The following is a 50,038-nucleotide window of genomic DNA, read 5'->3' as shown; positions in this document are numbered from 1 at the left end:
TGAAGTGCGAAAAAGAGCCAATGCTTATCGACAGCATTTTCCCCGGTAATGTTTCTGAGTTTAAAATATCCATAGTCAAAAGACGTTACAAGATGTTTACCCACATTTATTTTCGGTTTCGATACCGTTGTATTAGGCGACGGGCCGCCTTGGTTTGGCCCAGGCGATAAGCGCAATCCCAGAATTTCATCCGGGTGGGCTGAACAATCCTTTCCAATGTGTGGACGGGATAGGGCGCGGCACCCCATTTCGTTTTAAAACGCATCAAGTTATGATCGTTTACGCCTGACGGCAAAAAATCGAAATAGTCACTTCCCCCGTTTGCGGCTCTTTTTATAGCTTCAAAAAAAAGGAGGTCATTCGGCCTATACCGCAGACAGCTTGTTCTGGAGCCGCCCATCAGGTAATGGGTCATGTTTTCAGAATCGACAAGCAGCACCCCCGCTATGGGTTTCTCTTTCATTTTGGCGAGCAGCAGGGTCCCCTGACCGGCCTTAATTATGTGTTCGAACACTGCGTCGACGAAGCTGCGCCCGTATTTGGGGACCGCTTCGTTGCGTTGCATCGATTCCAGATAAAGGGCGTAAAAGGCGTTTGCATCTTGCCTTTTTTCAGCCGCTTCCACGACGATTCCGCTTTTGACGGCCTTTTTTATGTTGCGCCGGATGCCAGGATGAAAATCGCTCAAAATTCGATCGGATGTTTTCCCTTTTATGCCGAGAATATGCGTCTGCGTCCTGATAAGGTGAAAGCCGCCCTCTGGGGTCGGCGGCAACAGGGGGCTGTCCACAATCCGAATCCGGGTGATATGTTCTTCGAGTGCAAATGCACATAAGAGCCGATCGAATTCTGCACCATCCGGTGTTTCGCCGATCACCCCGCCGTAAGGAAGATTGAAATAAAGAAATTTAGCCCATAATACCTGTTTGACAAAGCCGAGCATTCCCCCCATGACCTTGCCGTTTTTTTCGAAAATGAGGCAGCAGTTCTCGCTGCCCAGACCGTCCTGCGTTACCCGCGCCCACAGTGGTTTGTGAAAGGTTAGGTGGGGATGTCCGGCGATAAGTTTTTTCCATGTATGTACATCTGCGTTTATCCTCTTGATTTTCCATTCATTCATATTGCTTCAGACTTTCCTGCTGAGGTGGCGGCTGGCAAAGGGAAATATTAATGCCAGCGTTGCGATCGATACGACCCGCATCAACGTCTGCGCCATAAGCGCCCCACTGCCGGAATAACCCAGGAATTCTCCCAAATAGACACTCAGCCATTCGACAATACCGATGGAACCCGGTGTTATGGTGAGCAGAAGGGCCAGACATTTGGCTGCTGAAAAGATCATGGCCGAGCCCCAGGAGATGTTTACGTCGTAATTTACAAAAGCGACTTTGGTTTGCAGAACGACGAGTATGGCGTAAGCCGTGTTGTTGGCAATCAATTTAAGCAAAAGGCTTCTGTCTTTTCGTACCAGGCTCCAATTGTTGATGATGCGGCTTATGACGCTGAGTGGAAATATTCTGAATTCAGGCAAGCGTACATTGATGAAAACCCCGATCGCAGAAAAGATTAACAGCAAAGCGAATAAGGCGGCCAACGGGCGGTTGAAGGGCACCTCCGCCAGGTTGAGGAGGCACATGCCGATCAGTCCGAATATACTGTTGACCAGGAAATGGATGAGATACATTACACTGAGCGTGCTCAGGAAATCGGAGAAAGCCAGCTTATATGCGGATTTGAGGTATAGCGCCCGGACGCCTGCTCCCCCCCGGAAGATGGTTACATAGTTCGTCAAAGAGGAAACGGCGGACAGTGAAAAAAATTCTTTCAGTCCGATGTGGATTCCAAAAGCCGACAGGATATATTTTATGGTGATTCCGTTTGATGCGATTATTCCGATAAACAACAGGAAAAGTATACACAAGATTGACAGCGGTACCTGCGTGATAACCGAAAATTCATGAAGGTGATGGTTCACGTATCGGACGGTCCACCAGGCAAAGATTACAAGCAGAATGAGAGCGGTTGTTTTCTTAATGGGACTGTTCAAATCCACCCCCGCTATCTGCTGGATCGCTTGTGGAATCGAGATCCGATACAAAGGCCCGGACCGTATTGCTTATGTCGAACAGGTCCAGCAATGCCTTTCTGCCTTCGGCGAAAGGATCTGTCTCATGGGCTAGCTCGTTTTCGATAACGTCGGCCAGTTTCTCAGGGGATTGAGGGGGGACGACAACGCCGGCGCGGAATTTTTTCAAGAGGTACCCCATGTCGCCGACATCCGTGGCAATGATTTTTGAACCGGTTTTGAGGGCATCGGAAAGCACGACCGGAATAGATTCTATCCGTGAAGGAATGATCAGGGCGTCGCAAGCGGTCAGGTAAGCGACGGCCAGGCGCTCCTCGATATAGCCGTTCAGGGAAACGATATCCTCGAGTTGATTCTTTTCTATGAAATCTTCCAATTCGGGTTTCAGATACCCCTCGCCGAAAAGATGAAAGTGAACATCGTTGTCATGCACCGGTGAAAGTTTCGCAATCGCCTTCAACAGAACATCCGGCCCCTTGTTCGGATGGTATCTCCCGATAAACAGGTAGTTTTTTCTGTCGGGTTTGACGCAGGCCTTTTTTTCGATTTTGTCGGGGAGGTACCGGGAAGTCGATAGGAATTTGCATCTTTTCCGGGCGATCGATTCGACATCTGATTTCAGTTGATAGCCATCGGCATAGCATTTGTCCGCTTCATGAAGAATGATTCGAAGCAGCATTCTCGAAAAAAAGTTGCCTTTATAATTCCAAATGTCGGAACCCAGGGACCAGGTGGCGTAAGGAATCCCCATAATCAATTTGAGGCCAAGCGCCCATATGCCCGAGGGGAGGGCCCAAATGGCCAGGGTATGATCGATTTCATGCTTTTTTGCCGCTTTCAGAGATGCGAGAAAGCCGTTGCACATGACAGATGCGATCAAGCGAAAGTCTCGAGGCAGCTTGAGGTTTGACAGCGGCTTGCCCCGGCCGTTCCACGGGAACCTGATGATTTCCAGGCCGGACCGGCCGGCACCGGCCACATTTTTCCTGCCGACCTGTTGGGTTAATACGACCACATGCTCACCTTTGGCCAACTCGCGGGCGAAATGCTCGACAAACACGCCGCCGCCGCTGTGTGTCGTCGCTTGAGGGTCAGGATAGGAACTGGTAATCAATAACAAATTCATTTTATTGGGCATAATAGTCGGCAATGCGGCACACGGCCGTTATGACATCCTCGACGTCCGCATCGCTTAGCTTGGGAGACAGCGGCAGCGATAGCGTTCTGTCGGAAATATATTCCGCATTTGGGAAGGCGCCGCGGGTCAACTGGTATTTTTCGCCGTAAAAAGGGTGAAGATGAAGCGCAACGTAATGAACACCGGTGCCGATATTTTCCTTATGCAACGCTTCCATGAATCGATCCCGGTCGATTTTCAGCTCTTCCGATTTCAAGAGCAGGGTATACAGGTGCCTGGCATGCCGGTCGCCCTCCATTGGCGGGTCGGACGGAGTGATAAATGGATATTCTTTAAAGACATCGTTGTATCGGTTCCATATCTCTTTGCGCCGGGCAGCGTATTTTTCGATTCGCTGCAGTTGGTGATACCCGATGGCTGCTTGCAAGTCCATCATGTTGTATTTGAATCCGGGATGTACCACCTGATAGTGCTTAAACCCTTTGTCTTTGAAGCGGTGCCAGGCATCCGTTGTCATTCCATGCAATGCCAGCATCTTTATGTTTTTCATATAGTCCTTGTCGTTGGTTGTAATCATGCCGCCTTCACCGGTAACAATATTTTTGGTCGAATAAAAACTGAAACATGTTAAGTCACCGATGTTGCCAACTTTTCTGCCATGGGCGACTGATTCTACGGCGTGGGCGGCGTCTTCTACAATTTTCAAGCCGAATCGTCGGGACAACGCCAGTATCCTGTCCATATCGCACGGAAAACCTGCAAAATGAACCGGCAGTATGGCTTTGGTTCTCTCCGTTATTGCGGATTCAATCATATCCGGAGACATATTCATGCTTTTCAAGTCGACGTCGACAAATACAGGCGTTGCGCCCGCATGAATAATAGAGGCCGCCGTGGCGGTGAAGGTCATTGGTGTGGTGATGACCTCGTCGCCGGGAAGGACGCCGATCGTCAGCAGCGACAAGTGGAGGGCCGCCGTGCATGAGTTTACAGCTATCGCTTGGGTCGTTCCGATATAGTCTCTAAATGCATCTTCGAAACGCTTAACCTTGGGGCCCGTTCCCAGCCACCCCGATTCGAGAGAATCGATAACGTCTTCAATTTCCGGCTGTTCGATCAACGGGTTGCCGAAAATGAGATACTGCTTTCTTACCGGTGTCCCTCCTGCAATTGCCGGAAGTTCTGTCATGGTGTGATCCTCACTAAACGCCTTTGGGGGAAATTCCTGACCTGCATGCTTCGTATTGCGTCCCGCAGACCATGCAATCAAGCTGGTCGGTCAGGCGTTCGCCGCACCGGCACACCCACCCAATCTGCTTGGCCGGGTTGCCGACGGCCAGCGCGTGGTCCGGAAGGTTGCGATTGACCAGGGCACCGGCCCCCACAAAACAGTAGGCACCCAGGGTGGTGCCGCACACGATGGTGGCATTGGCACCCAGCGTCGCGCCTCTCCTCACCAGGGTGGGCCTGACCTGGTCCATTTTGCTTAATTCCGCACGGGGGTTGTAGATATTCGTGAAAACCATACTGGGGCCGCAGAAAACACCCTCTTCAAGCGTCACCCCCTTGTAAATGGAAACGTTGTTCTGGATCTTGCAGTTGTGCCCGACGGACACATCCGGTCCGATCATGACGTTCTGGCCGATAGTGACATTTCTGCCGATGGTTGAATTGCTCAGAACATGCGAAAAATGCCAGATTTTTGTGCCGCTGCCGATGTGGCAGCCGGGATCGATTACGGCCGTTTGATGTGCATAATAATCAACTGTGCCGGAGTCGAAAGCGTTTCTCTTTTCATCGACTTTCCGATAATTGTCGTCCAACGATTGCTGGCTTCTTTCGAGGACCCGCAGTACCCGCAAACCTTCGTGGCCATCGGTTACCGGTGCCTTCCCGCCGGAAATGCTCTCTAAAAACTGTTTGCACGCTTCCTGTAACGGTTCCAGCGGGTTGATGGGCGCTCGTTCCGGTTCTTTCTTGTCCGGTACGGGAATGTTGTTTTGCCACCGGATGCTGTGGGGATAGAGCAGGAGCTTCTCTTCCCACTCGCGTGTGTCGTCGAAAACGGCCATTTTTTTGTCTCCGACGACTACGAGCTTCTGTTCTTTAAAAGGGTGCAGCCAGGAGACAAAAATATGGGCCTTGAGCCCGGACGGGAAAGCGAGGTGCGTGGTAGTGACATCCGCTATCTTGTTATGCAGGTAATTGCCGCCCGTGGCGATCACCATTTCGGGCTCCTCGCCGGCGATGCCTAGAATCATGGATATATCGTGAGGGGCAAATGACCATAGGATGTTTTCCTCTTTCCGTATTTTTCCAAGGTTCAGCCGGTGGGAATAGATGTAGTTGATTCTTCCAAGCTCACCCTTTGCAATGATTTCCTTGAGATAAATGAAGGCAGGGTGGTATTGCAGCAGGTGTCCGACCATCAGGGTGAGATCGTACTGTTCGGCGAGATGGATCAGTTCTTCAGCCTGTTCTTCGGCCAATACAAGCGGTTTTTCTACATATACGTGTTTTTTCGATAGCAGCGCTTCCCTTGCCAGCCGGTAGTGCGTTTCCGCAGGGGTGGCAATGACGATTCCGTCTATGTCATGCCGGGTGATGACATCGTGAAAGGCGATACAGGTATCGACACCTTGAAGGCGATCATTGTATTCGTCCAGCAGGGCTTCGTTTTTGTCGCAAATCAGCTTAAGGACACCCAGTTCGTAAAAGTTCCTGACTAAATTTTTTCCCCAATAACCCGAACCGGCAACGGCTACCCGAAGATTTCTATAATTCACTGTTTCCACTGGAATTCCTTTGATAATTTTTTTCCCAGATAAGCAAATGCGGTTTTTTTTCGATTGTTGGTCGAATGGTACGGTATTCGTCTTTGGTTATGACGAGCGAACGGATTTTTCGGTTGATATATCGTTCAGTTTTTCTACTCAAGTCATTCAGGTGATAGGGGTCGATATTGCCGACAAGCAGCAAATCGATAATGCCGGTATCTTTGCCCTCCGCGTAATCGTCCAGCAGATAGGCTCGATCCAACTCCCCCAGCCGGCGGACGATGCTGTCGATAATGGTATCAACACCGATAGCCTTGCTCACCATGGATTTGAGGTCGGCAAAAAGCGGATGGTCAACGTTTGCTTTGTAATACACCAATCTTCCACTTTTTTTCGAAATCAACAGTTCCGTTTTTGTCAGTTGGCTAAGCTCCCCGCGAACGGCATTGGTGGAGACATCGAATTCATTTGCCAATTCGCGTAGATAGGACTTGACCGTCGGATTGAAAAAAAAACGGACCAACAGCTTGATTCGGGTTTTGGATGTGATCAGTCCCGTGAAAAGATCGTTCAATAAAAATTACTCCTTTATGAGCAAAATATTTACTCATATAATATTTTTAGGGCAAGGTTGTCAAGTTGTTTAATCACGCATTGAAATCCTGCTCCCCAACATGACAATTTGATAATCTTGCGGTCATGCGTTGACAATCGATCGTTGCTTGTATACACTGAAATGCTTGTGTAACTAGGTTGAACAGATGGAAAAAGGTGACATTCTCCCTGCATATGCCTGTCCTGTGAAAATCTGCGAAGCAGACCCGAAGGATTTCACCGGGACGGCAAACCCGAAAATCGTTCAATATAGGTAAAGATGTTAGGGACGGCAAAAGGATCGGTCACCGTCGAGGCAACCGATTGGTTTTGTGGTACGCCTGGCAGGATTCGAACCTGCGACCTACGGATTAGAAGTCCGTTGCTCTATCCAGGCTGAGCTACAGGCGCATATGATTAACTCAGAATGACAGGCGTCTACCATATGTCCTCGACAAAGTCCATAAAAAAGGCGCCACACCGGCAACATCCTTTACCCGTCGGCAACCAATAATGTCCTGCTTGGAGGATGGGAGAAAAGCCCTCGTTCTCAGGCCAAAACAGATCAGCGGCGACGGCAGCCCAGGTTCCTTCGGGGGGGTCTTTTTCATACCTTCGGCTCTGCCGGAGGTCGCTGATTTCATGGAATGATCGATGCCCAAAAAGACCAGCAAAAAGAGAACGAAGAAAAAGAAGCCTGCGGTTTCCAGGAATACGGCTTCCAATAAGAGCGTAAAGGCCAAGGCGGGCCTTACAAAAGATTCGTCGGCGAACAAGTCTCTGGTAAAGTTCGATCCGCTGCAGCGTTACCTCAACGAAATCAGCCACTACAAGCTGCTCACCAGGGAAGAGGAGCGGGAACTCGGCAGGAAGGTTCAGGAAGAGGGCGATACGGAAGCCGCCTACCGGTTGGTTACCGCCAACCTGCGTCTGGTGGTGAAGATCGCCCTTGAATTTCAACGGGTTTGGATGCAAAACCTCCTGGACTTGATTCAAGAAGGCAACATCGGGCTCATGCAGGCCGTTAAGAAGTTCGACCCTTATAAGAACGTTAAGTTTTCCTATTACGCTTCGTTCTGGATCAAGGCCTATATCCTCAAATTCATCATGGACAACTGGCGCCTGGTGAAAATCGGCACCACCCAGGGCCAGCGCAAGCTGTTTTTCAAACTGAAAAAAGAGAAGCAGAAACTGATCGACGACGGCTTCGACCCCAAGCCGAAGCTTTTGTCAGAGCGGCTGGGGGTGTCCGAGCGCGAGATCGTGGACATGGATCAACGCCTGGACGGCTGGGATGTTTCCCTGGACGCCCCCCTGAAGGACGACTCGGACACGGAAAGAATCGAGTTTTTAAGCACGCAGACGGAATCCATCGAGGACCATGTCGCCAAAAAGGAGATGGAAACCCTGCTGCACAACAAGATTTCCGAGTTCAAAGAGAAGATGACCGAACGGGAACTGGTCATTTTCGAGCAGCGGATCTTTTCCGACACACCGGTGACGCTTCAGGAAATCGGTGACCGCTACGACATTTCCAGGGAACGGGTGCGTCAGATCGAGAAGAATGTCATTAAAAAGATGAGGGAGTTTTTCAAACGGGAAATTCCCGACTTCGAAGCCTATGCGCTTGAAGACAGGGAAGACTGACCAAGCCTGTGGGTAGACAACACGGTGACGCATAGGTCCGATTGCAAAAGATAAAGAGCAGTTATCGCGAAAACACGAAAGTCCAAAAGCACGAAAAAGACCATGAAAATTTTCGTGCTTTCACGCTTTCGCGAATTGAACTCAGGTCTTAATTGACTCGCAATTACCATGTTGTTTATGCGATATTCGGGGTGAATATGGTGCTTACCATCGGAAGGTTGACAATCTCAATTCTCCTGCTTGCCTGCCTGGCCGGGTGCATGCCTAGCAGGGACATCTCTCCAGAAGAGAGCGCGCCCCCACCGGCATCCGTATATGAACCCCCTCCGAACAGCTATTATTTTTACACCCAATCTCAATTGTTTTTGATAAAAGGGGCCCTTGACAAGGCAATCGTGAACCTGGAGCAGGCCGTGGCGCTCGATCCGGAGACGCCCTTTCTGCGGGTCGAACTTTCCCGCCTTTATCTCCGGCAGAAAAAGGACCAAAAGGCACTGTCGCTCTTGGAAGGGGTCTTGAAGGAACACCCTGAAAATGTTCCGGCTCTAATTCTCAAGGGCGATATCCACCAAGAACTGGCGCAGCATGAGAAAGCCGCCGATGCATATGAAAAGACGCTCGCGATCGACCCGCAGGAGGAAAGGGTGTACCTGATGCTGGGCGGCATATACATGGACGCCGGCGATTACGCTGCGGCCCGAAGGGTCTATTCAAAACTGATGGAATATTTCCCGCGATCCTATGCGGGCAGGTTTTTTCTGGGTAAAATCAACGTACTGGAAGGCAACCTGCCGGAAGCCGAGACGCAATTCGAAAAAGCCCTGGCGCTGGAACCGAAACTCGAGGAAGCCCGCATGGAATTGCTGAAAATATATCAGCAACATGGGGACCGGCAGAAAGTGCTCCGGATGTATCGGGAAATAGTGGCCCAAAATCCGGACAACGTCGAAGCCGCCATGGAGATGGCGTTGTTTTATCATGCCGACGGTGACTCGCAGGAAAGCGAACGGATTCTAAGCCTTTTGGGGGAGAAAAGCCTCCGGTCACCTGAAATTCTGAGAGAAGTTGTTCGCGGGTACCTGGATCCTAAAAAATATGACGACGCCGTGGTGATTTTGGAGGGAATGCTGAAGGGCGCTGAGGGAAGCAGTGACCTCAGCTATCTGGCCGGTGTGGCCTATGACGGTCAGGGAAAGGCGGATCAGGCCCTCCGCCACCTGGCAAACGTGAAAGAGGACTCCCGGTTTTATGAAAACGCCGTGGTTCACATCACCGCCATCTACCAGGAAGAGGGCCGAATAGACCAGGCCATCGGATTCTTGGAGCCGATCACGCGGCAGCACCCGGAAAACATCGAATACCTGCTGTATCTCGGCTCCCTGTACGAAGAGAAGGAAGCGTACGACAAGGCGGAAGCGATCCTGCGCCAGGGGCTTGCCAAAGACCCCGACAGCGTCCGCATGCGGTTTCGCCTCGGGGTGGTGTACGACAAATGGCAGCGCAAAGAGGATTCCATTCGGGAAATGAAACGGGTAATCGAACTGGATCCTGAAAACGCCAGTGCGCTCAATTATCTCGGCTACACCTACGCGGACCTCGGCATCCATTTGGAGGAGGCGGAACGGCTGATAAAAGAAGCCCTGAAACAAAAACCCGAAGACGGGTACATCACCGACAGCCTGGGGTGGGTCTATTTTAAAATGGGACGCTTCGAAGACGCCCTGACGTATCTTCAGCGGGCGGTGGAGCTTACGCAGGACGATCCCATCATCCTGGAGCACGTGGGAGACGCCTACCGGCAGATGGGCGATACGGACAATGCCCTGAAATATTACAGGCTTTCCATCGACAAAGGCAACAGCGAGCGCGAAAACGTGGAAAAAAAGATCGAGACGCTCCTTAAAGACAGCGGCCGCTAATCGGCGACCGGTTGCCGCAATGCCGGGAAAAGAGGGATGCCCTTCCCACTGAGCCGAACCGGAACATCATGATGTCAACCCCTATACCTCGCCGTTTCAACATCCCGCTAGCGCTGCAGCCGGCCCTGTTTCTGATTGTTTTATCGCTTTTTATCAACGGATGCGCTGCGGTGAAGCAAAGGCCGGGTGTCGTGCAGGGGGCACCGGAGGCGGCCGCCCTTCTCGATAAACTGCAGCGGAAAAACGCCACGCTGCTGTCATTCAAAGGCAGCGGCCGCATGCACTTGAGCGACGAAAAAGGCGAGCAAACGGCAAGGATCCTCTGGGCCGCTTCCGGGAATGAAAAAATACGCATCGAGCTCATCGGGCCCGCCGGGCGACCCTCCCTGAGCTTTTCATATGACGGTGAACGGATCTATTTGATTTCACATGCGGAAAACCGCTTTTACACAAAGGCGCAGAAGAATGCCAGCCTCGAAAAATTGACGTCCATACCCGTCAAGGTGAGCACAGCCCTCGATCTGTTGGCCGGCAGACTGCCTAAAGAGAGGTACAGCGTTTCGACTTTCGGAAATGAAGACCGGCAGGGGCAGAGATGCCTTGTTTTAAAAAGGCGTGACAGGGGAAAGGGGTATGACAGGGTCTGTGTCGAGGTCGAATCCGACGCCATAAGTACATTTGAATCCTTCGACGCCGACGGGCGCCTCGAATACCGGGTTGAATGTACCGCCGTGCGCCGGATTTCCGGTTTTCTGATTCCGGAGGAACTGTCGTTCTGCAACGGAGAAGCCGCGTGTATGCAGATCACGGTCAAGAAGGTCTGGCCGAACGCGCCGGTGGCCGACCGTTTGTTTGTGCTGAAGAAACCAAAATAAAATTTCAATTCGATTGGTATAACGAGATGTTATTGGTTGTTAGAGAATATGTTAACTGAAAACAATCAGGTAGGAGGATGAAATTTTATTTTGAGAAAGGTAATTGCCCTGGAGTCACGGCTGAAAAAATGCAGGCGGGTGGCCACGTTGGGGGTGCGGCCTAACTTCAGCGATTATTCCGAGCAGGAAAAAGCGCTGATTCGCGATGCGGAAAAGGTGTATTACCCGACACGGCTTTACGCCGAGCTTCTGGCCGCCGCCGGCAAAGCAATTTTTCCAAGCATTTATAATTATTTGTTTTCTCAAGATAAAATTAAACAATCGGCTCTGTTTGCCTTGTTGGACATTCCCCATCCGAAGACAAGGGTATTTTACGGCCGGCGCCAAAAAGAGAAAATCCTGGACCACTTCAGCTATCCCTTTGTGGCCAAAAAGGCCAGGGGGTCGGCCATGGGGCGTGATGTCTTCCTGATCCGTACCGCCGTAGAGCTCGAAGGGTATCTGGAAACGCACTCGCCGGCGTATATCCAGGATTACCTGCCGGTCGACCGGGACATACGCGTCGTCGTTATCGGCCGCGGCATTGTCCATGCATACTGGCGGGTGGCCGCCGAGGGGGAGTTCCGCAGCAATGTGGCGCAAGGGGCAAGGGTGGCGTTCGATCCCGTCCCGCAGGAGGCTCTCGATTTGGCGCTTCGAACCGCCGCGGCATGCGGCTGGAACGATGTCGGCCTCGACATTTGCCTGTGTGAGGGGACCTATTACGTGCTCGAAGGGAACATGAAATACGGCAAGGAGGGATTCCGCGCTGCCGGTATGGATTTTTATGACATCATGGACCGGATGATCGAAAATGGCGACATATAAAAATTCAGATTCGCAGGGTTAAGCGTAATCCGTATTGGTGGGTAATAAGGGGCGATCAACCTGTCCATTTGGATAGGGTCCAAGGGGGCCAACAGCTCATAGGTCATAGCTGATAGCATGCCATGAGCTATGATATCAGCTATGAACTCATTCCCGGGATCCTGAGCGGGGGTGGATTCATACCTACGCGTCTACCGGAAGCGCCTTTCATATGATGGAAATTCAAGATATTATCAAGGAATTGGATGGGTTGGAACGACAGCGGCTCTCCCGCTTTGCCACGCCCAGCGGGCAGGGCATCCGTCGAAAACCGCAGAAAACAGCCGGCGAAGACGACTATCGGCAGTCGTTCAGCCTGGATGTGGATCGCATCCTGCATTCCCAGGCTTACACCCGTTACATCGACAAAACCCAGGTGTTTTCCCTGATAAAAAACGATCACATCACCCACCGGGTGCTGCATGTGCAACTGGTCTCCAAGATTGCCAGAACCATCGGCCGATTCCTGAGGTTGAACGAAGACCTGATCGAGGCGATCGCCCTCGGACACGATATCGGGCACACCCCCTTCGGTCACGACGGGGAACGTTTCCTGACCGACATCTGTCATGAGCATGGCATCGGTCACTTTCATCACAACGTGCAGAGCGTGCAGTTTCTCGACCGGGTCGAACGCGGCGGCGAGGGATGGAATCTGTGCTTGCAAACCCTGGACGGCATCCTCTGCCATGACGGCGAAATACATAATCAATCACTTGAACCAATAAAAGATAAGAACTTTGAAAAACTTGATAAAGATATATTGAAAATGAAGCGAAATTCCGTCTTGAAACTCATTCCCATGACCCTGGAGGGCTGTGTCGTACGGATAGCCGATACCATCAGCTACATCGGCAGGGATATCGAAGATGCCATTCGCCTGAACATCATCAGGCGCGGGGATCTGCCGGGAACCAGTGTCGAGCGGCTGGGCGACACCAACGGCACCATCGTTTTCAATCTGGTGACTGACGTCATCCAGCACAGCATCGGCCGCAACCGCATATCCTTCAGCACCGACGTATCCGATGCGCTGCAATTGCTGAAACAGTTCAATCTCGAGCAGATTTATCTGAATCCGAAAACGAAAAAAGAATCGAAAAAAATTAAAGCCCTCTTCGAATACCTTTTCGAACGGTTTTTAAAGGACCTTGAACGCCAAAACATAAATTCCGTTATATTTCAGGGATTTCTAAATGGAAAAAGTGATGATTATCTTAACGGTCACAAGCGGGAGGAGATTGTAAGGGATTTCATTGCCGGCATGACCGACCGGTTTTTCCTGCGTCAGGCGCCTGCACACATGCGACCGCATCTCGTCGACTACCATTAACCCCCAACCCGGATAAACTGGAAAGGATAAAGATCATTTATCACGAAAACACGATAGTGCAAAAACACGAAAAAGACCCTGAAAATTTTCGTGCGCTGTCATGAAGAGAAACGGCACATATCAGGAAAGAAACTACCGGAACCAGGTGCATGGCGGAAGGATGCCCGCCGCCTTTCGCGTCGTGGTCAAGGAAACCGATCTCTTCGTGCGGGCCGAAGCGAACCTTGCGGACATAACCCGTGAACTCGTACTGCAGCATCGGGGATACCTGGAGGCGTACATACGGCAGCATCGGCTTTTCAGTACCACCCTGTCGCCGTGGACCGTCCAGGGGCCCGCTCCAGGGATCGTCAGAGAGATGGCCCGGGCGGGGCAGGCGGCAGGTGTGGGGCCCATGGCTGCCGTTGCCGGGGCGATAGCCGAACATGTGGGGCGCGACCTTTTGTCTCACACGAGCGAGGTCATCGTGGAGAATGGCGGCGATCTGTTTATCAAAGCGAGCCAACCGGTGACCGTGGGCATTTTCGCCAATCAGTCCCCGCTGAGCCTGCGCACCGGCCTGCGTATCGAGGCCGGCAGCAACCCGGTTGCGGTCTGCACGTCGTCAGGCACCGTGGGGCACTCCCTGAGCCTTGGCAGGGCGGACGCCGTCTGCGTCGTTTCCTCCTCCTGTTCGCTGGCGGATGCCGTCGCAACGTCGGTGGGGAACCGGATCCAAAAAGCGGGAGATATAGGGGCCGGGATCGAAATAGGTAGCAATATCAAGGGAGTAGAAGGATTAGTTGTTATCGTCGCCGATAAAATCGGTATGTGGGGTAACATCGAAATCGTGCCGCTGCAGGAAAAAAAGGGTTGAGTTTTAGACGCTAAAAGGGTAAAAAACCGATTTCACAAAGGCCTTTCCGGACACGTGGGTCGAAGGCACCTGGTATGGGAGGCATATCCTCCACACGTACAACAGAGCGGCAAAACAAAATAGACCGCTTGCGGGGGTTAAAACCGGAGCTGAGCTGAGCGTTTCAATTTCAAGGCGGAGAAAAAAACATGCATACCATGTGGGCTCCCTGGAGGATGGAATACATCCTTTCTGAAAAGGACGGCGGATGTGTATTCTGCGATGCGCTTGACAAGCATGATGAACTGACGCTTTACAAGGGGAAGACGACCTTGGTCGTCATGAACAAATTTCCTTACATCAATGCACATCTCTTGGCTGCCCCTGTCCGCCATGTGTCCGCCCTGGACCAGCTGAGCATCGATGAATGCAGAGACCTGCTGCTGACCGTCGAACTTTCGGTCGCCATCCTGAAACAGAAAATGAAACCCGAAGGGTTCAATGTCGGGCTGAATCTGGGCCGGGTGGCGGGCGCCGGCGTCGAGGAGCACCTGCATTTTCACATTGTTCCGCGGTGGTCGGGCGACGTGAATGCCCTCACTGTTTTTGCCGATGTGCGGGTCATACCCGAACATTTGCAGCAGACGTACAACAACTTGAAACCGTTTTTCGGCGAGTTGGAGGCTGAAATAGCGTTATCCAGATAAGTGTTGCCGTTGGAACGCTTGCTTCGAATAAAAGTACTTTTTGAAAGGAATTGGGGAGGAACATTACATGAAAAATGCCAAGATTGCTTTCTGGGTAATCCTTTTCGCTTTCATCGGACTCATTCTTTTCCAGAACAGGGAGTTCTATCTGTCACCGCAAAGCCTTGGCATAGATCTCATGTTCTTCCAATACCGTACCCCTGAAATTCCCAATGCCATTGTTTTTATGGGATTTTTCTTTGTGGGGTTGCTTATCGCCTATTTTTTCAGTCTGGTCGAACGGTTCAATTCCCGCAAAACCATAAAAGGCCTGAACGATAGCCTGCGTGCCGCCGAGAAAATGCTGGATGCACTCAAGATGGAAAACGAGGCATTGAAAAACGCCGACACGGCGACTCAGGCACCACCGGAAACCGTTAAGGCTTCCGATGAGCGGCCGGTCGACGAAGCGGACGCGAAGCAGAAAGAATCAGATGCTTCATGACTCCCGTCAAGCCCACCCCCATGATTCAGCAGTATCTCTCCGTCAAGGAGGAATACCCTGATGCGCTTCTATTCTACCGGATGGGGGACTTCTATGAAATGTTTTTCGAGGATGCGGAAAAAGCCGCCCGCCTCCTCAACATCACCCTGACGTCGAGAAACAAAAACGACGACGCACCGGTCCCCATGTGCGGGGTGCCTTTCAAAGCCGCCAAAACCTACATATCCAAGCTCATTGCCGGCGGTCACAAGGTGGCCATCTGCGACCAGGTGGAGGACCCCGCCCAGGCTAAAGGACTGGTGAAGCGGGAGGTCACCCGTGTGGTGACACCGGGCACCGTCCTCGAAGATGAATTGCTGGACGCGAAATCGCCCAACTACCTCATGGCCATGGAGATCCGCAGCAGCCTGACCGGACTCGCCTGCCTGGACATAACCACCGGAAAATTCAGGGTTACCGAAACGATGCGCTTTTCCGATGCGCTGGAAGAGGCGCTACGGATTTCACCCAGTGAAATTTTGCTGTCAGGAGACATGAAATCCCATTCGCTTTTTCCCGGCATGCAGGCGAAATTGGAGAGGACCTACCTTACCTTTCTCGATGCCGGGGATTTTGCGTTTTCCGGTGCGCGGCAGCGGCTGCTGGACCTGTTCAAGACGCTTTCCCTGGAGGGGTTCGGGTGCGACAGGATGAAGGCCGGTGTGTGCGCTGCCGGCGCTCTGATTGCCTATGTGCGGGAAACACAGAAACAAACCCTGGCGCACATACAGAATCTGGAAACCTATGTGCTGGGGCAATACCTGCTTTTCGACGAGCGCTCCTATCAGAACCTGGAGATAGAGCGCAATCTCAGGGACAACGGGTCCCGCGGCACCCTGCTGGGCGTGATGGATAAGACCCTGACGGCCATGGGGGGACGCCAACTGAGAGAATGGGTGCGCTATCCGCTTGTCGATCCGGCAAAAATCGGCTTGCGCCACGATGCGGTCCAGGAGTCCTTGGACAATCCCCAAACCCTGCATGCCCTCAGAGATCGTCTGAAAACCGTACAGGATTTGGAGCGGCTGCAGGGAAAAATTACTCTGGGCCACGCCAACGCACGCGATTTGACCGCCCTGAAGAGATCCCTGCAGGCCCTTCCGGAGATAACGGCGCTGCTGGGCGGCATGACCAGCGAGGTTTTTTCCCCCGATATCGACATGCACGCTCTGGGTGGCCTGGCGGATCTGATCGAAGCATCCATCCGCGATGACGCGCCGCCGACCATACAGGAAGGCGGGATCATCAAGCCCGGATACAACCCCGAGTTGGATGAGTTGATTCAAATCAGCCGTGACGGCAAGGGGTGGCTGGTGAAGCTCGAGGTGCGCGAGCGGGAGAAGACGGGCATCACTGCCCTGAAAGTCAGGTACAACAAGGTTTTCGGGTATTTTCTGGAGGTGCCTAAAGCACGTCTGGAGCAGGTGCCCGGCCATTATGTTCGCAAGCAGACGCTGGTCAATGCAGAACGTTACATCACGGATGAATTGAAAGACTTCGAGTCCAAGGTGCTGGGGGCCGAGGAGCGGCGGGCTGCCTTGGAGTACCGGCTGTTTCAGGACGTGCGGCAACGCATCGTGCGGCAAAAGGATGCCATCCAGGCCGCAGCCCGGTTTCTGGCACGCATAGACTGTTGCACCGCCCTGGCGACGGTTGCCGGCGAAAACGACTATTCACGGCCCGAAATGAATACCCGCGGCGTCATCCGTATCGATGACGGTCGGCATCCCGTGGTGGAGAAGATGATTACCGGGGAACGGTTTGTTCCCAACGGCGTCCTTTTGGACGATGAACAGCAGGTGCTGATCATCACCGGACCGAATATGGCCGGCAAATCGACTATTTTGAGACAGGTGGCCCTTACCGTCCTGATGGCGCAGGCCGGCTCCTTCGTGCCGGCGCGGTTTGCTTCGCTGGGAATAACGGACCGTATATTCACGCGCGTGGGAGCGCTGGACAACCTTTCCCAGGGACACAGCACTTTTTTGGTGGAAATGCAGGAAACGGCCAACATCCTCAACAATGCCACGGGCAACAGCCTGGTCATCATGGATGAGATCGGCCGGGGAACCAGCACCTATGACGGTTTGAGTATTGCCTGGGCCGTGGCCGAATACCTGCATGACCTGCACGACAAAGGCGTCAAAACCCTGTTTGCCACGCATTATCATGAACTGACCGAATTGGCGGACGTGAAGGCGCGCGTGCGGAATTTCAACATCGCCGTCAAGGAATGGAACGACGAAATAATCTTTCTTCGTAAACTCGTAGAGGGGGGGACCAATCGCAGTTACGGCATTCAGGTGGCCCGGTTGGCAGGGGTTCCTTCCAAAGTGATTGCCAGGGCCAAGGAAATATTGAACCGCATTGAAAATCAGGATGGTCAACCGGCCGGAAAACGCAGCCGGGACGGCAAGAGCGGCGTCGGTGAGCAACTGCAGGAGCAGCTCAGCCTGTTCGCACCGCCTGAAGCGGAGATCATAAAAAAAATCAAGCGGCTCGACATCAGCACCATGACACCGATCGAGGCGCTGAACCTCTTGCACGCCTTGAAAGAAGAGGCGGGTTCCTCTGTATGATGGCAAAAGTGTCTGAAAACATATCGCAGCTGTCGAAAGCCCGTTCGCCCCTGTCTTTGGCTGTCCGATTGCGACGGGTACAGACGATCGTCTGGGTGCTGGCTGTTTTTGCTTACCTCTGCTTTGCGCCAGGGGAGGCCAACGCCTTGACGCCCAAGGAGCAATATTACAAAGCCAAGGACCGGTATGCCCACCTTTTGAAAAATGCCGCTCATCAGAAAAGAAGGGACAAATGGCTGGCATGCATCGACAGTTTTGAAAAGGTCTACCGGATGGACCCCAATGGGCCGTGGGCGGCGGCCGGCATGTTCAAGTCGGCTGAGCTGTACTACGAACTGTACAGGCGATCGGGAAGAAAGGCCTATCGCAACGAGGCGTTAGACCGGTTCGAGCGCATCACCAAACGCTACCCCGATAGCCGGTATCGTCCGAAATCAGAGGCAAAGATTACCGCCATCGGCACCGACAAAAAAACCGCGACCGTCAAAAAGACGACCTCCCTGCAGGGAACACGCTACGGGAAGGCGGAGGCCTGCTACAACAAGCTGATGGATTCGCCGAAGAAACAGCGGTACAGGGACCAGTGGATGGCGTGCATCGAAACGTTCGATGCCGCCTTTCGGGCCGACAGCGAGGGCGCCTATGCAGACGCCTGCCTCTATTACATCGGCGAACTGTACCGCGGGCTCCACCGATGGTCCCATCTTCGGGCAGATAGTCAGAAGGCCGTCGAACATTTCCAGAACACGATACGGTGGTATCCCCAAAGCGTCTATGCCGGGAAAGCGGAATCCAGATTAAAATCCCTTCACGCTGAAAGCGGTGGGTCGCAAACGGCTCCAAATGCCGGCCGATCGGATGCCATTGCCGCCATGATCGATGACGGCGCAGCGGACCTGAAGACGCCGGTTGCGGCATCTCCTGCCAATGACGGCAGGGTAACCGTGGTGGAAGGACTGCGTTCGTGGTCGAATCCGGGGTACACCCGCATCGTCATCGATGCGGATCGGGAAACCAGCTTCAACCACCACGTTTTAAAACCCGACCCCTCCCTGAAAAAGCCGCCGCGCCTGTATGTGGATCTGATGAACAGCGTGCTCAAAAAGGGTTTCGAAACATCCGTTCCCATCAACGATCACCTGTTGAGCAGGGTGCGGGCGGGTCAGTACCGGCCGGACGCAGTACGGGTGGTCATCGACATAAAATCTTATAAATATTATAAAATATTCAAACTTTCCAACCCTTTTAGGATCGTAGTGGATGTTCGTGGAGAGGATACGCCCACCGGTGGTGATGAGGGCAAGGCTGTGGTCCGCGAATCCGGCGGGGGGAAAATCGGTCCCGGTGAGTTGGCCAGGCAGCTGTCCCTGGGAGTGAAGCGGATCGTCATCGATCCGGGGCACGGCGGCAAAGACTACGGTGCCCCGGGATATTACAAGGGGGTACACGAAAAATACATCGTCCTGTCGATAGCCAAAAAGCTGAAGAAAAAGATTGAGCGCGAACTCAATTGCGAAGTTTTTCTGACGCGCAACACCGACCGCTATTTAACCCTGGAAGAAAGAACCGCCATTGCCAATACCAAAAATGCCGATCTTTTCATTTCCATTCACACCAATTCCGCCAGGGACCGCAGGGCGCACGGTATCGAGACCTATTTCCTCAATCTCGCCACCGATGATGAATCCATACGCGTGGCCGCCTATGAAAACCAGACCTCGACGAAAAACATCAGCGACCTCGAAACGATTCTCAACGACCTCATGCAGAACGCTAAGATTCATGAGTCCAGCCGGCTGGCAAGCAATGTGCAGTCTTCACTCAACGCCCACATGCGAAAATCCTACAAGCGGATTAATAACAAAGGCGTCAAGCAGGCGCCGTTCTATGTTCTTTTGGGTGCGCAGATGCCGGCCATTCTGGTGGAAACGTCGTTTATCAGCAACGCCAGAGAGTGCAAGCGACTGACAACGGACCAGTATCAGGACCATCTGTGCGACGCCATTATCAAGGGCATACGAAAATATATCGAAGACATCAATCCGACCGCACGGTACTGGCAGGATGCGCGGACTGGGAGCAGTGGATGATACGTACGTTGAGCGTTTCAAATCAGGTGACAGATATCGGCCTTTAGAACATGCAGCCCCTGCAGGGTGAAATCAGTGCCTGGGCCCTCGGGGGCCGGGCACCTATTCAGAGAGGAGAAAAAACAATGGCTTATGAAAACATCATTTTTGAAACTGAGGAGAACATTGCCTTCATCACTTTCAACCGCCCTAAGGCCTTGAACGCCCTGAACAGTGCCCTGATTGGCGAATTGTCGGATGCCTTGGACAAGGTGGCCGCCGATGATTCCCTCAAGGTGCTCATTCTTACCGGGGCCGGGGACAGGGCTTTCGTAGCCGGCGCCGATATCAACGAAATTGCCAAATGCAATGCGCTGACGGGAAAGCTGTTCGCGGAAAAAGGCCAGCAAGCCATTTTCAAGCTGGAGTCTCTTTCCATACCGGTCATCGCGGCGGTTAACGGGTTTGCCCTCGGCGGCGGCAGTGAGGTGGCGCTGGCGTGCGACTTCATTTACGCATCGGAGAACGCCAAGTTCGGCTTTCCGGAAATCACGCTGGGCATCATCCCCGGTTTCGGAGGAACCCAGAGAATGCCCAGGCTTGTCGGGCGGAACGCCGCCAAGGAAATCATTTTTACCGGAAAGATGATATCGGCGGTGGAAGCGCAAGCGATGGGACTCGTCAACCGGGTCTGCCCTCCGGAAGAATTAAAAAGTCAGGTCATGGAAACGGCTAAAACCATTGCAGCCAAGGGTAGTGTCTCTCTGCGCGCCGCCAAACAGGCTGTCAACCGCGGCCTGAACGTCGACATCGTCAGGGGGTGCCAGATAGAGGTGGACGCGTTCGCCCTGTGCATGACCAGCCCGGATGCCAAGGAAGGCACGACGGCGTTTCTGGAAAAAAGAAAGGCCGCGTTCAAGGGAACGCTGACCGAATAACGGGAAAAGGGGTCGAGGTTTTTCAGGGTTCAGGGGGCAAGTGAGACAGAGATGCGCTCATAGCTGACAGGTAACAGCTCATTGCTCGCTATCAGCTATGGGCCATACGCTTTTCCCCACGCGACCCCTCGGCTCCAGGATCCCACTATAATGCATTGACACAACTTGTATATTTGCAGTATAAAACTGGAAGTTGTGCATCTTTTTTAAACCCTTTTGTAAACGCTATGCCTGATAACAAGCGAACCATACAGCTGGTATGGGGGGTGTTGCTGCTGTTGATGGGAATCGGTGTGTTTTACAGGATTCCCCAAGTGATGCCCGATATAGAAAAGATCGAGCAATTCTCATCCATGACCGTATACATCCGATTCTGTTTCTATCTGATCGGTGTCCTTCTCATTGGGGGGGGATGTAAAAAAGTGTACACCCACCTTAAAAGCCAAAAAAGACAACCGTGATCGAACCTTGGAGCGACGCCAGGGTAAAGGCGACGGGTATAATTCATGCTTAACGAATCTGATACATCCGGCAACGATGTCCAGAACCTGAAAACCGAGGTTGAATACCGGACCAATCTCCAGAAAATCGGCAATAAACTGAATTCCGCAACCAATCTCGACGAGATGCTTATCGATCTCCACGATGAGATCATCTCTTTGTTCAATGCCGAACGGATGACCGTTTACGTGGTCGACGGGGTTAGACGCGAGCTGGTATCCCGTTTCAAATCCGGCAATGAAGTGGGGGAGATACGCATCCCCGTGTCTCCGGCCAGCATTGCGGGTTATTCGGCCTTCAAGCAGAAGCCGATCAACATCAGGAATGTATACGACGAGGATGAGGTGTCGGCCGTCGACAAGGTCCTGCAGTTCGACAGCAGCTGGGATTTGAAAACCGGCTTCAAAACGAAGCAGGTTATGGCGCACCCCATCATTTTTCAGAAATATCTTTTAGGCGTGATTCAGCTCATCAACAACAAGCAGGATGCCCCGTTCAATGAAATGGACGAACGTTCGCTGGCGGAGCTGGCCAAGATATTCGGCATTGCCCTTTACAACCAGAAAAGGATTGCCACGGGAAAGGCTACTAAATTCGACCACCTGCTGGAAAATCACCTGGTTACCCAGAAGGAGCTGAACAAGGCGGCGATCGACGCCAGAAAACAGAAAAAGCCGGTTACCGACATCCTGATGAAGGAGCTCAAGATTTCAAAAAAGGAGATCGGCAAATCCTTGGGGAAATTTTACAAGCTTCCCTTCATCGAGTACAATTCCAGCTGGCCGATTCCCGTCGATCTCATAACCGGACTCAAGGTGCCGTTCATGCGCAACAATCTGTTCGTCCCCCTGCGCATGGAAGGCGACAAAATTCTGATCGCCATCGACAACCCCAACGATCTGCAACGCATCGACCAGATCAAGGTGCTTTTCCCGGGGCGCGGCATCCAGTTTTGTGTGGTACTGAAGGACGACATCCTGGAATTTATCAAACTGTTTACAACCGATGAAAAACAGATGGGAGAGATCGACGAGATTCTTTCCCAGCTTCAGGATGAGGCCGAGGAGATCGAGGAGGCCGAGCAGGCCCTCGGAGAGGAAGACAGCGCCGTCGTGCAGCTGGTAAACAAAATTATCATGGACGCGTACCAGCGAGGGGCGTCCGACATTCACATTGAACCCTATCCCGGGAAGCAGAACACCGAGGTTCGTGTGCGCATCGACGGTGCCTGTACCATCTATTCCACGATTCCCTTTAGTTATAAAAACGCCGTGGTTTCACGCATCAAGATCATGTCGGATCTGGACATCGCCGAGCGTAGAAAACCGCAGGACGGTAAGATCAATTTCAAGAAATACGGCGGCAAAGATATTGAACTGCGTGTTGCCACCGTCCCCACGCAGGGAGGGGTGGAAGATATCGTCATGCGTATTCTGGCCGCCGGCGAGCCGATACCGCTGAACAAGATGGGGTTTTCCGACAGGAACTTTGCCAACTTCATCGATATGGTAACGAAACCTTACGGCATTATCTTTGTCTGTGGGCCCACCGGATCCGGTAAAACCACCACGCTGCACTCGGCGCTTGGTTACATCAACAAGACCGAGACAAAAATATGGACGGCCGAGGACCCGGTTGAAATCACCCAGCGCGGACTGCGGCAGGTTCAGGTCAAACCCAAAATCGGGTTCGATTTTGCGGCGGCCATGCGTTCCTTTCTCAGGGCTGACCCGGACGTGATCATGGTCGGTGAAATGCGCGACAAGGAAACGACCTCCATCGGCATCGAGGCATCCCTGACCGGCCACCTTGTCTTTTCGACCCTGCACACCAACAGCGCGCCGGAAAGTATTACCCGGCTGCTGGACATGGGGATGGATCCCTTCAATTTTGCGGACGCCATCCTGGGTATTATGGCACAACGTCTGGTGCGTACGCTCTGCAAGGAGTGTAAGCAGTCTTACAGCCCGACGAAAGATGAATACAACGAGCTCGTGCGCGAATACGGTAAGGAAGCGTTTGAGAAGAATGTCGCCATTCCCTATGCGGAGGATCTGACGCTTTACAAACCGAAAGGGTGTGAGATCTGCAACAACACGGGGTATCGCGGCCGAATGGCCATCCATGAGCTTTTGACCGGCACCGATGAAATGAAAAAACTGATTCAGAATCAGGCGCCCATGGAGGAACTGCGGGACCAGGCCATTTTAGAAGGCATGACCACCTTGAAGCAGGACGGTATCGAAAAAATATTTAAGGGCCATTGCGACCTCCTGCAAGTCAGGAAGGTCTGCATCAAATAGTAAAACCGCTGCGCGCTTTTACGGAACGCGGCTTCGCCGCTATTATTAATTGATTGTAGCTAATATAAGGTTTTTTCTACAGCCTCAAACTTGCGCAGTTGTCCCTCGTAGTAGCGCTTGTCGCCGGTAGCCAAGGAAAGGGCCTTGCGTTCGCTAAGGATCGCTTTCCGGACAAATCCGTTGACAAAATAGCTTTCCGCCAGCGTGTCCAATATGTAGGGCGCCTGCTCCAGTGTCGCCGCTTTTTCAGCCAGCTGCAGGGAACGGCCGGGATTACGCATGCCGACATCCTCGGCGGTTGCATACAGCCAGGCAAGATTGTTGAGGGCGCGTACATTGCCGGGCGAGATGGTCAGGGCGTGTTCATAGGCTCTCCCGGCCCGGGAAAGATTTCCTTTGTGGTAATACAGATCGCCCAACATGGTGTAAAGGTCGGCATTGCCGGGCGCTTTTTCCAGTTCCTGCAGGATTATTTTTTCGTAAAAATGGCTGTCCAACCGTTTGCCTGCCTCGCCGAAACTGATCTGATACCCCATGATCCCCAGGATAAAAATTCCCACCGCATAGACAAGGAGGGACCGCCGGACTTTCAGGTTGTGGCGGGCAATCCACGAGCGATCCAGAATGCAGCGCTTCAGGTAGTCCGTGCGCTCCTTTATGCTGAAATGATGCCAGTTGGGCTTGTCGGACGGTTGTCCACTGGCAGCGGCGATTTTTTGGAGCGTCGTAACGAGAGGGACCGCCGTGCCGAGAAGGTCGAACACGTAAATATCCGCCTGCCGTTCAAAATTGCGCATGAAGTAACCGAAGACATAGCGGAAATAGAGCAGAAAGGCCAGGATGATGAAGATGCTGAAGGTGGCCGGCATGACGACGGTTTGATCCATTCCAGCCCGCTGTAGCCAAACGATGAATGGCTTCGCATAGATCGACGCATAGATGACGAGGTCGAACAGCGTATAAGATATAAACATATAGCCTGCAAAAAACAGGAGGTAGAGCAGGAGGTGCTTCCTTTTCACGTGTCCGATTTCGTGGGCGACGACGGCATCTATCTCTTCGGGGGAAAGATGCGCCAGGAGGGCGTCGGTGACGAGGATGTAGCGAAACCGTTTGACCAGCCCCATGACGCCGGCCGTGATTATCCTGCCTTCGAATATGGGCCACATCAGAATGTTTTTATATCCCAGGCGTGCGTTGCGGCACAGCGTTTCGATTCGTGTGCGGTGGATGCCGGGCTGAAGGGGCCTGCACTGCCAGAATTGTTGGATGATCGCCGGACCAAAAAGGGCGGCCGCCAGCAGGAACAACAGAAAATAGGCGATTTCTCCCTGGGGGGTTGCAAGCATCTGTTTGGGGGCGTCAAAGGGCAGGGCGTAGATCAGGTCGCTGACCAGTGAAAGCAAAAACCAGGGCAGCAGGATAGGAACCGCGAACATGAGGTTTGACATCACGTAAGCCCTGCAAGAGATACTCGACCGGTAGAGCCTGCGGTAAAGCCGGTGGGCCATGGCCCACACCAGCGCCATGTGTCCCATGAACAACAGGAGGAAAACAACCGCTTCGAGCGTCGGCACCATTTTAAGCGGCTTGACTATGGACGTGTAGTAGGAAAGGTTCAGGCCGTAGACATCCACGGCGAAGACAACGATAGCCATGATGGTCTGGCGTCGCAGCAAGGCGTCGAATTTGTGACCGACCCGGTCGGGAGGCATCCTTACGGAAACACTCTCGAGTCTGCGAAACTGTGCGCCCGTGATCAGGGCGAAACCCAAGGTCAGGCATGCAAAATAGATGAGGGTTTGCAGGAGGGGGAAATTGGCTTCATCCCCGGGGCGGTAGGTCGTGTAAATCAGCAGAACGACAATGAAATAAATGAAATTTCCGTACATAATAAATAAATTTTCATGTCTGATGCGGCACTGCTCGACACAAAACAGGCTTGCTGTAAATCATTGGGGAACGCGTCCGTCATCAAGAAATGAAAATTTATTTATAGTAGCGTTCCTTTTCGCTGTAGATGCACCCGCAGTATGGCTGGCGGTACATGTTGCGCTCTTTGGAGACGGCTATCCCTTCCTTCCATCCCTCCCGAAAATCGTGGTAGAAAAAGGGGACGCCGACTTCCCTGCCCACCGATTCACCCATTTCTTTTATGGCGGCGTGTTTTTGGAATTTGCTGTACAGAAGCGTGCTCGTGAAGGTGTCGAATTTCCCCTTGCGGGCGATGTGGGCCGCGGCTTTGAGACGATCGTGATAACAGTAGCTGCAGCGGTCCTTTTCACGAAAAACGACGCTGCGAATGAATCCCTCCATGTCATAGTCCTGTTGATAAACCACCCGCAGGTCTTCAAAGGCGGCAAAGTCCTTGAGGGTCGTTTCCCTGCGCATACACTCCGTATAGGGGTGGATGTTGTGCCGGTAGAAAAAGCCCATGACCTCAAAACCGTTGTTCCGCAGGGTTTTCAGCGGATAAATAGCGCAAGGCGCGCAGCAGATGTGCAGCAGCACCTTCAATTTCTTTCTCCGAAAATGGCTGTTCCGATGCGTACTAGGGTTGCTCCTTCACGGATAGCGGCTTCAAAGTCCCCGGTCATGCCCATGGAGAGATCATCGAGAGAGACGTTTTCGATATGTTCCGCGTCGATCCGGTCGCGAAGTTCGCGCAGGGCCTTGAAATAGGGCCTGACTTTTTCCGGGGCGTTGAAATAGGGCGGCATGGTCATAAGACCCTTGACGGCAATGTGTTCAAGTCCGCTGATATCACGGATCACGCTCAAGGCGTCATCGGCCCGTATGCCGGACTTGCTGGCTTCTCCGGCAATATTGACTTGAATGAGAATATCTTGAATTTTATTTATTTTTTTTGCCTGTTTGTCGATTTCCCGGGCGAGTTTCACCGAATCCACCGAATGGATCAGATCGAAGATGTTGACGACGTATTTGGCCTTGTTGCTCTGCAGATGCCCGATGAAATGCCAGGATACGGGCAGGGTATAGAGATCATTGAATTTTTCCCTGGCCTCCTGAACATAGTTTTCGCCCAGGACCGTTACCCCCGCTTCGACCGCCTGCACCAGTTTTTCCCTGGGCATGGTTTTGCTGACGGCCACGAGGTGCACGTCATTCGTGTTTCGTCCGCACGCCTCCGCGGCGCGCTGTATTCTCTTTCGAACCATTTCCAGGCGATCTTTTATCATTGCCGTCTCCTGTTTTTATCGTTTTCTGCCAGGTGGAGCGTTTCTGATAGCATTGCCGGCGTCCACCGTCCGTCCGACCCCGGTCGGATAATCCCTTCGCGCTCCAACCGGTCGATAATTTCGCAAACCGGTAACCCCACCACGTTGGTGTAGGATCCCTCGATCGCTTTCACCAGAAAGGTACCCAACCCTTGTATCGCATATGCGCCGGCCTTGTCAAAAGGTTCGCCGGTATCGAGATACCACTCGATTTCCTCAGTTTTCAAAGGTTTGAAGCGCACCTCGGTTTTAACGGCGTCGGTAATGCAGTTTTCCGAGGCCCGGTGGACCAGGGCATACCCCGTTATCACCTGGTGCGTTCGCCCGCTCAGCCGTCGCAGCATGCCGCGGGCGTCCTCTCTGGAACGGGGTTTGCCCAGAATAACGCCATCGACACACACGATGGTGTCGGCGCCGATGATCCAGGCGTCAGGATGCAGGGCCGCTATGGCTTCGGCTTTTGCGCGTGCAAGCGTCCGCACATATCTTTCCGGTCTGCACGGGGGCACGCTGTCTTCATCGAAATCGGACTGGACGACGGCAAAAGAGAGGCCCGCCTGTTCGAGCAGGCTTTTTCGTCGCGGCGACCGCGAGGCCAGAATGAGGTACGGGGTGTTTTCATTATGCATCATGGGAATAACGGTGTAACAGATGGCCGGGGCAAGCGCAACAGCCGGGTTGGTTTCAAGGCGGGTTACTTGCGTTCATTGGGTTAGAGGGTTTTTTGCGTTGACTGGGTTAGCAGCTTTGTTGGGTCAGCGAGCAACTCAATAGACACAATAAACTCAATGAGCACGCCAACTCAACATACACATCAACACAATGAACAAAATACCGCCTGCCCTGTTAGGGAGCCCCCCGCATGCAGCGTCTTTGCCGGCAGACAGTTTTTTGCCGGACTTGACAATCAGAGTGATTGTGGATACATGAAAGCCGAACCTTGGTTGAGGCTGACGTTGACTCTCTTCATGAGCCACCGGCTCAACTTAAGACATAAAAATAAAGAATAACCTGCTGATATAACAATATTGCCCGGGTGGCGGAACTGGTAGACGCAAGGGACTTAAAATCCCTCGGTCCTAAGAGGCTGTACGAGTTCAATTCTCGTCCCGGGCACCATTTTTATCCACCTAAGCCGGCTCAGGATCCAGCTAATAAGGGGGGGCGTGGGGCCGCCCCCTCTCAGGATTGGACGCTTTTCTAATGGACATCGTCGTCAAACTTATCAAGTTCGTACCGCCGTTTATCGCCGCCCTGATTCTGGGGCACTGGTTTTTTAAAGAACTGCAAAAGGCGCGTGCCATGCAAAAACCATGGTATGCCCCCTACCTTACAACGCCCGCCATTCTGATCGTGATCATTCTCGCCGCCCTGATTGCCGTTAGGATCTTTGTCTTTTGAAAATCGAAATCGGCAAACAGCTGAAGCTCAGCCAGCTGCCACCCGACATGCGTGACGAGCTCGTCGAACAGCTCACCATGATCAACCCCAAATGGCTCGAAAACGAACGCATGGGCCGTTGGAACCGCAACACACCGAAGATGTTGAGGCTTTACAGCAAGTGGAAGGACTGCCTGTGGATCCCGCGCGGTTACATGCGCCAATTGATGCTGATGTGTAGAAAAAAAGGCACCGTCCCCGACATCGAAGACCGCCGCCGGGAGCTGCCTGACACCGAGTTTGGTTTCAAGGGCACCTTGAAGGATTTCCAGGAGGATGCGGTAAACCGGATGCTGAGCAGGGATTTCGGGACGCTCAGCGCGCCCACCGGCAGCGGCAAAACCGTCATGGCGCTCTACATGATAGCCCGCCGAAAGCAGCCCACCCTCGTCGTCGTTCACACCAAGGAACTGGCCTTTCAGTGGATCGAAGCCATCGCCCGATTTTTGGATATCGGGGAAAACGAAGTGGGGCTCATCGGTTCCGGGAAGATGACGGTGGGCGACAGGATCACGGTGGCTCTGGTTCAGTCGCTGTACCGGCGTGCGGACGAGGTTTTTCAAAGCATCGGGCACCTCGTTGTCGACGAGTGCCACCGGGCGCCCAGCCGAACGTTCACGGAGGCAGTGACGGAGTTCGATTCGCGCTACATGCTCGGTCTCTCCGCTACACCGTGGAGAAGGGACAAGTTGTCCAAGTTGATATTCTGGCACCTGGGGGATGTCCACTGGGAAATCGACAAGTCGCGTCTCGTCGATGAAGGCCATATCTTAGGGGCCGAGGTGATGATCAGGGAAACCCGTTTCGAGCCCTATCACGACCCCGTTCAGCATTACAGCAAGATGCTCATGGAACTCGCCATGGATGACGAACGGAACCGGATGATCGCCGCCGATGTGGCCGCAGAGGCGGAAAAGGGGCGGGGCGTCAGCCTGGTTTTGTCGGACCGCAAGAAACACTGTGAAACCCTGCAGGCGCTGCTGAAATTCAACCATAAGCTGGATGCCGAGCTGTTGACCGGCGACTTGAGCAATGAAGAACGCAAGGGGGTGCTGCAGCGGCTGAACAGAGGGGAGATCCGGGTGCTGATCGCCACGGGGCAGCTGGTGGGCGAGGGGTTCGACTGCAAAGCCCTGTCGACCCTTTTTCTGGCGACCCCCATTCGTTTCAGTGGAAGGCTTATTCAATACCTTGGCAGGGTTCTAAGACCCGGACACGGCAAGGAAAAAGCCAGGGTGTTCGATTATGTGGACGCCCGGGTGGATATTTTGAAGAAGGCGGCGGTCCAGCGCCAACGGGTGTATTCGGATGCAGCGGTCCGAGACCTGTGAAAAAACGCTCGCTTGCGCCCCTTTTAATGACGTTTTGATATTTGAACCGAGATAGCGAGCGCATTCCCTGCAGCTTGCCGCAGGGTAAGCGAGCGAATCATAATTGACAGAATTCCCTGCGGTGAAGATTTTCCTTAGGCTTGCTGCGGGGCGTGTTCAATTTGTTTAGAATTTCGATATTGGAATTTAGGATTTACCTGTTTCAACGGTATCCAGACAACCCCCTTCCAGAGTGAAACCAGCACCGGGTCCTGCGAGCCCGGTCATCTACTCGTCAGGAGGGTATGTTCCCATCCCGTGGTTGCGCAAAAAATTTTCAAGCCTGGACAGCTGCTCGAATGTGAGCCCCACGAACTGGATGCCCTGCTTTTTTCGGGGGATGGGGCTGAACGACGCGTCTTCGTCGGTTTTTTCATCACGCACCGGTTTGAATCTGATTCTGTCAAGGTAAAACTTTTCACCCGCCGAGAGAATATCCAGCATCAGCTGTGTCTGGCACGCATCGTCACATTCGATACAGTCAAACGAGAGGCCGCCCTGGCTTATATCGACAATCTCCCCAACCATAGCGGGTTTGGTATTGTAGACGGCGCATGCTATCTCCCCCATGCTCATCGTGTTGATGTGGTCGATGCGGGACCGGCTCGACCGCAGCACGGCGAATGTTTTTTCCCTGGCGGCAAAGCGTTTGTGCATTCTACGCTCGATCTTTTTTCTGTCGGCATGCATGGTGTTTCCCTCCCCGGATCGATGGAGAAAAGGAAAATGGATTTTATGGTCGGCGGTGGCATGCGGCGGGGAATTCAGCACAGCGTCAGTCGGGGAGCCAGAATGTTCAGATGGCAGAACGCCAACCGATTACACACGACCTAAGATGAGCGGCAACCCCGCCTGTGGCGGGACAGGCTCTCGACAATCGCTCAACTCAGGTGTTCTAAAATAAGCATTTAAAGGGGTGGTGTCAAGCGCTTAAACCGCTTGCGGACGATCGGAAAGCGGAAACGCGTTTACTAGCCTATTGCATAAAGCCCACGATTATGTAGCGCGGGTTTCAACCCTGCCGAACGCCGGCCTTTCACTTCTTCTATATTCTGATTTCTTGGTTTCCATAAGGCCCTTCGGCCCCTGGACCCCTTGAATCCTCTTTGATCTACTGGGCAGCAATCACCGCAACCGATTCTATCGTCACCGTTTCCACGGGCACGTCCCGCCTTCCGGCGCGCAGGGTCGTGGGGGTACTCTCGATCTTGTCTACGATTTCCATCCCCGAGACGACCCGGCCGAACACGCAATACCCCCAGCCCTGAGTCGTTTTCGATGTGAAATCCAGGTTTTTGTTGTCGGCCGTGTTGATGAAAAATTGGGCGGTGGCCGAGTGGGGGTTCATGGTTCTCGCCATGGCGATGGATCCGCGGGTGTTTTTCAACCCGTTGTCGGCCTCGTTTTCGATGGGCTGACCGGTCTTTTTTCGCTGCATATCCTTTGTCAAACCGCCGCCTTGAATCATAAACCCCTTGATGACACGGTGGAAGATGGTTTCGTCATAAAAGCCTGTTTCGGCGTAATTTATAAAATTCTCAACGGTTTTTGGGGCGGCCTGACGATCGAGCTCGATGATGATCGGGCCCAGACTGGTCTGCATACTGACCCTGGGGTTGACGGTTCCGGCGGAGAGGTTGCCGGCGCACAACAGCATAACGACAAACAAAATGATGAACCATCGGCATTTCATATCGATATCCTCACGCTCCCACGTCCCACTCGAAGAATGGGAGAAGATCCCCCGCCTACAGGCGAGACAGTTGACGAGATTTCCTGGACTGACGGGCAGCATGCCACTGCCAAGCCTGTTGTGCAAGCCTTTTATGACCGTATGCATCGGTATTTATCAAGCGCCTGCCTTGCGGCCTCGATATTTTTCCTGAGCCGCCCGCTTCGATGGGCGGCCTGGTATAGGGCCATTTTCTGCCTGTCTTTTCGTTATTCGGCAACCGGTCGAAAACCGTGAGACGTAAGACGTTAACCGTGTTGCGCGTTTCACATTTTATGTTTTAACCGCCTGTTTTGGGTGGAATTCCGGATAAATGTGTGTTAAACAATCAGTTTGATTACATGAATATGGTTTCTGTAAGTGCGGCGATACAGGCATTAGGGAGTCCTGCCCTGAAATTTGAAACGCTCGACTTAGGGGCGTGAACGTGGAGATAATGTTGTTAACTTGAAAGGAGTAACCGATGAAAATAATGGTGTGCTATGATGGATCGAGATCCTCGCGTGAGGCGATCCGACTGGGAAGGGAACATGCCAAGTCCTTTAACGGAAGCCTCATTCTCGTAACCTCGATGATCAAGGGGACCGAATCCGAGAAGGAGGATATCGAGAGGGCGGAATTGGACCTGGAGTTTGAGAAAAAGGCATGCGTAGACGATGGCCTGGACTGCGATACCCATCTGCTGATCCGCGGGCTTTCTTCAGGGGAAGACCTGGTCAATTTTGCCGAAGAGGAGATGGTGGATGAAATCATCATCGGTATCAAGCGGCGGTCCAAGGTCGAAAAGATTGTTTTCGGTTCCACGGCGCAGTACGTGATTTTAAAGGCACACTGCCCCGTGGTTACGGTGAAGTAAGTCCGAAAGGTGAGAAAATCAGCCGCTTACCTTCTAACCTTCTGATTTTCTCTGTTTCTTTTCATTTATTAACAATCCAATTCTGATGGACGGCCATATGAGGAAAAAGAGTCTATTAAGCCTGGTTGCCGAGCGGGTCGTCATTTTCGACGGGGCCATGGGAACCATGCTGCTGGAATCGGGGCTGCCCGCCGGCGGCACACCGGAGTTGTGGAATCTGGAGCGACCGGATATCGTCGAAGACATTCACCGCCGATACTTTGCAGCCGGATCGGATGTCGTTCAAACCAACACCTTTGGCGGAACCGCGTTGAAACTGGCAGACAAGGGATCGGGGGACAAAGCCGAAGCCGTGAATGCGGCCGCCGTAAAAATTGCTAAAAGGGCCTGCCCTGAAGGGTGCTTCGTCGCCGGTGACATCGGACCTACCGGCAGGATGCTGCCACCTGTCGGAACTGCTACTGTGGAGGAACTGGAAGAAACCTTTTTCCATCAGGCAGCCGTGCTGCTGAAAAACGGCGCCGACCTCATCAGCATAGAGACCATGTTTTCACTGGAAGAGTCCCTGGCCGCCGTAAGGGCGGCAAAACGGGCAGGCAGCTGCCCCGTCATTGCCGCGGTTACCTACAACAAAACACCAAACGGCTATTTCACCATGATGGGCGAAGGTGTCGGGCAGTGTGTACAGGCTTTCGAGGATAGCGGCGCCGACGTCATTGCCAGCAATTGCACATTGGGAAGCCGGGACATGTTGGAACTGGTCGTGGAAATGAAGAGCACCACTGAAAAACCGATACTGATACAACCCAATGCCGGCAAACCGATAGCCGACGATGGTGGACCGACGCGCTACGAACAGACCGCCCAGGAGTTCGCGGAGGATGTCAGGCGACTGGTGGATGCCGGGGCGGACATGGTCGGCGGGTGTTGCGGAACCAATGCCAGCTTCATTCGGGAAATGGTCAGGCAAATCAGGTCTTGAACGGCTATTGATGTTTCATACGGGGAATGCGGGAAAATTCCTATTCTAACGGCGAAGATTTCCGTTTGACAATGTGTTGAAAAAAAGTTCGTGGTTGACTTAAATTAGCTAGGAGGTAGAAGGATGAAAAAAACAACTTTGGTGGGAATCTGTTTGTTGCTTGCAGGGTTGCTCTTCTGTTCTGGCGCCTGGGCCGAAATGATACGCATCGGCGAGGCGCAGATTGTTTCTCATCCGGCCCTGGACAACGACTCCAAAGGGTTCAAGGTAGCTTTGGAGGAAGAGGGCTTTGTCGAAGGAAAAAACGTGGTTTTCGACCGGCAGAACGCCCAGGGGGACCAGTCCAACTGCGCCATTATCGCGCGCAAGTTCGAGGATGACCGGGTCGATCTGATTCATGCTATCAGTACGCCGAACGCCCAGGCGTCCGTTAAGATTTCCAAGACCATTCCCATTGTCTTTTCCTCGGTAACGGCCCCCGTGGACACCGGCATCGTACCCAAAATGGGCAAGACCGGAACCCACGTTACCGGTGTGAGCGACAGATGGCCCATCGAGCTTCAGTGCCGCATGTACCAGGATCTGGTACCCCACGCCAAACGCTGGGGCACCATCTACAACCCCGGTGACGTGAATGTGACTTTCCATATCAAAGAGATGAAGAAGGCGGTGGAGGCGATGGGCGACACGCTCATCGAGGCGCATGTATCCGGCAGTTCGGAGGTGATGCAGGCTGCCCAGAGTCTGGTCGGGCGTGTGGACGCTATCCACATAACCTCGGACAATACCGCTGTTTCGGCCTTCGAATCCATCGTCAAGGTCTGTAACGAAAACAAGATCCCCTTGTTTGCAGGCGACAGGGACAGCTGCCCCAGAGGGGCCGTGGCCGCCTATGGGCTGGACTACTTCAAGATTGGATACACAGCCGGCAAGAAGGCCGCCAGAATCCTGAAAGGGGAAGACCCGGGTGAGGTCGAGGCCGGGCTCGCCGAAGGCTACAGCTTGTGGGTGAGCCTCCAGCATGCCAAGGCGCAGGGCCTCGCGCTTCCCACGACGCTGGTCGAAAAAGCGGCCGACAAGCTGTGGGATGAGCAGGGGAATGTCATTAAAGGCAGATAACCCCACCTTGCAACGCCGGAACAGGCCAACGAAGATTTAAATTACGACAGGGAGTGCATTCCCCACGGCTTGCCGCTGGGCGTGTACAATATTTTCATCACGAAATCACGAAAAGGTGAAATCGCGAAAAGATGCCATGATTTCGTGACGTTCACATTTCGTGTTTTCGTGATTGTTTTTTATCGTTGAAATTTGACATGCACTGATTCAGGCATCCCAATGCCTGTGATTGTGCCATGGACATGACGGGATAGTATAGTCAGATGTTTATAGAGAGTATGTTGCGGATCGTTCCGGGTTCCCTTGAGCAGGGACTGGCATACGCGTTGGTGGCTTTAGGTATCGTCATCAGCTTCCGAATTCTGTCTTTTCCGGACCTCACGGTTGACGGCAGCTTCGCACTGGGCGGGGCCGTGGTGGCCCGCCTGATAACCGAGGGGGTTTCACCGGGGTTGAGCGTGCTGACGGCTGTCGTCAGCGGATTTGTCGCCGGGTGTCTGACCGGACTGTTGAACACCAGGCTGAAGATAAACAGCCTTCTGGCGGGTATTTTGATCATGACGATGCTCTATTCGATCAATCTGAGGATCATGGGACGGTCCAACATTCAACTGCTGACGGTCGACACCCTGATGACGCCGCTGGAGAACCTGGACATGAACCGGTTCATTCCCATCATCCTGTTTTTTCTGGTGGTTACGGCCGTGGTCAAGTTGGGTGCCGATCTCTTCCTGCACACTCAGATCGGATTCGCCATGCGGGCAACGGGCGACAATGAACAGATGATCAGAACGCTGGGCGTGAACACGGACAGCATGACCGTCCTCGGACTGGGCCTCTCCAATGCGCTTGTGGCCCTTTCCGGTGCGCTTGTGGCACAGGATCAGGGGTTTGCGGATGTGGGCATGGGCATCGGCATGATCGTAGCCGGACTTGCAGCCATTATCATCGGAGAGACGCTTGTCGGCACCAGGACCATCCAGCGCATGACACTCGCCGCCGTTGTCGGCTCGATTCTCTACAAAGCGATCATATCCATAGGGCTGCGACTGGGGCTGGCGCCCACGGACCTGAAGATGGCCACCGGTGTCATGGTGATCCTGGCTTTGGGTATCCCGGCCCTGAAAAAGGAAAAAGAGGGGAAACTGCATTTAAGAGGCGTGTGAGTCGAGGCCGAAGGCTGAAAGGTGCGGGTTCGATGCTCACGCCCGCCGCCCACTGCTGCCATCGACTTTCGGCCTAAGAGACGTTGCCGCCAAAGCGGTTGGGTGAACCATTTACTTCGAAACGCCCAACGCGGGAGAAAAGAGAAGCGCCTGTCGTTTATGCGGGTTATCTGTATCGGACATGCTGAGAATCGAGAACCTCAAAAAGACATTCAACCTGGGCACCATGGACCAGAAGGTGGCCATAGACGGTATCACCCTGCGGATTGAAAAGGGCGATTTCGTGACGGTCATTGGCAGCAACGGTGCGGGCAAAACGACATTGTTGAACCTCATATCCGGCACCTATGCATCGGATCAGGGACGAATCCGCGTCGACGGCATCGATGTGACCCGTCTTCCCGAGCACAAACGGGCCAAATACCTCGGCAGAATTTTTCAGGATCCGTTGATGGGTACGGCGGCTTCCATGACCATCGAGGAAAACCTGGGGATGGCTGACCTGAGGGGGATGACCAGAACGCTGCGGTGGGGGGTGACCAAAGTGAGACGCGAGCATTACCGGGTTCTCCTCGGGAAGATGGGACTCGGCATGGAAAAGCGTCTCAGACAATCGGTCAGCCTTCTTTCCGGCGGACAGCGTCAATCGCTGACCCTGATCATGGTGACCCTAACGCTGCCGAAACTGCTGCTTCTGGATGAACACACGGCCGCTTTGGACCCGAAGACCGCCAGACGGGTTATGGATCTGACGCAGAAAATCATTTCGGAAAATCAACTCACCGCCATGATGGTTACGCACAACATGGAGCAGGCCATCCGGTTTGGCAACCGGCTCATCATGCTGCACGAGGGGAAAATTCAGCTTGACATCTCAGGCGAGGAGAAAAAGTCGTTTACCGTTCAGGAAGCCGTGCAGCGCTTCGGTGCCACCCTCAAAGATGAGTCTCTCCTGGCGTGACACCCATGAGCGCTGATCAAAACATCCTCGGCACCATCAAGGCACATCGCACCCTTTTTATCATCGTGATGGTGGCCTTGTTCCTGATTGAACTCGAAATTTTTGCCATCGCGGCCATGCGTGCCGGCCGCAAACCCGTCTTGCAGATAGCGGACCAGTCGGGGAAGGTGGTGTTGGTTCTGGAGGGCGGCACCCTTTCGCAGGTCGACAGGCAATCCTTCGAAAAAACCTTTGGCCCTCTGGAGCAGTATCGGGTGCGAATGTACAACGACCGCAAGCCCTTTCCATTCCGGGCGTGGTTTGCAGCCGCCTTTGGCATGCCAATTGGACTGGTCCTGCTTTTTGCGTTCATCGTGAGGGCGTGGTCGGCGCTTTTCGCCGCACCCCGTCGGCCTGTGGAGCGAGGAACCGAAAACGGCGCCGCACCCTTGTCTGGATTCGAGCGCATGCTCACGGCGATAAGCCGCTTCAACATATTTGTTCTGGGCGCATTGATCCTGTTGGCGGCTGCGGCATACTGGGTGCTGCCGAACGCTTTTCTTTCAGCCGGGAAAGCCGGCTTGCGAATCATCGTCACATACAAATGGGCGGCCCTCGGGTTGGCCATGACCCTGGTCGGCATGCTTCTTTTGATCATTTTCCTGCGCTATCTGCTGGCAAAAAAAAGCCTCGAAAGCAGGGTAGAGGTGGAAAAATTCCGCCTGCGGCTCGAATATGAGCACCGCGATGTGCCGCGGCTCGACTACAACGACCTCCCCCCTCAGGACACCACGGCGTGTAAATGTGAGGCGTTAGACGTGAAACGTGAGACGTGAAACGCCGTGAATCGTGAAATGTAAGATGTGAAACGTAAAACGTATGGCGCAAGGCCCAAGGCGCAAGGCGATTTCAAAGCATCATGCGTTGAGCGGTCTGCACCTTGAGCCCTGAGCCGTATTCCGTGAACTGTGAGACTTCCGACTTCTGTTCCCCGACCTTCACCCTAAGTCCCGACCTCCGACCTCCGAATACGCCAACACCCCAATATTCCAGTATTCCGGAATAGTTGGTTGTGGCCAAGCCCAATGCCTCTGACGTTGCCCAACTGGTTAGCTTTTAAATGATCGAATAAAGATTGTTAATTTTAATATATCATTAAAAATTTTAATGCTAAAATTTAATATTAAAATCAAAAATATTAAATAAAAACTTATAATACTTGACATATATAAAAATATATGATTAAAGGATTCAAACTATCAATATAGGAGATATATCATGAAACTATTAAATGAAAACTTTAATTATGATGTTGATTGTAAATCCTTTATTGATGAACTTGACAGTTTTGATGAATTTGATATAGAGTACATAAGCCGTGATTTTGATGGAAATAAATTTATTTATAAAATTGCGAAAGATATTGACAGAACATTTGAATCAATATCTTAGTTGACTTTCATCGGCGGTCGCTCGGCGTCAGAGCTGGACACAAGGCTCTATGAGGAGGGTCGTTTTTTTTGCTGTGGAGGGTGAATGGCGACTAAAATTTCAGATAAGGCACTGTTGAAGATAATCAAGGAGTATATGAACGCAGACAGGATCTGCGAGAAGACCGACATCACGCTGAAAACGCTGCAGACTCGGGTCGCCAAGCTGACGTATACCAACAGACTCGAGAACCCGTCGGCAATCAAAGGACTGTACAAACCCCACCCGAAGATCGTCAGATTCAGTCAAAATTCGATCATTATCCCGAAAACGCGTATCGAAGATTCAATTTTTCACCCCGGCGATCAGTTCGAAATCACCTTTGACAAAAAAAGGATCGTTTTAAATAAAATCGATCGCCAGCAGGCGTAAGCGTCCGCCGTTTTCAGAAAGTTGTCCTCAGCAACTGCACAAAAGCATCCACGTCTTCTGCCTGGGTATCAAAGGAGGTCATCCATCTCACTTCTGACGTGCTTGCGTCCCATACATAGAAAAAAAATGCATCCTGCAATGCCGGTATGTGCTTTTCCGGAACCACGGCGAAAACCCCGTTTGTTTCCACTTTCTGGGTTACGCTTACCACGGGAATGCCATCGATCCCTCGCTTCAGACGCTGCGCCAATGCGTTGGCGTGTCCTGCGTTGCGTTCCCAGAGCCCGTTGGAAAGATAAGCATCGAACTGCGCGGAAATAAAACGCATTTTTGAATTCAGCTGCATGCCCTGTTTGCGGATATATTTGAAGTTTTCGGCGAGCTTGGGATTGAAAAAAACAATGGCCTCACCGAACATCATACCGTTTTTCGTACCGCCGAACGACAGCACGTCGATGCCTAAATCACCGGTCACGGCTTTTAAATCGGCATTCAGCGCCACGGCGGCATTTGCGATTCTGGCGCCGTCCATGTGCACGATCAGACCGTGTTTCCCGGCGAGATCGACAACGGCCCTGATTTCATCCGGGGTGTAAAGCGTGCCGAGTTCCGTGGGTTGGGTGATGGAAATCACCCCGGGCTGGGCGTGGTGTTCAAAATCGAACCCGTGCAGGTGTTTTTCGATGTCGGGCGGGCGCAATTTTCCATCACGTGTCGCTACGGGCAGCAGCTTGCAGCCACAGAATTTTTCTGGCGCGGCGCACTCGTCCACGTTGATGTGAGCCGTTTCGGCGCATATGACACTGTTGAACGATCGCGTTGCCGATTTCAGGCCGAGAACGTTGGCGGCGGTCCCATTGTAGACGAAATATACCTCGATATTCCGGCCGAATGTCGCTTTGAACCGCCGCAGGGCGGTTTTGGTATATGGGTCGTCTCCATAGGCGATGGCATGCCCCTGGTTGGCCCTTGCAATGGCTTCCATGATTTCGGGGTGCACGCCTGAATTGTTGTCGCTGGCAAATCCCCTGAAGGCGTTGTTCGTCATCGGCGTTTCTCCTTATGCTGTAGAAAGGGAAACCGAAGATTGGCTTGAAAACAGATGCGTGTCAATAATTTTTCCTTGACAGATTTGCCACCTTCATTAAAATGCTTGATTCTATTTCCATAGCGAAAAGAAATTTTCCTTGCACCGGCGGCAAACCCGAAAATCGCTCAATTCAAGCTGCCAGAATAAGGACTGACCAGAGTTCCGGCATGCTGATGCATGCCGTTATCGGATGAGGATCGATACACCTATCAACGGGAGATGGATATGATCCATATAGAAAACTTGTCCAAAAATTACAAGGAGCTGCAGGCTGTCGACCAGATCAGTTTCGACATTAAAAAGGGGGAGATACTGGGGCTTCTCGGACCGAATGGGGCGGGCAAAACCACCACACTGAGAATGCTGACCTGTTTTTTAAAACCCACCTCCGGGACCGTACGGGTCAAGAATTTGAACATCGAAAGCGATGCCCTGGCCATCAAGAAACTGATGGGTTACCTGCCGGAATCGGCACCCCTTTACAAGGACATGCTCGTGTACGACTACCTTGTGTACATCGCCGGCATCCGGGGGGTCGACCCGCATGATCGGATATCCCACATTCGGGAACTGGCCGGCCTGTGCGGTCTGAGCGGCGTCATGCACAAGCCCATCGACGAGCTTTCCAAAGGCTACAAACAGCGCGTCGGTCTGGCCCATGCCATGATGAACGATCCGGAAATTCTGGTCCTCGACGAACCGACATCGGGGCTCGACCCCAATCAGATCGTTGAAATTCGCGAAATCATCCGGCAGATCGGCAAGCAGAAAACCATCATTCTTTCCACCCATATTCTCAGCGAAGCCGAGGCGACCTGCGACCGCATCGTCATTATCAACCGCGGCAAGATCGTGGCGGACGGGAGCACGGAAAGTCTCAAACAGGAAGAAGGTCGCGAGACCATTCTGAAGATTGCCCTGGAAGGCGCACAAAAGGACACCGTCGAGCAGCAGTTAGGGGGCGTCGAGGGGGTCGGGCGGGTGGAGGTCGTGAGTGCCGTCAACGGAGATGTCGAAGTCAAGCTGGTGTGTACGGGAGGTCTCGAAACGCGCCACAGGGTGTATGCCCACATCAAACAGACGGATTGGCTGCTGAACGAATTCGTTCTGGAAAAGCAGAGCCTGGAAAACATCTTCCGAAATCTAACCCAGGAGAAATAACATGAAACAGGCTGCGCATATATTTAGAAAGGAATTCGGCGCTTACTTTATTTCGCCGATCGCCTACATCGTCATCGCCATATTTCTGGTGGTGATCGGTTGGTTTTTCTTTAGCACTTTTTTTCTTTACAGCCAGGCCAGCTTGAGAAATTTCTTTTCTCTGCTGCCGATCATCTTTTCCTTCATAATCCCCGCCGTAACCATGCGGCTTTTCTCGGAGGAGCTGAATGTCGGCTCCTACGAGCTTTTGCTCACCATGCCGGTGACGTTTCAGGACGTCATCCTGGGCAAATTCCTGGCGTGCATCGCTTTTATCGCCGCCATGCTGGTGCCGACGGCGGCCTATCCCATTCTGGTGTCCGTCATGGGTGAGTTGGACTGGGGGCCGGTTGTCGGGGGCTATCTCGGCGCCATTCTTCTCGGAGGCGCTTTTGCGGCCGTGGGGCTGTTCGCCTCTTCCCTGACGCGCAATCAGATCATCGCGTTCATTGTGGCTACCGCCATCTGCTTCAGCCTCACGTTGGTAGACAAAATGCTTTTTTTCCTTCCCAAAAATTTGTTGGGCGTTCTTGCCTACCTGGGAGCCGGATATCATTTTCAGAATATTGCCAAAGGGATCATCGACTCCAGAGACATTCTTTATTTTGCCAGTGTCGTTTTCGTGAGCCTTTACGGGGCAAACATATCCATGCAGGAGAAGTATTAAGGAGAAAACCATGAATGGTGCCCATTCATCGAATCGCTATATCAAATTCATCATCTATCTGGTCGTGGTCGTCCTGGTCAACATGGCCGGAATCACCCTGTTTTTCAGAATCGACCTGACCCGGAACAAGCTGTATTCCATTTCCGACATCAGCCGCCATGTGGTCGCGACCCTTTCCGAGCCGCTGACCATCAATGTATTCTTCAGCAAAAACCTGCCGGCCCCCCACAACAATACGGAGCGCTACCTGCACGACCTGCTCGAGGAATACGCCCACTATGGCAACCGCTATTTCAACTACCGCTTTTACGACGTCAGCACCGCATCGGGGGACACGAGCCCCGATGCCAAGCAGAATCAAGAGCTTGCAAGGAATTACGGGGTTTTCCCGGTGCAGATCCAGGCCGTCGAAAAGGATGAGGTCAAATTTCAAAAGGCATACATGGGGCTGGTGCTGATTCACGGTGACATGATCGAGCGCATTCCCACCATCACCGATACAGACGGCCTCGAATACAAGCTGACCACCGCCATTCAGAAGCTGAACAACAAAGTGAGCGCCCTGCTGAACCTGAAGGAAAAGATCGAGATACGTCTCATTCTTTCTTCATCTTTGGAAAAAGTGGCGCCCCTGATGAATATAGAAAACCTGCAGACAATCCCGGAAAAGGTGAAGGCGGCGGTGGACAGCCTGAACGACAAGGCCTACGGGAAGCTTTCCTACACCTTCATCGATCCTACCCGCGATCCTGCAAGCGACGCCATGCTCGAGGAAAACAAGATCATGACGCTGCGGTGGCCCGCGATGGCCGATAAAAACATAAGCGCCGGTTCGGGATCCATAGGCCTGCTGATGCAGTACGGCGGTAAAACCGTATCCATACCGCTCTTGCAGGTCATCCGCATTCCCATTCTCGGAACACAGTACGAGCTGACGGACATGGCGCGTATCGGCGAGATCATAGACGGCAACATCGATGCCCTCATCGACATTAACGAGGACGTCGGCGTCCTCGCCGATTTCGGCAGCGTGCCCGTTTCTCCCGCTCCGCCGCCGAACATGGGCATGCCCCAGAATCCTGACAGCGCCACCAATTTTTACAGCCTGCTTTCTCAGAACTACACTGTCCGGAATGTCGACCTCAAGGACGGTCCCATTCCGGACAACCTCAACTGCCTGATCATTCCCGGTCCCAAACTGAAAATCACCGATTACGACCTTTTTCAGATCGACCAGTTCCTGATGAAGGGCAAGAATCTGGCTATTTTTCTGGACGCCTTCAATGAGGTGGACCCCCGGAGTCAGCAGGGGCTGAACATGATGAATCAGCAGGGCCCCGTTTTTCTGCCCGTTGACAGCGGCCTGGAGAAGCTGTTGGCGCATTATGGCGTGCGCATAAGCCCCTCCTACGTGATGGACGAAAATTGCTTCAAGCAGAAGCTGCCGCCCCAGTACGGCGGCGGGGAGCAGGAGATATACTTCGCCCCTATGATCAAAAACAGGAACATCTCCAGCGATCTGAAATTCATGCGGTCCATCAAGGGCCTGGTGGCCCTCAAAGCCTCCCCGTTGACGCTCGTAGACGACCGGCTCAAGGAAACCGGCGTCAAGGCGACCCGCCTGCTGGCGACATCGGAAAAATCCTGGGAGATGAAGGGCCGCATCAACCTGAACCCCATGTTCATCCAACCGCCGCCATCGGATGACGACCTGCAGCAGTTTTCCATCGCCTACCTGCTCGAAGGGGGCTTCAGCAGCTATTTCGACGGAAAGCCGATACCGGAAAAACAGGGGGAAGCACCGGATAAAAATGAAAAGGGCCAGAAACAAGACGCAGCCCAGGGGAAGGCGGAAAAGGAGCAGGCTCCGCACACGGACGCCAGGATAAAAGGCAGCCGGGAATTCATTGCCGAGGGCAAACCCGGGAAAATTTTGCTGATCAGCTCCACGGAAATGATCAAGGACAACATCCTGGACAAAGAAGGCCGCAGCCCCAACGATATGCTGGTCATGAACCTGATAGACTACCTGAACGACCGGGAGGGAGTCGCCGTCATGCGCAGCAAAGAGCAGCGCTTCAACCCGCTGAACGACGTGACCGTCTGGATGCGGACCTTTGTCAAATCGTTCAGCATCGTCGGACTGCCTGTACTGGTAGTCGTATTCGGCCTGCTTGTTCTTTTTCGACGCCAGGCCCGTAAACGCCGCATTCAGGCCATGTTCAAATAAGAATAATTTTTCATGCCTGTTATATGACACGCTTGTATTGAAAATGACGGCATGGCGACATGCTGTCGCAATGCATTGAACGACGGGTATGAAAAATTATGAAACGCGGCTGCGCCGCAATAGTAAATACGATTGCTTTCATAAATAACTGAGCCATCGGGGTGTTTTTCCCGTCATCCCCGCGCGGGCGGGGATCCAGGGCACTCAGCGAATCGCTTTCTGGATGGATAGCGCGAAAGCTTCGCTGTGTGTCCCACCTGCGCGGGAATGGCGAGGGTTTTAAGCTCTATAACTTCTCGGCTCCTGAAATAGATTAAAGGAAAAGAATATATGAAGGTGAAGAAAGAGTACATCATTCTGCTCATTGTCATCGTTGCCCTGGGTGCCTATCTGGCATTGCGCAGCCGGGACAGAAAGCTCTACGAACTGCCTGACATCGCGCCCGTGGATACCAAGCAAATAACCCGCCTGGAAGTGGCCAAGGGAGGCAAAACCGTCGAATTCGAAAAGGCCGGGAGCGATTGGCGGATACTTCCGCAGAACTATCCGGCAGACCCCCAGAAGATCAAGGAGATGCTGGCCGTAGCGGAAAATCTCACGCTTAGCGAGTTGATTTCGGAATCCAAGAATTACGAGCGCTACGGCCTCGATGAAAAGGAGGGGATTGTATTCAAGTGCTGGTGCAAAAAGGAACCTTGCTTCCAACTCACCATTGGAAAAACAGCTGGTTCCTATCATCACACCTTTGTAAAGCTGCCCGGTGACGACGACGTGTACAATGCCGAAGGCAATTTCCGGGACAAATTCGATCAAAAAGCGGGCGAATTCCGCGAAAAAACAGTGCTTGCCTTCGACAAGCAGGCAGTCGGAGAAATTGAAATCCGTGCGGACGGGTTCAGCGAAACCTTCAAAAAGGTCCAAGCCAAGACCGCCGGCAAAGATGCCGCCAAAGATCAGGACGATGACCGGAAAAGCGGAGGCGGCGTGGAAAAGTGGATCGGTTCCGACGGCATCCAGGCCGAAACCGACAAGATGTCGAGCCTGATTTCGACGCTTTCAGACCTCAAATGCGAATCGTTTCTGGAAGGCAAAACCAAGGATGACTTGACCGAACCCGTTTACACCCTTGTTATCAAAGGCGCTAAATCCTACACCCTGAATTTGTTTGCGGAAGTGAAGATAGGCGATGAAACGTTTGTCCCGGGCGTTTCTTCGGAAAACGATTACCCCTTTCTGCTCACCAAGTGGCGTTCTGACAGCATCATGAAAAAGCCGGGGGAGTTGAAGCAGAAGCCGGCTCAGGCCGAGTGACCTCAATGGTTGCAACGGCGGGGAAATGTCAAGTGCCGATGGACATGACTGCACGTGTTTGCTGCGAGGTGACGCCGTGGATGGGTATCGTGAAGGACGGCTCGGCGAGGTGTGCCGCCTGCTGAGGCGGGGTGCAATGAAGTCCGCCCACGGAGCGATCTCATCGCCCTTTGGGGTACGAGTGACGCGTTCGGGCGTTGCCGTTTTTAACAGGCGGCGGCATTGATCAAAACCGCTTTTCCGGGACGACGGGTTCACAGGTGATATGCCGCCGACCGGAAAGGTGTTGGCGTAGATACCCGGACCCGTAGGACCCGGCACACTGGTTTCACCCCGGAAGGATGTTGTAATGCATAAACGTACAGACAGTGGGGAAACCGTTTCCACCACCCATGCGAAACGCGAGGTCTACCGGGGTCGGCAGTTCGCCTTTACCGTCGAGCAGGTAACGCACCCCAACGGCGTTCGCACCGAGATGGGCATCGTGCGCCATCCGGGATCGACGGTCATCGTGCCGCTTTTCGGGGATGAGACGATCGGCATGCTGAGGCAGTACCGGCACGCCGTGAGGGCCTATGTCTACGAGACGCCGGCGGGAACCATGGAACCCGGTGAAGATCCGCTCGTGTGTGCGCACCGCGAACTGGAAGAGGAGACCGGCTACAGAGCCGGTGAGATGATTTGCCTGGGCAGGACGTTTTTGTTGCCGGCCTATTCGGACGAAGTGACCCACGTTTATCTGGCGCGGGATCTCACCAAAACCTCACAGGCCCTGGACTGCGACGAAATTATCGAAGTGCACAGGCTTCCCCTTGAAAAGGTGCTGGCGATGATTGCCGCCGGCGAGGTGATCGACGCCCTTTCCATTGTATCCATTTATCACGCCGTGAATTTTCGTTCTTCCGGGGGACGCGCAGGGTTGCATCCATCCCCGCCCGAAAGCCGTCTTTGAACGGTTGTCTATAAGGATCCCAGGGGCCGAGGGTAAGACCGTAGCGATCAGAGGCCGGGGAACAGACGTCAGAGGTTTCACAGTTCACGGAATACGGCTCAGGGCGAAGGGCTCAAGGTGCAGACCGCTCAACGCATGATGGGTTGAAATTGCCTTGGGCCTTGGGTCTTGCGCCATACGTTTTACGTTTCACACCGCACATTTCACCGTTTTCATTGCGACTCAACGCCCCCGGCGCGCCCCTGATACGCATCCGCCCATCGATGGACATCCCTGATGAAAGCCTGCAGATTCTTGGAAAGGTACTTGTTTCGGTGGTGAACCATGTAGAACTTGCGCGTGAAGGACTTGTCGGAGATGGGGATGGCGACGAGGGTTCCCATCCTGACCTCTTCGTGGGCCACCTTTCGTGACACCAGGGCGATGCCCGCGCCGTTTTCCACCGCCCGCTTGATGGCACGGTTGCTGGAAAGCTCCAGGGGAATCGAAACGGATATGCGGTGTTCCCTGACCAGTCGCTCGACCGCCTGATGAGGCACGGAGCCGATTTCATGCACCACCATGGATTGACCTTCCAGGTCGGCCGGTTCCAGGATCCTTTTTTTCGCAAACGGATGGTCCACAGGGGCGATGACGACAAAGCGGTCCGCAAGAATTTCGCAGATTCGAAGCTTCTCGTTTACAATGGAAAAAGAGATAAAGCCCAGATCGTTTTTAAGATTGGCGGTGTTGTCCGCAACCTGTTCGGTCGGCAGGATGTTGACCGATATGCGCAGACCCGGGTTTGCGAGGCTGAAGGGGTTGACATTGGAGGGCAGGTAGTAGGCCCCGAAACTCTCGCTGGCATCTATGCGTATGTGTCCTCTTTCATTGCGTTGGAAATCGCGCACACAGTCCTCGGCCAGCCTGTCCAGTTCGAATATTTTTTCCGCGATTTGGAACAGGGCCTCACCGGCATCGGTCAGGACCAGCTTTTTCCCGAGCCGGTTCAACAGCTGAACGTCGTAATGATCCTGAAGGCGCTGAATTCCCTTGGTGACTGCCGGTTGGGTGATGTTCAGCGTTTTCCCTGCCGCGCTGAGATTGCCGTGTTTGACAGCCAGGTAGAAGATTTTCAACTGATTGAGATTCATACGCACATTTACAATGGCTGCAGAGTCCTTGCAAGTGTTTTGCCGGTGGATCAGGTAGAAAATGCTTGACAAGTTTTGCCAAGGAATCAATATGATTGATCCGAAATTCGAGTTTCGAGAGAGGTGTTCGGAAGCCCATAACCCCACGATCCAGTCAGCGTGCACAGAAAAGGAGCCGTCACATGCGTTTTGCGAAACTGCTCAGCGATGGGGATGTCGATAAGATTCATGACGCATCCTGCGAGATCCTTGAAAAGGTGGGCATCCTCGTCCACAGCGAAAAGGCCCGATCCATCTTTACAAAGCATGGCTGCCGGGCGGAGGGTGCCGAAGGTCTGATTAAATTTCCCCGATCGGTGGTGGAAAACTACTACCGCCTGTTCGTGCCTACGTTTACCTTCAAAGGACGCGACCCGGACAATGACCGCACCATTCCCGATGACCGCCCGGTGGTGGTTACGGCATCCTCGGCGCCCAACGTGATCGATCCCGCCAGCGGCAGGGAGCGACGGGCAACGTCGGACGATATCGCCAACATCGCCCACCTGATCAACGAACTTTCCGGCTACGATATTTTTTCCATCTCCACCCTGGCCGACGACGCCCCCTCCGGCCAGTTCAGCCTGGCACGGTTTTATCCCGCCCTTAAAAACTGCACCAAGCCCATCCGTGGAAACACGCCCGACATGGAAGATCTGATGAAGGTTCTGGATCTGGGTAAAATTGTCGCCGGCGGTGAAGACGCCTATAGGGAGCGACCGATTATCACCCATCATTGCTGCCCGGTGATTTCGCCGTTGACCATGGACGTGGCCTCAACCGAAACGCTCATATACCTGGTTGAACAGGGACTCCCCATCTACGGCACCATCGTCCCCAATGCCGGTTTGACCGCCCCCATGTCGCTGGTGGGAAGCCTGACTCTCGGTAATGCCGAATTTCTGGGACTGGGTGTACTGACGCAGATGATTCGACCGGGAACACCGCTGATATACGCCGTCCTTTCGACGGTTGCCGATCTGCGCAACGGCAGCTACACACCCGGTGCCATCGAAACCGGTTTGATGCAGATGGCTCACAGCCAGATGGCACGCTTTTACGGCGTGCCGTCAGGCGGCTACATCGGTTTGACCAATGCGCACCTGAACGATGCCCAATCCGGATACGAAACCGGTATGAACACAACCGGCGCCGTACTGGCCGGAGCCGACATGCTCAACATGGGCGGTCTGCTGGACAGCCTCATGGCCTTCGACTACGGCAAGGCCGTCATCGACAACGAAATCGCATTGATGCTCAAGCGCATGACGGGTTTTCCAGGGGTCGACGAGAAAAGCCTGGCACTTTCCGTCATCACCGACGTCGGCCCGGGAGGCTCGTTCATGGAATCCGCTCACACCATGGCCAACATGCGGGAAACCGGTCTTTTAACCACCGTGGCCAACAGGGACATGCGCAGCACCTGGGAAGCGGAGGGCAGGCCCGATGCCGCTCATCAGGCACTGGCCCTGGCAAGAAACATCCTGGTGTCCGACAATTCTGCCGTTTTTTCCGATGACGTCGACCGGGAAATTCGGGCAAGGTTCGCAGATCTGGTGACCGGCGATGCAAAGGCGCTCGACTGATTTTGGCTAGGTTGAGTGATAACATCGAAGCCTTTTTCCGGGAGGGACTGCAGCGTTTTTCTTCGGCCATGCAAGGGGTTCCGGACAGGGTGCCCGTTTACGCCCAGATGCATGAATTCGCGTTGACACGGTTGCGTGTGCCGCCCAAATCTTTCTACTCGGACCCCGAACTTCTCGTAAAGGGGTCGCTTCAAGTGATGGCGGAATACGGCATCGACGTGCCGGTGCTGGACTACGACGTCTACAACATAGAGGCGGAAGCGCTGGGACAGCGCATCATATATCCCGACGAGGGCATGCCGGACGTGGACCGTACCCGGCCCCTGATCCGGGATAAAGGCGACCTGTGCAGAATAAGGAAACCCGATTTCGAAAAGGACGGACGGTTTCCCGCCGTGTTGGCCATGCATCGGATCTTCCGGCAGGTGACGGGTGGAATGGAGAGTACCCTGGGCTTTTGCGCGCCTTTCAGCCTGGCAGCCAACATACGGGGGCTGGAAGGGCTGCTGATGGACATCTACACGGACCCGGCATTTGCCCGGGAACTGTTCGAACGCTTGACAGACGACGTGTTGATTCCATGGGTTCAGCGTCTGCAGGCCGAATGCCCGACGGCCGATGTCAGCGGCAGCGATGCGTCGGCTTCTCTGCCGATTGTAAATCTGGAAATTCTTAGGGAGTGGATCCTGCCATACATCGTGAGGATCAGGGACGCATGCGGACTCACCGTTAACGTTCCCAACTGGGTCGGGGAGTCTTGCCTGAAGAATCCCGGAGAGATGCTGGATTTGAAGCTGTCCGCCTGCCCCGAATTTGTGGAGGGGCAGGACCCGGATGTCGAAAAGCTGGGTCCGGCATTTTACAAAGCGTATGCTGCTCGCAAGCGTGTTCCGCTGGTGTTGGGCATCGGCGCCGCTTTTCTGGCCCATGGCAGCCCTGCAGAGATCAGGAAACGCACGCGGCATTACGTGGAAGTCGGAGGCAGGAACGGCGGTTTCGCCCTGTACCTGTGCAACCTGGGGGCGACAACGCCGCCGCAAAACGTAGAGGCAGCCGTTCAGGCGGTGATGGATTACGGGACCTACGCGTAAATACCCGGGCTGCAAGGCCTGTCTCTGGTTTCACCCTGGAAAGATGTTGCTCGTTGCGTTTGTTGTGTTGATTGAGTTCGTTGAGTTCATTGTGTTCATTGAGTTCGTTGTGTTTGTTGAGTTCATTGAGTTCGTTGGGTTTGTTGAGTTCATTGAGTTTGTTGTGTTTGTTGTGTTCATTGAGTTTGTTGTGTTTGTTGTGTTCATTGAGTTTGTTGAGTTCATTGTGTTCATTGAGTTTGTTGTGTTTGTTGAGTTCATTGAGTTCGTTGAGTTTGTTGAGCAGCTCTCCAACTCAAGTA

At 53.3% G+C, this 50,038-nt stretch carries 45 protein-coding genes and 2 tRNA genes; 32 read left to right on the top strand and 15 right to left on the bottom strand.

Annotated features, from left to right (window positions below):
* Positions 1-106: 106 nt before the first annotated feature.
* From LJE94_09465 to LJE94_09435, 7 genes are all read right to left on the bottom strand, one after another.
* Positions 107-1,120: a GNAT family N-acetyltransferase gene (locus LJE94_09465; protein MCG6910334.1), complete on the bottom strand. Its 1,014-nt coding sequence runs from the start codon at positions 1,118-1,120 to the stop codon at positions 107-109.
* Between the two features lie 6 nt (positions 1,121-1,126).
* Complete coding sequence (locus LJE94_09460; protein ID MCG6910333.1) at positions 1,127-2,053, bottom strand: flippase-like domain-containing protein; 927 nt, start codon at positions 2,051-2,053, stop codon at positions 1,127-1,129.
* Positions 2,031-3,212, bottom strand: a complete 1,182-nt coding sequence (locus tag LJE94_09455) for a glycosyltransferase (GenBank protein ID MCG6910332.1) — start codon at positions 3,210-3,212, stop codon at positions 2,031-2,033. The genes LJE94_09460 and LJE94_09455 overlap by 23 nt, the downstream gene beginning before the upstream one ends.
* A gap of 1 nt (position 3,213) precedes the next feature.
* On the bottom strand, positions 3,214-4,413 hold the full coding sequence (locus LJE94_09450; protein ID MCG6910331.1) for a DegT/DnrJ/EryC1/StrS family aminotransferase: 1,200 nt from the start codon (positions 4,411-4,413) through the stop codon (positions 3,214-3,216).
* 13 nt (positions 4,414-4,426) lie between these two features.
* Complete coding sequence (locus tag LJE94_09445; GenBank protein MCG6910330.1) at positions 4,427-6,010, bottom strand: Gfo/Idh/MocA family oxidoreductase; 1,584 nt, start codon at positions 6,008-6,010, stop codon at positions 4,427-4,429.
* A complete protein-coding gene (locus tag LJE94_09440; GenBank protein MCG6910329.1) occupies positions 6,000-6,575 on the bottom strand; it encodes an ArsR family transcriptional regulator in 576 nt (191 codons plus the stop codon). Before LJE94_09440 ends, LJE94_09445 begins: the two co-directional genes overlap by 11 nt.
* A gap of 353 nt (positions 6,576-6,928) precedes the next feature.
* Positions 6,929-7,006 (bottom strand) — tRNA-Arg (locus LJE94_09435).
* 243 nt (positions 7,007-7,249) lie between these two features.
* On the opposite strand from LJE94_09435, the gene LJE94_09430 reads away from it, so the two are divergent.
* The 13 genes from LJE94_09430 (at position 7,250) to LJE94_09370 (ending at position 23,730) form a co-directional block, all read left to right on the top strand.
* Positions 7,250-8,242, top strand: a complete 993-nt coding sequence (locus tag LJE94_09430) for an RNA polymerase factor sigma-32 (protein MCG6910328.1) — start codon at positions 7,250-7,252, stop codon at positions 8,240-8,242.
* Positions 8,243-8,637: 395 nt separating this feature from the next.
* Positions 8,638-10,161 carry a tetratricopeptide repeat protein gene (locus LJE94_09425; protein ID MCG6910327.1) on the top strand — a complete coding sequence of 508 codons (1,524 nt, stop codon included), beginning with the start codon at positions 8,638-8,640 and terminating at the stop codon, positions 10,159-10,161.
* A 68-nt stretch (positions 10,162-10,229) separates the two neighbouring features.
* Entirely contained in the window at positions 10,230-11,036 is an 807-nt protein-coding gene (locus tag LJE94_09420; GenBank protein ID MCG6910326.1) for a DUF4292 domain-containing protein, read from the top strand.
* Between the two features lie 90 nt (positions 11,037-11,126).
* Positions 11,127-11,903, top strand: coding sequence for a RimK family alpha-L-glutamate ligase (locus LJE94_09415; GenBank protein MCG6910325.1), 777 nt, complete (start codon positions 11,127-11,129; stop codon positions 11,901-11,903).
* Positions 11,904-12,114: 211 nt separating this feature from the next.
* On the top strand, positions 12,115-13,275 hold the full coding sequence (locus LJE94_09410; protein ID MCG6910324.1) for an HD domain-containing protein: 1,161 nt from the start codon (positions 12,115-12,117) through the stop codon (positions 13,273-13,275).
* A gap of 100 nt (positions 13,276-13,375) precedes the next feature.
* A complete protein-coding gene (locus LJE94_09405; GenBank protein ID MCG6910323.1) occupies positions 13,376-14,131 on the top strand; it encodes a UPF0280 family protein in 756 nt (251 codons plus the stop codon).
* Between the two features lie 188 nt (positions 14,132-14,319).
* Positions 14,320-14,817 (top strand): HIT domain-containing protein, encoded by a 498-nt coding sequence (locus LJE94_09400; protein MCG6910322.1) that lies wholly within the window; start codon positions 14,320-14,322, stop codon positions 14,815-14,817.
* A 67-nt stretch (positions 14,818-14,884) separates the two neighbouring features.
* The gene (locus LJE94_09395; GenBank protein MCG6910321.1) at positions 14,885-15,301 is read left to right on the top strand and encodes a lipopolysaccharide assembly protein LapA domain-containing protein; all 417 of its coding nucleotides are present in this window, start codon (positions 14,885-14,887) and stop codon (positions 15,299-15,301) included.
* On the top strand, positions 15,298-17,919 hold the full coding sequence (mutS, locus tag LJE94_09390; GenBank protein MCG6910320.1) for a DNA mismatch repair protein MutS: 2,622 nt from the start codon (positions 15,298-15,300) through the stop codon (positions 17,917-17,919). The genes LJE94_09395 and mutS overlap by 4 nt, the downstream gene beginning before the upstream one ends.
* Complete coding sequence (locus LJE94_09385; protein MCG6910319.1) at positions 17,916-20,009, top strand: N-acetylmuramoyl-L-alanine amidase; 2,094 nt, start codon at positions 17,916-17,918, stop codon at positions 20,007-20,009. Before mutS ends, LJE94_09385 begins: the two co-directional genes overlap by 4 nt.
* 125 nt (positions 20,010-20,134) lie before the next feature.
* Positions 20,135-20,926: an enoyl-CoA hydratase/isomerase family protein gene (locus LJE94_09380; protein MCG6910318.1), complete on the top strand. Its 792-nt coding sequence runs from the start codon at positions 20,135-20,137 to the stop codon at positions 20,924-20,926.
* A gap of 227 nt (positions 20,927-21,153) precedes the next feature.
* Positions 21,154-21,387 (top strand): hypothetical protein, encoded by a 234-nt coding sequence (locus tag LJE94_09375; GenBank protein MCG6910317.1) that lies wholly within the window; start codon positions 21,154-21,156, stop codon positions 21,385-21,387.
* Between the two features lie 45 nt (positions 21,388-21,432).
* On the top strand, positions 21,433-23,730 hold the full coding sequence (locus tag LJE94_09370) for a GspE/PulE family protein (GenBank protein ID MCG6910316.1): 2,298 nt from the start codon (positions 21,433-21,435) through the stop codon (positions 23,728-23,730).
* 59 nt (positions 23,731-23,789) lie between these two features.
* Here the strand turns inward: LJE94_09370 and LJE94_09365 are convergent, their stop codons facing one another.
* From LJE94_09365 to LJE94_09350, 4 genes are all read right to left on the bottom strand, one after another.
* Entirely contained in the window at positions 23,790-25,622 is a 1,833-nt protein-coding gene (locus tag LJE94_09365; protein MCG6910315.1) for a M48 family metalloprotease, read from the bottom strand.
* 97 nt (positions 25,623-25,719) lie between these two features.
* Entirely contained in the window at positions 25,720-26,247 is a 528-nt protein-coding gene (locus tag LJE94_09360) for an epoxyqueuosine reductase QueH (protein MCG6910314.1), read from the bottom strand.
* Complete coding sequence (locus LJE94_09355) at positions 26,244-26,930, bottom strand: YggS family pyridoxal phosphate-dependent enzyme (GenBank protein MCG6910313.1); 687 nt, start codon at positions 26,928-26,930, stop codon at positions 26,244-26,246. Before LJE94_09355 ends, LJE94_09360 begins: the two co-directional genes overlap by 4 nt.
* The gene (locus tag LJE94_09350) at positions 26,927-27,601 is read right to left on the bottom strand and encodes a Maf family protein (GenBank protein MCG6910312.1); all 675 of its coding nucleotides are present in this window, start codon (positions 27,599-27,601) and stop codon (positions 26,927-26,929) included. The genes LJE94_09355 and LJE94_09350 overlap by 4 nt, the downstream gene beginning before the upstream one ends.
* Before the next feature lie 398 nt (positions 27,602-27,999).
* Between LJE94_09350 and LJE94_09345 the strand changes: the two genes are divergently transcribed.
* The 3 genes from LJE94_09345 (at position 28,000) to LJE94_09335 (ending at position 29,740) form a co-directional block, all read left to right on the top strand.
* A tRNA-Leu gene (locus LJE94_09345) sits at positions 28,000-28,088 on the top strand.
* A gap of 84 nt (positions 28,089-28,172) precedes the next feature.
* Positions 28,173-28,370 (top strand): hypothetical protein, encoded by a 198-nt coding sequence (locus LJE94_09340; GenBank protein MCG6910311.1) that lies wholly within the window; start codon positions 28,173-28,175, stop codon positions 28,368-28,370.
* On the top strand, positions 28,367-29,740 hold the full coding sequence (locus LJE94_09335) for a DEAD/DEAH box helicase (protein MCG6910310.1): 1,374 nt from the start codon (positions 28,367-28,369) through the stop codon (positions 29,738-29,740). Before LJE94_09340 ends, LJE94_09335 begins: the two co-directional genes overlap by 4 nt.
* A 267-nt stretch (positions 29,741-30,007) precedes the next feature.
* Here LJE94_09335 and LJE94_09330 read toward each other — a convergent pair whose 3' ends face one another.
* Both LJE94_09330 and LJE94_09325 read right to left on the bottom strand, forming a co-directional pair.
* On the bottom strand, positions 30,008-30,469 hold the full coding sequence (locus LJE94_09330) for a hypothetical protein (protein MCG6910309.1): 462 nt from the start codon (positions 30,467-30,469) through the stop codon (positions 30,008-30,010).
* Between the two features lie 421 nt (positions 30,470-30,890).
* Complete coding sequence (locus LJE94_09325; protein MCG6910308.1) at positions 30,891-31,436, bottom strand: peptidyl-prolyl cis-trans isomerase; 546 nt, start codon at positions 31,434-31,436, stop codon at positions 30,891-30,893.
* A gap of 538 nt (positions 31,437-31,974) precedes the next feature.
* On the opposite strand from LJE94_09325, the gene LJE94_09320 reads away from it, so the two are divergent.
* The 8 genes from LJE94_09320 to LJE94_09285 all read left to right on the top strand — a co-directional run bounded on the left by LJE94_09320 (position 31,975) and on the right by LJE94_09285 (position 38,437).
* Positions 31,975-32,367: a universal stress protein gene (locus tag LJE94_09320; GenBank protein MCG6910307.1), complete on the top strand. Its 393-nt coding sequence runs from the start codon at positions 31,975-31,977 to the stop codon at positions 32,365-32,367.
* A 97-nt stretch (positions 32,368-32,464) separates the two neighbouring features.
* Positions 32,465-33,349 (top strand): homocysteine S-methyltransferase family protein, encoded by an 885-nt coding sequence (locus LJE94_09315; GenBank protein MCG6910306.1) that lies wholly within the window; start codon positions 32,465-32,467, stop codon positions 33,347-33,349.
* A gap of 123 nt (positions 33,350-33,472) precedes the next feature.
* Positions 33,473-34,468: an ABC transporter substrate-binding protein gene (locus LJE94_09310; protein MCG6910305.1), complete on the top strand. Its 996-nt coding sequence runs from the start codon at positions 33,473-33,475 to the stop codon at positions 34,466-34,468.
* A gap of 263 nt (positions 34,469-34,731) precedes the next feature.
* The gene (locus LJE94_09305; protein ID MCG6910304.1) at positions 34,732-35,634 is read left to right on the top strand and encodes an ABC transporter permease; all 903 of its coding nucleotides are present in this window, start codon (positions 34,732-34,734) and stop codon (positions 35,632-35,634) included.
* A 181-nt stretch (positions 35,635-35,815) separates the two neighbouring features.
* Positions 35,816-36,595 carry an ATP-binding cassette domain-containing protein gene (locus LJE94_09300; GenBank protein MCG6910303.1) on the top strand — a complete coding sequence of 260 codons (780 nt, stop codon included), beginning with the start codon at positions 35,816-35,818 and terminating at the stop codon, positions 36,593-36,595.
* Between the two features lie 5 nt (positions 36,596-36,600).
* Positions 36,601-37,410 (top strand): hypothetical protein, encoded by an 810-nt coding sequence (locus LJE94_09295; protein MCG6910302.1) that lies wholly within the window; start codon positions 36,601-36,603, stop codon positions 37,408-37,410.
* Between the two features lie 442 nt (positions 37,411-37,852).
* The gene (locus LJE94_09290) at positions 37,853-38,026 is read left to right on the top strand and encodes a hypothetical protein (GenBank protein MCG6910301.1); all 174 of its coding nucleotides are present in this window, start codon (positions 37,853-37,855) and stop codon (positions 38,024-38,026) included.
* An 84-nt stretch (positions 38,027-38,110) separates the two neighbouring features.
* Complete coding sequence (locus LJE94_09285; protein ID MCG6910300.1) at positions 38,111-38,437, top strand: hypothetical protein; 327 nt, start codon at positions 38,111-38,113, stop codon at positions 38,435-38,437.
* Positions 38,438-38,450: 13 nt separating this feature from the next.
* On the opposite strand, the gene LJE94_09280 is transcribed toward LJE94_09285, so the two are convergent.
* Positions 38,451-39,485 carry a low specificity L-threonine aldolase gene (locus LJE94_09280; GenBank protein MCG6910299.1) on the bottom strand — a complete coding sequence of 345 codons (1,035 nt, stop codon included), beginning with the start codon at positions 39,483-39,485 and terminating at the stop codon, positions 38,451-38,453.
* A 267-nt stretch (positions 39,486-39,752) separates the two neighbouring features.
* On the opposite strand from LJE94_09280, the gene LJE94_09275 reads away from it, so the two are divergent.
* The 5 genes from LJE94_09275 (at position 39,753) to LJE94_09255 (ending at position 45,887) form a co-directional block, all read left to right on the top strand.
* Positions 39,753-40,688 carry an ABC transporter ATP-binding protein gene (locus LJE94_09275; protein MCG6910298.1) on the top strand — a complete coding sequence of 312 codons (936 nt, stop codon included), beginning with the start codon at positions 39,753-39,755 and terminating at the stop codon, positions 40,686-40,688.
* A gap of 1 nt (position 40,689) precedes the next feature.
* Positions 40,690-41,394 carry an ABC-2 transporter permease gene (locus tag LJE94_09270; protein MCG6910297.1) on the top strand — a complete coding sequence of 235 codons (705 nt, stop codon included), beginning with the start codon at positions 40,690-40,692 and terminating at the stop codon, positions 41,392-41,394.
* A 10-nt stretch (positions 41,395-41,404) separates the two neighbouring features.
* Complete coding sequence (locus LJE94_09265; protein ID MCG6910296.1) at positions 41,405-43,624, top strand: Gldg family protein; 2,220 nt, start codon at positions 41,405-41,407, stop codon at positions 43,622-43,624.
* Between the two features lie 330 nt (positions 43,625-43,954).
* Positions 43,955-44,935: a DUF4340 domain-containing protein gene (locus LJE94_09260; GenBank protein ID MCG6910295.1), complete on the top strand. Its 981-nt coding sequence runs from the start codon at positions 43,955-43,957 to the stop codon at positions 44,933-44,935.
* A gap of 349 nt (positions 44,936-45,284) precedes the next feature.
* Positions 45,285-45,887: an NUDIX hydrolase gene (locus tag LJE94_09255; protein MCG6910294.1), complete on the top strand. Its 603-nt coding sequence runs from the start codon at positions 45,285-45,287 to the stop codon at positions 45,885-45,887.
* 212 nt (positions 45,888-46,099) lie between these two features.
* Here the strand turns inward: LJE94_09255 and LJE94_09250 are convergent, their stop codons facing one another.
* Complete coding sequence (locus tag LJE94_09250; protein ID MCG6910293.1) at positions 46,100-47,020, bottom strand: LysR family transcriptional regulator; 921 nt, start codon at positions 47,018-47,020, stop codon at positions 46,100-46,102.
* Positions 47,021-47,115: 95 nt separating this feature from the next.
* Here LJE94_09250 and LJE94_09245 point away from each other — a divergent pair, with 95 nt between their 5' ends.
* The 3 genes from LJE94_09245 to LJE94_09235 form a co-directional block, all read left to right on the top strand.
* On the top strand, positions 47,116-48,645 hold the full coding sequence (locus LJE94_09245; GenBank protein MCG6910292.1) for a trimethylamine methyltransferase family protein: 1,530 nt from the start codon (positions 47,116-47,118) through the stop codon (positions 48,643-48,645).
* 11 nt (positions 48,646-48,656) lie between these two features.
* Complete coding sequence (locus tag LJE94_09240; GenBank protein MCG6910291.1) at positions 48,657-49,736, top strand: hypothetical protein; 1,080 nt, start codon at positions 48,657-48,659, stop codon at positions 49,734-49,736.
* A gap of 43 nt (positions 49,737-49,779) precedes the next feature.
* Positions 49,780-50,038 (top strand): hypothetical protein (locus LJE94_09235; protein ID MCG6910290.1); only part of this gene is annotated, 259 nt, incomplete at its 3' end.

Source organism: Deltaproteobacteria bacterium (assembly GCA_022340465.1).
Taxonomy (GTDB): Bacteria; Desulfobacterota; Desulfobacteria; order Desulfobacterales; family B30-G6; genus JAJDNW01.
The sequence above is the reverse complement of the archived record's forward strand: the minus strand, read 5'-3'. Positions and strand labels throughout refer to the sequence as shown.

Excerpts from the sequence above, each read along its gene's own strand:
- LJE94_09465 (MCG6910334.1), bottom strand. The coding sequence starts at position 1,120 with ATGAATGAATGGAAAATCAAGAGGATAAACGCAGATGTACATACATGG.
- LJE94_09455 (MCG6910332.1), bottom strand. The coding sequence starts at position 3,212 with ATGAATTTGTTATTGATTACCAGTTCCTATCCTGACCCTCAAGCGACG.
- LJE94_09450 (MCG6910331.1), bottom strand. The coding sequence starts at position 4,413 with ATGACAGAACTTCCGGCAATTGCAGGAGGGACACCGGTAAGAAAGCAG.
- LJE94_09430 (MCG6910328.1), top strand. The coding sequence starts at position 7,250 with ATGCCCAAAAAGACCAGCAAAAAGAGAACGAAGAAAAAGAAGCCTGCG.
- LJE94_09420 (MCG6910326.1), top strand. The coding sequence starts at position 10,230 with ATGATGTCAACCCCTATACCTCGCCGTTTCAACATCCCGCTAGCGCTG.
- LJE94_09410 (MCG6910324.1), top strand. The coding sequence starts at position 12,115 with ATGATGGAAATTCAAGATATTATCAAGGAATTGGATGGGTTGGAACGA.
- LJE94_09405 (MCG6910323.1), top strand. The coding sequence starts at position 13,376 with ATGAAGAGAAACGGCACATATCAGGAAAGAAACTACCGGAACCAGGTG.
- LJE94_09400 (MCG6910322.1), top strand. The coding sequence starts at position 14,320 with ATGCATACCATGTGGGCTCCCTGGAGGATGGAATACATCCTTTCTGAA.
- LJE94_09395 (MCG6910321.1), top strand. The coding sequence starts at position 14,885 with ATGAAAAATGCCAAGATTGCTTTCTGGGTAATCCTTTTCGCTTTCATC.
- mutS (MCG6910320.1), top strand. The coding sequence starts at position 15,298 with ATGACTCCCGTCAAGCCCACCCCCATGATTCAGCAGTATCTCTCCGTC.
- LJE94_09385 (MCG6910319.1), top strand. The coding sequence starts at position 17,916 with ATGATGGCAAAAGTGTCTGAAAACATATCGCAGCTGTCGAAAGCCCGT.
- LJE94_09380 (MCG6910318.1), top strand. The coding sequence starts at position 20,135 with ATGGCTTATGAAAACATCATTTTTGAAACTGAGGAGAACATTGCCTTC.
- LJE94_09375 (MCG6910317.1), top strand. The coding sequence starts at position 21,154 with ATGCCTGATAACAAGCGAACCATACAGCTGGTATGGGGGGTGTTGCTG.
- LJE94_09370 (MCG6910316.1), top strand. The coding sequence starts at position 21,433 with ATGCTTAACGAATCTGATACATCCGGCAACGATGTCCAGAACCTGAAA.
- LJE94_09365 (MCG6910315.1), bottom strand. The coding sequence starts at position 25,622 with ATGTACGGAAATTTCATTTATTTCATTGTCGTTCTGCTGATTTACACG.
- LJE94_09355 (MCG6910313.1), bottom strand. The coding sequence starts at position 26,930 with ATGATAAAAGATCGCCTGGAAATGGTTCGAAAGAGAATACAGCGCGCC.
- LJE94_09350 (MCG6910312.1), bottom strand. The coding sequence starts at position 27,601 with ATGATGCATAATGAAAACACCCCGTACCTCATTCTGGCCTCGCGGTCG.
- LJE94_09340 (MCG6910311.1), top strand. The coding sequence starts at position 28,173 with ATGGACATCGTCGTCAAACTTATCAAGTTCGTACCGCCGTTTATCGCC.
- LJE94_09330 (MCG6910309.1), bottom strand. The coding sequence starts at position 30,469 with ATGCATGCCGACAGAAAAAAGATCGAGCGTAGAATGCACAAACGCTTT.
- LJE94_09325 (MCG6910308.1), bottom strand. The coding sequence starts at position 31,436 with ATGCTGTTGTGCGCCGGCAACCTCTCCGCCGGAACCGTCAACCCCAGG.
- LJE94_09320 (MCG6910307.1), top strand. The coding sequence starts at position 31,975 with ATGAAAATAATGGTGTGCTATGATGGATCGAGATCCTCGCGTGAGGCG.
- LJE94_09315 (MCG6910306.1), top strand. The coding sequence starts at position 32,465 with ATGAGGAAAAAGAGTCTATTAAGCCTGGTTGCCGAGCGGGTCGTCATT.
- LJE94_09310 (MCG6910305.1), top strand. The coding sequence starts at position 33,473 with ATGAAAAAAACAACTTTGGTGGGAATCTGTTTGTTGCTTGCAGGGTTG.
- LJE94_09305 (MCG6910304.1), top strand. The coding sequence starts at position 34,732 with ATGTTTATAGAGAGTATGTTGCGGATCGTTCCGGGTTCCCTTGAGCAG.
- LJE94_09300 (MCG6910303.1), top strand. The coding sequence starts at position 35,816 with ATGCTGAGAATCGAGAACCTCAAAAAGACATTCAACCTGGGCACCATG.
- LJE94_09295 (MCG6910302.1), top strand. The coding sequence starts at position 36,601 with ATGAGCGCTGATCAAAACATCCTCGGCACCATCAAGGCACATCGCACC.
- LJE94_09290 (MCG6910301.1), top strand. The coding sequence starts at position 37,853 with ATGAAACTATTAAATGAAAACTTTAATTATGATGTTGATTGTAAATCC.
- LJE94_09285 (MCG6910300.1), top strand. The coding sequence starts at position 38,111 with ATGGCGACTAAAATTTCAGATAAGGCACTGTTGAAGATAATCAAGGAG.
- LJE94_09280 (MCG6910299.1), bottom strand. The coding sequence starts at position 39,485 with ATGACGAACAACGCCTTCAGGGGATTTGCCAGCGACAACAATTCAGGC.
- LJE94_09275 (MCG6910298.1), top strand. The coding sequence starts at position 39,753 with ATGATCCATATAGAAAACTTGTCCAAAAATTACAAGGAGCTGCAGGCT.
- LJE94_09270 (MCG6910297.1), top strand. The coding sequence starts at position 40,690 with ATGAAACAGGCTGCGCATATATTTAGAAAGGAATTCGGCGCTTACTTT.
- LJE94_09265 (MCG6910296.1), top strand. The coding sequence starts at position 41,405 with ATGAATGGTGCCCATTCATCGAATCGCTATATCAAATTCATCATCTAT.
- LJE94_09260 (MCG6910295.1), top strand. The coding sequence starts at position 43,955 with ATGAAGGTGAAGAAAGAGTACATCATTCTGCTCATTGTCATCGTTGCC.
- LJE94_09255 (MCG6910294.1), top strand. The coding sequence starts at position 45,285 with ATGCATAAACGTACAGACAGTGGGGAAACCGTTTCCACCACCCATGCG.
- LJE94_09250 (MCG6910293.1), bottom strand. The coding sequence starts at position 47,020 with ATGAATCTCAATCAGTTGAAAATCTTCTACCTGGCTGTCAAACACGGC.